The following is a 57,252-nucleotide window of genomic DNA, read 5'->3' as shown; positions in this document are numbered from 1 at the left end:
AAGGGTGACGGACGGCATACGGTTGACGCCTCCCCGTCCGGCACGAGGTCGCCGACGCCGACCGCGGTCCAGCCACGAGAACCGCCGCCGATGGCGATCCGCTCTCGAAAGGTCACGGGCGCCCATCGCCGTCCGGCTTCAGAGACCTCCGGCCGCGAGCCAGTCGTCGAGGAGGCCGCGGTCCCCGGTGAGGGTGAAGCGCGCGTCGTCGGCACCGTACCGGCGGTGCAGCAACAGGAGCAGGTCGCCCGCGTCCGCCGTCACGTCGGCGGTCGGGGTGCCCCTGGCGCTCCCTCGACTCCATGTGAAACCGCCCCCGCCGAGGACGAGCGTCCAGACGGTGCGGCTGTCGCGCGCGGTGAGCCGGAGCACGGCGCCGTCGCGGTCGAGGTGGGCGAGCGGCTCGGCGAGCCAGGGAACGTGGGGCGCGGTGGCGAGGAAGTGGTCGAGCGCGTCGGCGGCCGCGCCCGGATCGAGCGGGCAGGCCGTGCCGGTGAGTGCGATCTCGGCGTCGGCGAGGTGGACGAGCGTCTCGGCGAGGACGTGGCGCGGGTAGTGGCGTACGGACGGGTCGGCGCCCGGCGACCACACCGGCGCGTCGGGGTCGGCCGCGCGGGCGGCCCGGGTGAAGCCGTCGGCACGCGCCGAGAACCAGTCGGGGCGCGCGAGGGGGTCGGCCGGCGGGTCGAGGGCGAGGTCGCCGGGGCGGACGCGGGTGGCGGGGCGCGCGGTCACGAGGTGCTCGGCCCAGCCGTGGACGGTGCCGAGGTGGCGGGTCAGGTCGCCGAGGTCCCAGCCGGGGCAGGTCGGCACGGGCGTCGCCGGATCGGCGCGGCGAACGGTGTCCGCGTACCGCCGGGCCGCCTCGGCCACGGTGTCGAGGGTGGCGTGGTGGTCGTCCTGGTCGAGGCCGAACTCCTCGGAGACCTGTGCCAACTCGTCGCGCCAGGCCCCGGGGGGCTGCCGCAGCGCGACCTCGCGGAAGAGGACGTCGAGCGCGCGCCGGTCCGCGGCGCCGAGCCCGGCGAAGGCGTGACCGGTCTGTTCCAGCCACTTCACGGCCGTGTCCGGGTCGAGCACCTCCTCGTCGCTGGTCTCGACCGCCGTCACCAGCCCGGCCAGCGCCTCGGCCAGGGCGTTCAGGAGCGCGTCGCTCATCGGGTTTCCCCTCCCGGGTTCTCCACAGCACCCACGCATACCGCGCGGTATGATCGGCTTCGCCATGGAGATCAATGCCACGTACAACAGTCTCGTCGCCGTCGGTGACAGCTTCACAGAGGGTATGTCGGACCTGAGGCCCGACGGTTCCTACCGGGGCTGGGCGGACGTCCTCGCTGGCCGGCTCGCGGCCCGCGCGCCCGGCTTCCACTACGCCAACCTCGCCGTGCGCGGGAAGCTCATCGGACAGATCGTCGAGGAGCAAGTCCCCCTGGCCGCCGGGATGGAGGCCGATGTGGTGACCCTGGTCGGCGGCCTCAACGACACCCTCCGCCCCAAGGTCGACATGGGCCGCGTGAAGGGGCTGCTGACCGAGGCCGTGGAACGCCTCACACCCGCCTGCGGGCAGCTCGTCCTGATGCGCAGCCCCGGCAGGAACGGGCCGGTGATGGAACGTTTCCGTCCCCGCATGGAGGAGCTCTTCGCCCACATCGACGAGCTGGCCGCCCGGCACGGCGCCCTCGTCGTCGATCTGTACGGGGCCCCGGCCCTGGGCGACCCGCGCCTGTGGGACGTGGACCGGCTGCACCTCACCGCCGACGGCCACCGCCGGGTCGCCGAGGCCGTGTGGCAGACGCTCGGCCTCGCCCCCGAGAGCGACTGGCGTACGCCGCTGCCGCCGACCGCCCGGCCGGGCTGGGTGACGCGCCGCGTCGAGGACGCCCGCTTCGCCAAGGAACACCTGGGACCGTGGATCGGCCGTCGGCTCACCGGCCGCTCGTCCGGCGACGGCCTCCCCCCGAAGCGCCCCGACCTGCTGCCGTACGAGACCCGTTCCGAGGTCTGACCGGACGACGGACGCCTGACGGGTGACCTGCGTCTCGTAGCAAACTCCAGCTCGGGCCACGGCGCTGGCCTGCAGAAATCGCCAGTAGAATCTGGACACGTGACTGCTGCGACTGTGAAGCCCCGTATCCCCAACGTCCTGGCCGGCCGCTACGCCTCCGCGGAGCTCGCCGTCCTCTGGTCCCCCGAGCAGAAGGTGAAGCTGGAGCGCCAGCTGTGGCTCGCCGTACTGCGCGCTCAGAAGGACCTCGGGATCGAGGTTCCCGACGCGGCCGTCGCCGACTACGAGCGCGTCCTCGACCAGGTCGACCTCGGTTCCATCGCCGAGCGCGAGAAGGTCACCCGGCACGACGTGAAGGCCCGCATCGAGGAGTTCAACGCCCTCGCCGGGCATGAGCAGGTGCACAAGGGCATGACCTCGCGCGACCTGACGGAGAACGTCGAGCAGCTCCAGATCCGCCTCTCCCTGGAGCTGATGCGGGACCGTACCGTCGCGGTCCTCGCCCGTCTGGGCAAGCTGTCCGCCGAGTACGGCGAGCTGGTCATGGCTGGGCGTTCGCACAATGTCGCCGCGCAGGCCACCACGCTCGGCAAGCGTTTCGCGACCGCCGCCGACGAGCTGCTCGTGGCGTACGGCCGCCTGGAGGAGCTGCTCGGCCGCTACCCGCTCCGCGGCATCAAGGGCCCGGTCGGCACCGCCCAGGACATGCTCGACCTGCTCGGCGGCGACGCGGGCAAGCTCGCCGAGCTGGAGCAGCGGATCGCCGGCCACCTCGGCTTCGCGCACGCCTTCACCTCCGTCGGCCAGGTCTACCCCCGTTCGCTCGACTACGACGTCGTGACCTCGCTGGTCCAGCTGGCCGCCGCGCCGTCGTCGATCGCCAAGACGATCCGCCTGATGGCCGGCCACGAGCTGGTCACCGAGGGCTTCAAGCCGGGCCAGGTCGGCTCCTCGGCGATGCCGCACAAGATGAACACCCGCTCCTGCGAGCGCGTCAACGGCCTCATGGTCATCCTGCGCGGATACGCCTCGATGACCGGCGAGCTGGCCGGCGACCAGTGGAACGAGGGCGACGTCTCCTGCTCCGTGGTCCGCCGCGTGGCCCTGCCGGACGCCTTCTTCGCCCTGGACGGCCTGCTGGAGACCTTCCTCACCGTCCTCGACGAGTTCGGAGCCTTCCCCGCGGTCGTCGCCCGTGAGCTCGACCGCTACCTCCCCTTCCTCGCCACCACCAAGGTCCTCATGGCGTCGGTGCGCGCCGGTGTCGGCCGCGAGGAGGCCCACGAGGCGATCAAGGAGAACGCGGTGGCCTCGGCCCTCGCCATGCGCGAGCAGGGCGCCGAGCGCAACGAGCTGCTCGACAAGCTCGCCGCCGACGCCCGCATCCCGCTGGACCGCGCGCAGCTCGACGAGCTGATGGCGGACAAGCTCTCCTTCACCGGCGCCGCCGCCGACCAGGTCGCCACCGTGGTGTCCCGGATCGAGGAGCTCGTCAAGCAGCACCCGGAGGCCGCCGCGTACGCCCCCGGGGCGATCCTCTGACCCGGACCCGCCGGTTCACCCGTGAGGAGCTGGAGGCCGCCCGCGACCGCGTCGTACCCGACGTGGCCGAGGGCGGCCTCGCCGTTCTCTTCTGCGGCATCAACCCCGGGCTGATGACCGCCGTGACCGGCCACCACTTCGCGCGCCCCGGCAACCGCTTCTGGCCGGTGCTCCACCTCTCCGGCTTCACCCCGCGACAGCTGCGCCCCGACGAGCAGGACGAGTTGCTCGCGTACGGGCTCGGCATCACCAACGTGGTCGCCCGGCCCACCGCGCGCGCCGACGAACTGAGCCGCGAGGAGTACGTCGAGGGCGGCCGCCTCCTGACCGAGAAGGTCCTGCGGCTGAAACCCCGCCTGCTCGCGGTCGTCGGCGTCACCGCGTACCGCACCGCTTTCGGCGAACCGAAGGCCGTGATCGGCCCGCAGGAGCGGACGATCGGCACCACACGGGTCTGGGCGCTGCCCAACCCGAGCGGGCTCAACGCGCACTGGACGACAGAGACCATGGCCGAGGAGTACGCGCGCCTGCGTGAGGCCGCCGACCTGCCGCGAGCAACTTCGGAATCGGATCCCGAGTCCCCCACACAGCCGTGACCGCACGGCCCTGGCGACAGCCTGCGGCAGCGGTCCGGTGAACCGACGGGCTGTCCTCCGTGGGGAGTTGGCGCCGCGTCAACACGCGTAGCTCCGTACCCCGACCCGGGCGGTGGGACCATCGCTCGGGTCTCGGGGCGGACACGGCCCGGACACGGCCCGGGGGCGGGCCTCGCCGCTTCCGGAACCATTGAGTACCCTTCGCCTCAGACGGGGTACGAGCTGGGAGGACACACGGTGGGGCGGCTGACCGGCGGGGATCCGTCTCTGTTGCGGCGGATCAATTCCGCCGTGGTACTCCATGCTCTGCGCGGCTCCGACGCCCGCACGCTCACGGATCTCACCCGCATCACGGGTCTCTCCCGTCCCACCGTCGAGGGAGTCGTCGAGGGGCTCATCGAGGGCGGGCTCGTCGTCGAGACCGCGCCCGAGGAGGGCGGGGCCCGGCGCCAGGGCAGACCGGCCCGAAGATTCAGGTTCCGCGCCGAGGCGGGGCACCTGCTGGGCATCGAGATCGGCCCGCACCGCGTCGCGGCCCTCCTCTCCGGCCTCGACGGCCGGATCATCGGCGCCGGCGCCCGCGAGGTGTCGGAGACCGCACCCGAGGACGAGCGCCTGGACAAGGTGCGGACGGTCGTCGCGGACGTCCTGCGCCGGGCCGGCGTGCCCCGTTCGAATCTGCGCGCCGTCGGCGTCGGCACCCCCGGGATCGTGGAGGCCGACGGTACGGTGCGTCTCGGCACCGCACTGCCCGGCTGGACCGGGCTCGCCCTCGGCGAGCGGCTGCGCCGCTCCTTCCGGTGCCCCGTGATCGTGGAGAACGACGCCAACGCGGCGGCCGTCGCCGAGCACTGGAAGGGTGCGGCGACCGACTCCGACGACATCGTCTTCGTCCTGGCCGGGCTGAGCCCCGGGGCGGGTTCGCTGATCGGCGGTCGGCTGCACCGGGGGTACGGCGGCGCGGCCGGCGAGATCGGCGCGCTGCACCTGCTGGGCCGCGGCGAGACCCCGGAGCACCTCCTGTCGACAACCGACGAGCCGCTGCACCCGCTGGACGAGCAGGCGGTGGCCGAGGTCTTCGCACTGGCCAAGAAGGGTGACGTACGGGCCGAGGCCGCCGTGGAGCGGTTCACCCAGCGCCTGGTGCACGACGTCGGCGCGCTCGTGCTCGCCCTCGATCCGGAACTGGTGGTGGTCGGCGGCTGGGCGGCCGGCCTGGACGGGGTGCTCCAGCCGCTGCGCGAGGAGCTGGACCGTTTCTGTCTGCGTCCACCGCGCGTGGTGCTCTCGATCCTCGGTGAGGCCGCCGTCGGCACCGGCGCACTGCGCCTCGCCCTCGACCACGTCGAGGAGCAGCTGTTCGCCGTCGAGGGCAGCGTGACGGCCCGCCGCTGACGGTCCTCGAAGCGCGGAACCCGCATTCCCGCCGTAGCACTCTCCCTCAGGGACGTTCCCCTTCAGGGGTGTTCATCAGATCATCCTGATGTCGACATGAAGACGGCTCGACCCCCTGAAGAGAGGTCGAGCCGTCTTCGTACCGCCATCACAGAACGCGCCGGATCCCGATGCCGTCGTGCAGTGGTCAGGAGGCCATGGCCAGGTCGACGGAGTCGCCGAAGGTGAGCCGGCAGGTGTCGGCCCGGTAGGTGGCGACGGAGACCGCGGCGGTACGGCCGCCGGAGAGGTAGCGGGTCGTCACGACCAGCACCGGCGAACCGGGCAGCCGGTCCAGCTCCTTGGCGTCGTCGGCGCGGGCGGAACCCAGCTCCACCGAGCGGTCCTGGCCGTCGAGCACCAGGTTCTGGAGCTCGCACAGGACGGCGCGGGCGCGGGCGGCACCGACGGGGGCGTCGATCGCGTCGAGGCCCGGCACCGAGCCGGCGGGCACGTAGAGCAGCTCGGCGGCGACGGCCTGACCCTGACTGAGGCGCAGGCGGCGCACCAGGTGCACCTCCTCGCCGGCGGCCGTCTCCAGGAGGCGCGCGACCGCGACGGGCGCGTCGCCCGGGATGGCGTCCTGGGCCAGCCAGGCGTCGTCACCGACACCGGGCCAGACCTGCTGCGTGGTGGAGACGTCGACGCCGACGCGCGGCGGCGCGACCGTGGTGCCGACCCCGCGGCGGCGCTGGAGGCGGCCTTCCAGCTCCAGCTGCTCCAGGGCCTGGCGGAGCGTGGCACGGGCGACGCCGAAGCGGGCCGCGAGCTCGCGCTCGTTGGGCAGAATCTCGCCGACCGTGAAGTCGGAGTCGAGAGCCTCGCCGATCACCGTCTTGAGGTGCTGGTACTTCGGTTCCTGTACCGATTCCAGCTGCGTGGTCCCCACCCTGTCCTCCGCAATTCGCCGTGTCCCGCGGCGTTTCCGCGCCCTTGTTTATTAAAGGTTCCTGCACTAACTCTGCGAGAGTAAGGCGCGCCACGACCTTGGTCAAGACCAATCCTCCGTCGAAAGTCCGGAAATGTAGCCCTCTGACCTTGATCGTTCACAGGACGTTCGCACCATCGTGAGGATCGACACCCCCTGGACCCCGTCCGGTGGCCCGACGGTGGGTTCCGGGGCACCGATGAAGCATGCGAAGCGGCTACCCCAGAGGACGGAAAGAGGCGGCAGGGCGTTCCGTCGCCCTGCCGCCTCTCTTCACCGCTTCCGCGCGCGGACTTCCGTTCGCCATCACCGCTCACGGCTCCACCCGCCGTCCGCGACTCCCCGCCCGCACTCTCCGCCCGCGACCGCGCCCCCCGATTCAATCGATCGGCACGCGCCCGCGTGCCGATCGATTTTCGGCAGGAGCCTTGCCTCTTGGGCTACCCGTCGGTAATTCTTGCTGACGCAACGTCTAAGAAGACCTGCGAGGGGGCCTCCATGCCGGCACGGATCGCGTTCGAGTTCGAGACCCCGCGGGGTGAGCGCCGCACGACATCCCTGGCGTACGAACGCCGCGGCCGGGGCGAGCCGCTCCTCCTGCTCCACGGAATCGGGCACCACTGGCAGGCGTGGGAGCCGGTCCTCGACATCCTGGCGACCGAACGGGACGTCGTCGCCGTGGACCTGCCCGGCTTCGGGGCCTCCGACGGGCTGCCGCAGGACTGCGCCTACGACCTGGCGACCGTCGTCCCCGTCCTCACCGCCTTCTGCGCGGCCGTCGGCATCGACAGGCCCCACGTGGCGGGCAACTCCCTCGGCGGGCTGCTCGCGCTTCAACTCGGCAGCGAGAAGGCCGTCCGGTCGGTCACCGCGCTCTCCCCCGCCGGTTTCTGGTCCGAGAGCGAGCGCCGGTACGCCTTCGGGACCCTCCGCGCCATGCGCGGCGCGGCCCTCTCCCTGCCGGTTCCGCTCATCGACCGGCTCTCCCGCACCCCGGCCGGGCGCACCGTGCTCACCAGCACCATCTACGCCCGGCCCGGACGCCGTTCACCCGAGGCGGTCGCCGCCGAGACGCTCGCCCTGCGCGAGGCCACCGGCTTCCACCAGACCCTCGCCGCAGGACGTGCCGTCCTCTTCCGGAACGACATCCCCTCGCTTCCGGTCACGGTCGCCTGGGGCACCCGGGACCGCCTGCTCCTGCGCCGCCAGGGCGCCCGCGCCAAGCGGGTCCTCCCGGACGCCCGGCTCGTACGGCTGCCGGGCTGCGGCCACGTGCCGATGAACGACGATCCCGCGCTGGTCGCCCGCGTCCTCCTCGACGGCAGCGCCACCGGCTGAACCGGCCCCGGCATCGACCGCGTCCGCCGTGTCGGCCGCGTCCGTCCCGCTCGTCCGCTTCCTCCGACGGGTCAGCAGGCCGGTGCCGAGCGCGGCCCCCGCTCCCACGAGAAGGCCGCCGACCGCCTGGGGCAGACCGAGCACGGCCTCACCGACGGCCGCGGCGCTCAGGGCGGCGGCCACCGGGATGGCACCGGTATAGAGCGTGGCACGCTCCATACCGATCTTCTGGACCGCCATGTAGAAGAGGACGAAACCGACGACGGTCGCGAGGACCGCCTGCCACAGCAACGCCCCCGCCTCCACCCCGGTCGGCATCCGCACGAAACCGGCACCGTCCACGACGATTCCGATCAGCGTCGCCTCCACCGCGCCGACACCGCACACGGCGACCGTCAGCAGCCGCGGGCCGAGCGGCCGCAGGACGGGCACGGCGAGCACGGTGAAACCGACCTCGCCCGCCAGCGCCACCGCCGACCATCCGAGCCCCGCCAGGTCGGTACGTCCCCACCCCTGCACGGTGAACGCGCCGGCGGCGACGAGTAGCGCCCCGTACAACACGACGGGGGCAGGACGCCGACCTTCGAGCAGCGGCACGAGAACGGCGACCACCACTGGGGCGCAGCCGACGACGACACCGGGAACGGCCGGTTCCGCCGTCCGTTCGGCGGCGAGGACGGCGAGGTTGAACCCGACCATGCCGACGCCGGCGAGAACGGCGATCCGCACCCACTGGCCGGCGGTGAGCAACCGCAGTGGCGCGAGCCCGCCACGGCCGAGCATCGGGAGCAGCAGAAGGCAGGCGGCCCCGTACCGGAGGGCCTGCCCACCCGCGTACGGGTAGTCGCCGAGCAGGCCGTTGGCGGTGAAGGAGGCGCCGACGAGGGCGTAGGCGAGGGTCACGAGCAGGACCCCGCGCAAGGCGTTCGCGTTCATGGTCCTGACGGTAGGAAGCCGGGCGGTCCGGGTTAAGGTCCACTTCCATGACGCCATCGGGGACCACTTCGGGCAGGACACCGGAACCGGCCTCCCCCCTCCGGGACGCCGCGGCGCAACCGGCCTGGGAAGTACTGCTCCCCGCCGCCGGTGCTCCCGCGCGCCGACGGGGGCGGGCCCTCCAGGAGGCGCTGCGCGAGGCGGTCCGCTCGGGAAGACTCGCGGGCGGCACACGCCTGCCGTCGAGCCGGGCGCTCGCCGCCGATCTGGGGGTCTCCCGGGGTCTGGTCACCGAGGCCTACGAACAGCTCACCGCAGAGGGCTACCTGCGCAGCGGCCGGGGGGCGGGCACCTGGGTGAGCGGCACGGTCCGGACGACGCCATCCCCGACGGGCACCAGCACGCGGACCGTCACCCGGTACGGCTCCGGCGTGACGATCGACTTCCGTCCCGGCACCCCCGATCTCTCCCTTTTCCCGCGCGCGGCATGGGCGGCGGCGCAGCGCGCGGCCCTCGCCGAACTGCCTCACAGCGCGTTCGGCTATCCGGATCCGCGCGGCCTGCCCGCGCTCCGGGTGGCACTCGCGGCGATGCTGACGCGGCGGCGCGGCGTGGTCGCGGACCCCGATCGGCTGGTGGTGTGCTCGGGGGTGGCACAGGCGACGACGCTGCTCGGCTTCGTCCTGCGCGCACAGGGCCACGACGGGGTGGGGGTGGAGGATCCCGGCAGTCCGGAACACGGCCGGCTCTTCGCCGCGACCGGCCTGGAGACCGTATGGCTCCCGCTCGACGGGGAAGGGCTGCGTCCGGAACCGCTCGATGGGTCGGAGGTGCGGGCGGTGGTGGTGACGCCGTCGCACCAGTTCCCCTCCGGCATCGCGTGGTCGGCGGAGCGGCGCGGCATGCTCCTCGACTGGGCGCGGAAGGTCGACGGCTACGTCCTGGAGGACGACTACGACGGCGACTTCCGCTACGACCGCGCCCCGGTGGGGGCCCTGCAGGGGCTGGATCCCGAACGGGTCGTGTACACGGGCTCGGTCAGCAAGTCACTCGCGCCGGCGCTGCGGCTCGGTTGGATGGTGGTTCCGAAGGCACTCGTCGACGAGGTCGTCGAGCGGAAGCGGACGATGGACCTGGGCCATCCCGCACTCGACCAGGCCGCGCTGGCACACCTGGTGACGACCGGGGGCTACGACCGGCAACTGCGCCGCTGCCAGCGCGCCTACCGGGAACGCCGTGACGTCTTGCTGGCGGCACTGGCCGAGCACTTTCCCGGCACTTCGGTGACCGGGATCGCGGCCGGCCTCCACGTGATCGCCCGCCTCCCCCGCCGGTACGGGCCTCCGGAGCGGTTCCTGACGAAGGCGGCGCGCGCGGGCGTGGGCCTGCACCCCCTGGAGGAGTACGGGACGGCTCGCCCGGCGGATGGGGACGTACGGCTCGTCATCGGGTACGCGCACCTGTCTCCGGCGACGATCGCGGCAGGAGTCTCACGGGTGGCGGAGAGCCTCGACGGGTGACGAACGACGGTGGGGCGATCTGTTCACGTGGGGTTCGCGCGGGCGCCGTTCCCGGCCGTTAGGCAGGGGTCCGGCGCCGCCCGTCCTTCCGGGAGGCGCCTTCGGTACTCGTCGTTGTCCCGGTTCGGCCGGGATCCGCTCTCGGAGGCCCTGTATGTCCACGAACCCGCCTGGTTCGTCTCCTGTCGCTTCGTCCTCTGCGGTTCCGTCCGCTCCCGCTCGCCGCAGTCTGCTGCGCGGTTCCCTCGCGGTTTCCGCGGGGCTCGCTCTCGGCGGCGCGGGGTTGACTGCGCCGGCGTTCGCGTTGTCCGGTCGCCCGAAGGCGGCCTGGGGCGTGCAGACCGGCGACGTCACCGCGCGTTCCGGGCTGGTGTGGGTGCGCTCGGACCGGCCCGCCCGGATGATCGTCGAGACCTCGTCGACGGAGTCGTTCCGGAAGGTCCGTCGTCATCATGGTCCGCTGCTGGGAGCGGGCACCGATTTCACGGGGACGACGGCCCTGCGCGGTCTGCCTCCGGGCGAGCAGGTCCACTATCGGGTCCTCCTGGCCGACCCCACCGACCCGCGGCGTACGGGCGAGCCGGTTCTCGGTACCTTTCGCACGGCTCCGGAGCGGCGGCGCGACGGCGTGCGTTTCCTCTGGTCCGGGGACATCGCCGGCCAGGGGTGGGGCATCAACCCGGACATCGGCGGGTTCCGCGCGTACGAGTCCATGCGCCGTCTCGATCCCGACTTCTTCCTGTGCAGCGGCGACACCATCTATGCCGACGGGCCGCTGCAGGCGGCAGTGACGCTGTCCGACGGACGGGTCTGGCGCAATGTGATGACGGAGGAGAAGGCGAAGGTCGCCGAGACTCTCGCCGAGTACCGGGGGAACTTCCGCTACAACCTGCTCGACCACAACGTCCGGGCTTTCAACGCGCAGGTGCCGACGGTGGTCCAGTGGGACGACCACGAGGTGCGCAACAACTGGTACCCCGGGCAGATCCTGGACGACGCGCGCTACGCGGAGAAGAGCGTGGACGTGCTCGCGGCGCGCGCGTCGCGGGCCTTCACCGAGTATTTCCCGGGCTCCACGTTCCCGGCGGGCGCTTCGGCCGCCAAGGGCCGGATGCACCGGGTGGTCCGGTACGGGCCGCTGCTCGACGTCTTCGTGCTGGACATGCGTTCGTACCGAAACGCCAACTCTCCGGGCCAGCAGGCGGACGACACCACGGGCATCCTCGGCGCCGAGCAGCTCCGCTGGCTGAAGCGGGAGTTGGCGCAGTCGCGCGCGGTGTGGAAGGTGCTGGCGGCCGACATGCCTCTCGGGCTTGTCGTGCCGGACGGGGCGACCGATTTCGAGGCCGTCGCCCAGGGCGATCCGGGAGCACCGCTCGGGCGTGAACTGCAGATCGCCGAGTTGCTGCGTTTCATCAAGCACCGGCGGATCACCGGCACGCTGTGGCTGACCGCGGACGTCCACTACACCTCGGCGCAGCACTACGCGCCGGAGCGCGCGGCCTTCAAGGACTTCGCGCCGTTCTGGGAGTTCGTGTCCGGGCCGCTGGCGGCGGGTGGCTTCCCCGCGAACAAGCTGGACGGGACGTTCGGCCCGGACCGCGTCTTCGTGCGGGCGCCCGAGCGGTCGAACCTGTCCCCGATGGAGACTCCGCAGTACTTCGGCGAAGTGGACATCGACGGCGACAGTGGCGAGCTGACGGTCCGTCTGCGGGCTGACGACGACACGGTGCTGTTCACGAAGGTGCTGCGGCCTGGTCTGGTGGGACAGTAGCCTGTCGGTCGGCCTGAGCAAAGTTATCCACAGGCTGGCCTGTGGACACGAGCGGATGTCAGTGGCAGGCCCTACGGTCGTTTCCATGACGCGATCCGTACAGGCACTCGCCTACGCACGCCCTTCCTTCCTCGCCTCCACGGCCTCCGGTCGCCTCCTCGGTCTGGAGACGGCCGGAGGGCTCACCCCTCGTGGGGCGGAGGCGCACCCGCGTTTCTTCTCCGGCTTCCTGTCCTCCCCGCAGATCGCCGCGCGCGGTCTGCTCGCGGTGGCCGACGTGGCCGCGGCCCGCTATCACCAGCGGCCGAGACCGGGCTCGCTGGACCCCGTCGTGACGGGGAACGGGGACCGGCTTCGGTTCGAGTCCTTCTCCGGCTGCGGCGGGGTGTACGCCCGACTGGATGTCCTCGCCGAGGGTCTGGGCGGGGCGGAAACCGGTCACGGTACGACGAACGTGGACGTGAACGACCCCCTGCGCGAGGCGTTGTCCCGGATGACCGGGGACGATCCGATGCATCTGCGGGTGGGCCCCGACGAGATGGCGGTGTCGACGCTCGGTGGTTCGGTGGTGGAGAAGAAGGTTCCGCTGCCCGACCGCTGGCTGCGCGGGTTCGCGGAGGCTCAGGTCGCCACGGCCGGGTTCGATCTGCGTGCCGAGCTGACCGGCGCGGAGGCCGTACGGTTCCTGCGCGGTCTGCCGCGTTCGCCGGGGCGGGGACGGGCCCCGTTGTGGGTCGCGCAGACGGGCAGGGCCCTGCGTCCGACGACGCGTCCGGGAGCGGGCTCAGTGTGTCTGCCGGGTCCCGAGCGGCTGGCGGCGCTCGACCGGGTGCTGCGCTTCGCCACGGGACTGCGGGTGTACGGCCCGGTGCCGGACGGGGCCGCCGCTCCCAGCGCCTGGGAGGTGACCCTGCCGGGGATGCGGCTGACGCTCACGCTGTCTCCCGACACCTCCCGGGGGTTCTCCGGGGAGGGCGGAGTGCTGGAGGCCCTCGCGACGGATGAGGCTGCCGCGGACGCGGAGCTGGTCGGTGTGCTCCTCGCCTGGGAGCCGCGGATCGATCCGGCGGATCTCGCCGAGCAGGCGGGGCTCACCGCCGACCGGGTCCGTGCGGCCCTCACCCGGCTCGGTACAGCCGGCCGGGTGGGTTACGACGTGGCGGACGCGGCCTACTTCCACCGGGAGCTGCCGTACGAGGCGGACCGGGTCGAGCGGCACAATCCGCGTCTGATGTCCGCACGCCGACTGGTCGCGGAGGACGCGGTGACGCTCGACGGGGATCTGGCCACGGTGGCGTCGGGCGAGCGGCGGTACCGGGTGCGGGGATCGAACGGGCCGCTGAGCTGCACCTGCGCGTGGTGGGCGGATCACCGGGGGCGGCGTGGGCCGTGCAAGCACGCGCTGGCGGTGCGGATGGTCCGTCGGGGCATGACGACGGGAGCTGTGGCATGACGACGACGGTCGGGGCGCCCGTGGGCGCGGTCGTGAACGAGGGGTGGAAGTGATGGGGGCGGGAGTGATGGTGCGGACGGCCGGGATGGACGACGGCTCGGGCGTCGACGCGCTGCTGAAGGCGGTGCGCGAGGGGCGTGCCGACAAGGTGCCGGGGCTTCTGGCGCCGATGGGGGCGAAGGCCCGTAAGGACGCGCTGATCCAGCTCAAGACGCTGCGTTCCGAAGTCCGCTCCTGGGACTGGAAGCGGTGGACGGAAGCGACCCGTGTCCGACGGGCGCTGTACGTGGCGGGGGCGGGTTGTCATACGAGCTCCGCCTCCGCCGCGGTCTGGTTGGGCGGGCGCGACCTGCTCAGCTGGCGTACGGAGGACGGGTTCCTGGCTCTGCGGGTGCTGGCGGACCGTGACGCGGCGTGGCGAGCCGACGTGGCACACCGGCTCGCCGCCAAGCCGACGACGGCCGAGGAAAGCTACGGTCTGATCCGCGGCCTGGTGGAGGGCTCGGGAGCCACGGTGCCCGCGACGGACGGCTATGTGCTCGGCTGGACCCGGGCGGTCACGGACGACAAGCTTCTGGAACGGCTGCGGGAGGACCCGCAGACTCCGGTCCTGGTGAGCCATGCCCTCTCCATGCAGCAGACGCCCGAGCGACTGGCCTGGACGAGCGAGGCCGATTCCTCGACGCACTGGACGGCCGCGCTCGCGACCCTGGCGGGCGAAGGAGTACTGGACCGGGGAGAACTCGTCGACCTGTGTGTGTCGAGGCTGCTGAGGGGCGGCCGGCAGCGGGATCTGCGGTTCCCCCTCGGTCTGTTGCAACTGGTGCCACCGAACGCGGAGGAGCGGAAGGACCGTGTGGCCGACTGGGTCGGGATGACCGCCGACGGCACGTCCCCCGTAGCGGGATACGCCCAGAAGATACTGACCGGGCTGGCCCTGGAGCGGTCCCTGCCGAGCGGGGCCTTCGCCGAGATGACCGCCGGGGTGCTGTTCCGTACCGAGAAGAAGCTGCTGCGTGCCCAGTTGTCCCTGGTGGACAAGGTGCTCGCCAAGGAGCCGAAGCAGGCCGCCGAGATGCTGCCGGTCGTGGCCGATGCCTTCGGGCACGACGACTCCGAGGTCCAGGAACGGGCGCTGCGGGTGGTGGCCCGGCACCTCAAGGCCGTCGACGAGCGGGTGCGCCGTGATCTGGCCGACGCGGCGTCGCTCCTCGGCCCCGCGCACCGGTCGGCGGCCGAGGCGGTGTTCGGCGGGGCTCTCGGTGCGCCCGACCTCCCGCCCTATGAGGAGGTTCTGCCTCCCGTGCCGGAACCTCAGTTCATGCCTGGGCCGGTGGGCACTCTGGAGGAGCTGATGGAGGACCTGCTGGTGCAGCAGCGGCGTCCGGGCAGCCCGATGGAGTTCGAGCGGGCCATGGATGGTCTGGTCCGTCATGCGCACGGCGCCAAGGAAGAAGTGTCGTCGCAGGTGCGGGAGGCTTTCTCCGACGCGTACTGGCAGGACACGAACGCCTTCTCCCGCCGCCACGACTTCGACTACTTCCAGCACGGACCGCGCGGTCTGGACGCGGTGCTCGCCGCGCTCGTGGGGAAGGTGAAACAGAAACGGATCGAAACGGGGCTCGGTCAGCCCGTCCCGATGACCGCGTGCGTCCACGGGGCGATGGAGACGACGCGGGACGTCCGGATCTGGGAGATCGCCCATCTGATCGGCGGCGGCACTCTGCCGCTGCTGTTGTCCACCCCGACCCGGCACACCGGCGGGATCGACCCGCTGGAGCTGGTGGAACGGCTGCGGGTGTACGCGGACGCCGGCGTGGAACCCGCGCCGGTGGACCTGGGGTACGCCCTGCTGCGCGTACGCCGCCATGACCCGTCGGCGGAGGGGGCCGCGGCAGAGGCCGAGGCGCTGGGCAGCGAGGCCGGGACGCGGTTGGCCTCGTGGCTCCGGTCCGGCGCCCCCTTCGAGGCGACCGTCCGGTTCCATCCTCGCTCGGAGGAAGGGGGGAAGCGCTGGTACCTGGTGGACCGGATCCTGGTCGAGATGGCGAAGCGTCCGGACCTCCGGAAGGACTTCCCCAAGGTCTTCCACTGGCTCGGCGGTGGTCTGATGCCGAACGCGCGGCGCTGCTACCACTGGGACCAGGTGCCGGACCACTGGGCTACTCTGCTCCCTTCCGATCGCGAACTGCTGGCCTCGTGTCTGCTGTCGTCCATGGCGAGTGCGGTGGACGGGGACACGGCGCGGGACGTGACAGGTCCTCTGACCCTGCTGGCCGAGGGAGAGGGACCGGTGGGCCGGGCGGTCGCTTTGGTCCTGGCGTTCGGGCTCGGCTGCCGCGATGCGGACGACAGGCTCCGAGCGGTGGACGCCCTGCTCGTGCTGGCCTCCCGGGGAGACCTTGATGTCCACCAGGTGGGCAGGGATCTGGCCTGGCTGCTCGCGGAGCGTTCGATGAAGCCGAACCGTCTGGCGGACGCGGCCCGGACCGCCGCCGCGACGGGGGCGTACGGAACCGTGTGGACGATGCTGTCGACCGCGCTGCCTGTGCTGCTGGAGGCCGAGAAGCCGATGCGGGGGCTGGGGGAGCTGCTTGCCGTGGCGGCGGACTGCGCGGAGAAGTGCGGGGCGACCGGGGAACTCCCCGGGCTCGATCGGCACGCCTCGGCGCGGGGTACGTCGCAGTTGGTGGCCCAGGCCAAGAGGCTCCGGAACGCACTCCGCCAAGGGATCGATCAGGGCAAGACAGAGATGCCCTAAAACAGTCAGAAATCCTCCAGATCGCCACTTAACCCGCCAGTCACAAAACGTTCGTGATCACGCAACACCTCTAAGTCAGAGTGAAGTCATGACCGATGTGACGTCCTCGAAGAGCAGCCGCCGCCCGCACCACTGGCGGCACGACCTGATCGAACTCGCGGCCCTGTTCACCGCCGTGGTGGTGGCCGACACGATCGCCAAGACCATCGTCAAGGGACCCGACGGACCCTACCTGCTGGCGTTCTCGGCGATCGCGCTGGCCGCCACCGCCGGCTTCCACACATGGTGGGCACGAAGGCACAGCCACGCCCCACCCGTCACGGACAGGGGCACAGCCGTCGAGCTGCTCACGCCCGGTGCCTCCGAGCGGGCCGCCGGTGCGGAGTCCCTCGCCGATCCTGCTCCCGCCTCCGAGACCGTGCTGTGGCGGATGCGGACCACGGTCGACGACGCGCCGGGAAGCCTGGCATCGCTCTGCGCCGTATTGGCACGGCACCACGTCGACATCCTCACCCTCCAGACCCACCCCCTGACCGAGGGCACGGTCGACGAATTCCTGCTCCGCGCCCCCGACACGCTCCCCGCGGAAGTGCTCGCCCGTGGGATCGGGCTCGCCGGCGGGCGTGACACCTGGACCGAGCGGGCCGACGCCCACGATCTGGTCGACACCCCCACGCGCGTCCTCGGACTCGCCGCCCGTACCGCGCTCGACGCCGCCGAACTACCGCTCGCACTGCGCCAGCTGCTCGGCCGGTGCACCCTGCACTCGGTACCCGCCGTCTCACTGACCGGTCGGCCCACCGGGGAGCAGACCCCGGTCGAGGGGGTCCTCGAAGACACCCTGATGAAGCTGCGCGACCCCAGCGGGGGCACTCTGCTGATCGAGCGCCCCTACCTGCCCTTCACCCCCACCGAGTTCGCGCGGGCCCGGGCTCTCGTCGAACTCGACGCCCGGCTCGGGCCGCGTGTCCCCCGGAGCCAGGACGTCCTCACCCTGCCCGAAGGGAACGAGATCACCGTCCGCCGCGCCGATCAGCGCGACCTGGCGGCAGCCCGCGCGATGCACGACCGCTGCTCCGCCCGCACCCTGAACCTGCGCTACCACGGCCCCGTCGGCGACGCCGACCGCTACCTCGACCACCTGCTCAGCCCCCGCTTCGGACGCACCCTCGCCGTGCAGACCGCGTCCGGCCGCCTCGTCGCCCTCGGGCACCTGCTGTGGGACGGTGACGAGACCGAGGTCGCCCTCCTGGTGGAGGACGACTGGCAGCGGCGCGGAATCGGCTCCGAGCTCCTCGGCCGGCTCGTGGCGATGGCCGAGAAGACCGGATGCGAGAGCGTCTACGCCGTGACCCAGTCGTCCAACACCGGCATGGTCGCCGCGATGCGGGCGCTGAACCTGCCCCTCGATTACCAGATCGAGGAAGGCACCCTGGTGATCACCGCCCGGCTGTCCTCGGACCCGCGACGGAGTGAGCCCTCCCCTCAGCAGGCGCGGCGGAGCGAGCGCTGAGTGCCTGAGTGAGGTCCCGCCACAGGTCCTCGACGTCCTCCAGGCCCACCGACATCCGCAGCAGACGGTCGCTGACACCCGCGGCCCGGCGGTCGCCCTCCTGCACGATGCGGTGACTGATGGAGGCCGGGTGCTGGATGAGGGTGTCGACGCTGCCGAGGCTCACCGCCGGCGTGATCAGCCGGACGCCGGCGATCACGTCGTGCGGATCCCCGTACACCTCGAAGGAGACCATCGCCCCGCCGATCGCCGGATAGTGCACCCGGGCGATGCGCGGGTCGGTGGCCAGGCGTCGTACCAGTTCCGCCGCCGTCGCGGAGGCCGCGCGCACGCGGACGGGGAGGGTGGACAGTCCCCGGAGGAGGAGATAGCCGGCCAGCGGGTGGAGCACGCCACCCGTGGCGAAGCGGACGCGGCGGAGTTCGCGGGCGAACTCCTCGTCGCAGGCGACCACACCGCCCATGACGTCGCCGTGCCCGCCCAGGTACTTGGTGGCGCTGTGCAGGACGATACGGGCACCGAGACCGGCCGGGCGCTGGAGGACCGGGGTGGCGAAGGTGTTGTCGACGAGGAGCGGCACCGAGCCGCAGGAGTGGGCGACGGCCCGGATGTCCACCTCGGCCAGGGTCGGGTTGGCCGGCGACTCCACCATGACGAGGCCCGTGTCCGGGCGGATCGCGTCGGCGACGCCCGCCGGATCGGTCCAGGTGACCTCGGTGCCCAGCAGCCCGGCGTCCAGGAGGTGGTCGCTGCACCCGTACAGGGGGCGTACCGCGACGACGTGCCGCAGTCCCTGGCTCGCGCGGGCCAGGAGCACCGCGGTCAGGGCGGCCATGCCGCTCGCGAAGGCCACAGCGGCCTCGGTGCCTTCGAGGCGGGCCAGGGCCTCCTCGAAGCGGGCCACGGTCGGGTTGTCGAGCCGGGCGTAGACCGGCGGGCCGTCGAGCCGGGCGCCGGTGGCGGCGAACTCGTCGATGCGGGCGGCCTCCGCCCGGGCGTCGTACGAGGGGTAGGTGGTGGACAGGTCCAGCGGCGGGGCGTGCAGTCCGAGCTCGGCGAGGTCTTCCCGGCCGGCGTGCACGGCTTCGGTGGCGAGCGCCCTCGGGGTGGCCGAGGGGGCGTGATCCATGGCGTCCATGGGCGGCACTGTGAACGGATACCGGGAAGTAGTGGTGAGCATCCGTGTTACGTTCGCCCGATGGCCGATTCTGTCGTACTGGACACGGTCGATCTGCATATTCTTCGCCTCCTGCAGAACGACGCCCGGACCACCTATCGCGAGCTCGCCGCAGAGGTCGGCGTGGCCCCCTCCACCTGCTTGGACCGGGTGGCCCGGCTGCGTCGCACCGGTGTCGTCCTCGGGCACCAGCTACGGCTGGATCCGGCCAAACTCGGCCGCGGGCTGGAGGCGTTGCTGCTGGTCCAGGTCCGCCCCCACCGACGGGAACTGATCGGTCCGTTCGTGGATCGGATCCGGGCCCTGCCCGAGTCACGGGCGTTGTTCCATCTCACCGGGCCGGATGACTACCTCGTGCACGTGGCCGTCGCCGATCCGGCTGACCTGCAACGACTCGTTCTCGACGAGTTCACCTCGCAGCGCGAGGTGGCACGGGTCGAGACCCGGCTGATCTTCCAGCAGTGGGAGTGCGGTCCCCTCATGCCGCCGGGTGCGGGAGCGTCCTTGTCAGCCGTGTGAGCGGAACCGCAGGTGACGGAAGGCCGACGAAGGCATCAGGATGAGACACATGCCAGAGAGTTCCCGCAGCAACCTGCCCCGTCAGGTCGCCGACGCCTATGTCGACGACCTCATCGCCCTCGATCCGATCACCGGCACGCACCTGGGTGTCCGCGAGAGCGCCGGCCGTCTTCCCGACTTCTCCCCCGAGGGTCAGGAGGCCGTGGCCGGTCTCGCCCGCCGGACCCTCGCCCTCCTCGACGAGGCCGAACGGGTGCCGGGCGCGGACAGCGACGCCGAGCGGCGCTGTGCCCGTCTGCTCCGGGAGCGGCTCACGGCCGAGCTGGCCGTGCACGACGCCGACGAGGGCCTGTGCGCGGTCAGCAACATGCGCTCCCCGGTGCACAGCATCCGCATCGTCTTCACCGTCATGCCCACCGAGACCGAGGACGACTGGGCGGCGATCGCCCAGCGCCTGCGGGCCGTCCCCGCCGCGCTGGAGGGGTACCGCGCCTCGCTCGCGCTCGGTCTCGAACGCAAGCTCCTCGGCGGGCCGCGCGCCACCGCCACCTTCGTCGGCCAGCTCGCCGACTGGGCGGGCGGCGAGGACGGTCCCGGCTGGTTCGGGCAGTACGCCGCCGGCCGCCCCGACGCGCTGTCGGAGGGGTTGCGGACGGAACTCGCCGAGGCCGGCGAGGAGGCGAACGCCTCGGTGGCCGCGCTGCGGGACTGGATGCGCGACGTCTACTCCCCCGCCGTCGCGGACGCCCCCGACACCGTGGGCCGCGAGCGCTACCAGCGCTGGACGCGGTTCTTCAACGGCACCGACCTGGACCTCGACCAGGCGTACGCGTACGGCTGGTCGGAATACCACCGGCTGATCGCCGAGATGCGGACCGAGGCCGACCGGATCCTGCCGGGATCCGACCCGTGGCAGGCGCTCGCCCACCTGGACGTGCACGGTACGCACATCGAGGGCGTCGACGAGGTCCGGGCCTGGCTCCAGGAACTGATGGACGAGGCGATCGAGAAACTCGACGGCACCCACTTCGAGCTCGCCGAGCGGGTCCGCCGGGTGGAGTCGCACATCGCTCCGGCGGGCGGCGCCGCGGCCCCGTACTACACGGGTCCCTCCGAGGACTTCTCGCGCCCCGGCCGCACCTGGCTGCCGGTGGACGGGCAGACCCGGTTCCCGGTCTACGACCTGGTGTCGACCTGGTACCACGAGGGCGTGCCCGGCCATCACCTCCAGATCGCGCAGTGGGTGCACGTCGCCGACAGCCTGTCGCGCTACCAGGCCACGATCGGCATGGTCAGCGCCAATGCCGAGGGCTGGGCGCTGTACGCGGAGCGGCTCATGGACGAGCTGGGCTTCCTGCCGGACGCGGAGCGCCGGCTGGGGTACCTCGACGCGCAGATGATGCGCGCCTGCCGGGTGATCGTCGACATCGGCATGCACGTGGGGCTGGAGATCCCGGCGGATTCGCCGTTCCACCCGGGCGAGCGGTGGACGCCGGAGCTGGCGCAGGAGTTCTTCCAGCGGCACAGCAGCCGGCCGCCGGCCTTCGTGGAGAGCGAGCTGACCCGCTACCTGTCGATGCCGGGGCAGGCCATCGGCTACAAGCTGGGCGAGCGGGCGTGGCTGCTCGGGCGCGAGCGGGCCCGCGAGGCGCACGGGGACGCGTTCGACGCGAAGAAGTGGCACATGGCGGCCCTCAGCCAGGGTCCGCTGGGCCTGGACGACCTCGTGGACGAGATCTCCCGCCTCTGACCGTGTGCCGTACCCGGTTTCCCCGGTGGATTCCTTGATCCGCCGGGGAAACCCCTGTTGGCTCTCCCCATGAACGACTACGTCCCCGATGCCACCGACTGGCGGATCCTCGACGCGCTCCAGGCCCAGGGCCGCGCGAGTTACGCCGAGCTGGCCCGCGCCGTCTCCATGTCTCCGTCGGCCGTGACCGAACGGGTGCGGCGCCTGGAGGAGGCCGGGGTGATCACCGGCTACACGGCGGTGGTGGACCACGAGCGGCTGGGCCTGCCGATCCTGGCCTTCGTGCGGTTGCGGTACCCGACGGGCAACTACAAGCCGTTCCACGATCTGATCGCGGCCACGCCCGAGGTGCTGGAGGCGCACCACGTGACGGGGGACGACTGCTTCGTCCTGAAGGTCGCCGCCCGTTCGATGCGGCACCTGGAGGAGATCTCCGGGAAGGTCGGGACGCTGGGCTCGGTGACGACGAGCGTCGTCTACTCCTCACCGCTCCCCCGCCGCGCCGTCGGCCGCTGACCGGAGCGGGCCGCGTCATGTCACATCATGTGAACGCGGCCTCTTCCGTCAACACGTCGACGGCCGTCACCCTCCGAGGGCGTCGGCGCCTGTGCGGAGGCATACGGCCGAACCGTGCCGGGACTTGGTGACCTCCAGCTGGGCGGGGATCCGGCGGCGCAGGTCGGCGACGTGGCTGACGATGCCGACGCTGCGGTCGCGTTCGCGCAGCGAGTCGAGGACGTCGAGGACCTCGTCGAGGGTCTGGTCGTCGAGGCTGCCGAAGCCCTCGTCGATGAAGAGGGTGTCGAGCCGGACGCCGCCCGCCTCGTCGGTGACGACGTCGGCGAGCCCGAGGGCGAGGGCCAGCGAGGCGAAGAAGGTCTCGCCGCCCGAGAGGGTGGCGGTGTCGCGTTCGTTGCCGGTCCAGGCGTCGACGACGTGGAGTCCGAGACCGCTGCGGCGGGTGCCGGCGCGCGCGTCGGAGTGGACGAGGGTGTAGCGGCCGGAGGACATGCGCTGGAGGCGGGCGGAGGCGGCGGCCGCGACCTGTTCGAGGCGGGCGGCGAGGACGTACGACTCCAGGCGCATCCGGCGTTCGTTCTCGGTGGAGGTACCGGCGGTGAGGCCCGCGAGCCGGGCGACCCGGTCGTGTTCGGTGCGCAGCGGGCCCAGGCGCCGTACCTCGGTCTCGGCCTGGCGGGCGAGTCCGGCGAGCCCGGTGGTGCGTTCGCGGGCGGCGGCGAGCGCGGCGCCCGCGGTGCGCAGGGCGCGTTCGGCTGCGGCGTGGGCGGCCTCGGCGGCGGGGAGGTCGGCGGGCGGGAGCGCTGCGGCCTCCGCGACACCGGGTTCGGCGAGCCGGTCGGCGACGGCCGCCGCCTCGGCCTGCCAGGCGTCGAGGCGGTGCTGCCGTTCGCGGCGCGCGTACGGGTCGAGGAGGGCGGCGGAGGCTTCGGCGGGGGTGGTGAATCCGGCCTGGTAGGCGACGTCGGCGAGTTGGGCATCTGCCCTCTTGAGCCGGTCGGCGGCGATTTCTTCGTCGCGTACGGCCCCGGCGGCGCCGGTCAGGAGGGCGATGCGCCGTTCGAGGCGGTCGGCGTGCTCCGCCACGGTGGCGAACGTGCCGCGTCCCCGGGCGGCCTCCTCCGCGAGTTCGGCCTGCCGGGTGTCGAGGGCCTCGCGCTGTGAGATGCGGGCGGCGACGCGTCGTTCGGCCTCCCGGCGGGCGGTCGCCCGTTCCTCGGCCTCGCGTTCGGCGCGGGCGAGTGTTTCGCGGGCCTCGTGGGTGCGGGCCGCCAGGGCGTGTGCCTCGGCGTGCCGGCGGGTGAGTTCCCCGGCCTCGGCGGCGAGTTCGGCGACGGCGGGCTGATTGTGCGTCTGCCCAGGAGCGGCCAGGGAGTGGACTTCTTCGCGAGCCGCGGCGAGGGCTTCGCGGATGCCCGCGAGCGCGCGTTCGGCGGCGCGGCTGGTCTCGTCGGCGCGCGTGTAGGAGGCGTAAGCGGCCTCCTCGGTGGCCCGGTCGACGTGGTCGGCGCCGGTCGGGGTCGGGGCGGGGTGGGTGGTGGAGCCGCAGACCTGGCAGGGGCCGCCGTCGGTGAGAGTGGCGGCCAGCTCGGCCGCGATGCCGCGCAGGCGGCGGGACTTGAGGTCGAGCCAGGTCTCGTGCGCGGTGTTGCGCTCCTCGCGGGCGGCGGTGTGGTGCTGCTCGGCGCGGGCGAGGTCCTGGGTGAGGGCGTCGCGGCGGCGGGCGGCGGCGAGGCGGAGGCGGAGGGGTTCGAGCCGGCCCGCGAGCTGTTCGGCGCGGGCGGCGGCGTCGCGCGCGGTCTCGACACGCTGCTGGAGCGCGGCGCGCCGGGGTTCCCAGTCGGCGAGCCAGGCGGCGGCCTCCTGGAGGGCCTCCTCGTCGGCGCGGGCCTCGCGGTCGAGAGCGGTCCGCTCCTCGGCGAGGGCGGCGGCGCGGTGTTCGGCCCGGCGGGCGGCGCCGAGCGCGCCGAGTTCCTCGCGCAGCCGGTGCTCGAAGGCGGAGAGCTGTTCGGCGGGGGCCTCGGCGAGGTCGGGGGGCAGGAGGGAGCGGGCGGCGCGGCGGGCGGCGAGGGCTGCGGCGTGTTCGCGTTCGGTCTCCCGGCGCAGGGTGAGGGCGGGGGCGACGCGGTCGGCCCGGAGGGCCAGGTCGAGGGCGTGCCGGGCGGCGTCCCGTTCGGGTGCGCGGGCGTCGAGCAGGGCGCGCCGGTGCAGGGCCTCGGCGTGGCGGGCCTGGCGGGCGGCGAGGTCCCGGGCGTGTCCTGCGGCGGTGCGGGCGGCGGCCTCGGCGTGTTCGGCGGTGGCGAGGCGTACGGCGGCGATGTCGGCGGCCTCGCGGGCCTCGGTGCGGGCGATCGCGCCCCAGCCGAGGACGGTGTCGGCGAGGCCGGGTTCGCCGGGCTTCCCGTCAACGGGCGTGCGGGCGACGGGAAGCCCTCCGGCGGCCTGGGCCATGCGGTGGGCGAGACCGAGGAGCCGGGTGTCGCCCTCCTCGACGCGGTGGGCGGCGACGCGGCGCAGGTCGGCGAGCCGTTCCTCGACGGCGGCGAACCTCCGCGTGTCGAAGAGGCGCCCGAGCAGCTTGCCGCGGGCCTCGGCGTCGGCCCTGAGGAAGCGGGCGAAGTCTCCCTGCGGCAGCAGGACGACCTGGCAGAACTGCTCGCGGCTCATCCCGAGGAGCTGGGTGATCTCCTCGCCGATCTCCTGGTGGGACGTGCTGAGGCCGGTCCACGCGCGCGTGGCGGGGTCGTACGCGCGCAGCGTGCTCCGGGCCTTCTCCATGGTGAAGCCGCCGCCGCGCTTCTTGGGGCGGGGCTGCGCGGGTATGCGGACGATCTCCAGGCGGCGCCCGGCGACGGTGAGGTCGAGCAGGACCGAGGTGAGGGTGCCGGTGGGGGCGTGGTCGCTGCGGAGGGTGGTGCCGGGGGCCTGGCGGGCGCCGGGCACGCTCCCGTACAGGGCGAAGCAGACGGCGTCGAGGACGGAGGTCTTGCCCGCGCCGGTGGGGCCGTGGAGGAGGAAGAGTCCGGCGGTGGACAGGGTGTCGAAGTCGATGGTCTGGGTGGTCCCGAAGGGGCCGAAGGCGGTGATCTCCAGCCGGTGCAGCCTCATCGGCCCCCCTCTCGCTCGGTGGTGGCGGCCTCGACGCGGATGTCGTCGAAGGCGCCGTACAGCACGGACCGCTCGGCGGGGTCGAGGGTGCCGCCGGGCCGGACGTGGCTCACGAAGTCCTCCGCGATCTGCCGGTCGCTGCGGCCCCGGAGCCGCTGGGCGTAGGAGGCGAGGGAGCCGGTGTCGGCGCGCTCGGGCTCGAAGACGAGGCTGAGGGTGTGCGGGAAGCGCTCGGCGAGCCGGGCCATGGGTTCGCGGGGGCGTACGGCGTCGGTGAGGGTGGCCTCGATCCAGGAGTCCTCGTGCCGTTCGTGCGCCGGGTCGTCGAGCAGGTCGTCGAGGCGGCCGCGGAGGCGCGCGAGGGGGCGGGGCACGGGGCAGTCGACCCGTTCGGCGGCGGTGATCCCGCCGTCGGCGCCGAGGTCGATCAGCCACGTGGTCTTGCGGTGGTCGACCTCGGAGAAGGAGTAGGCGAGCGGCGAACCGGAGTAGCGCACGCGCGGGGTGAGCGTCTGGGCGCCGTGGAGGTGGCCGAGGGCCACGTAGTCGACGCCGTCGAAGACTCCGGCGGGTACGGCGGCGACGCCGCCGACGGTGATGTCCCGTTCGCTGTCGCTGGAGGCACCACCGGCGACGAAGGCGTGCGCGAGGACGACGGAGCGGGTACCGGCGGGCCGGGTGGCGAGGTCGGCGCGGACGCGGTCCATGGCGGCGGTGAGCACGGCCTCGTGACCGGACTTCGCGGCGCCGAGCCGCTCCCGTACGAGCGCGGGTTCCAGGTACGGCAGGCCGTAGAGGGCGACCTCGCCGTGGTCGTCGGCGAGGAGGACGGGGGTGCCGACGCCGTCCGGGTCGGTACGGAGATGGATGCCGGCGCGGCCGAGGAGTCCGGCGCCGACGCCGAGGCGGCGGGCGGAGTCGTGGTTGCCGGAGATCATGACGGTGGGGACGCCGGCCTCGGCGAGGCGGTGCAGCGCGCGGTCGAACAGTTCGACGGCGGGGAGGGACGGGACGGCCCGGTCATAGACGTCGCCGGCGACAAGGACGGCGTCGACGTCGCGGTAGCGGACGGTGGCGACGAGGTGGTCGAGGAAGGCGGCCTGGGCGTCGAGCAGGCCGACGCGGTGGAAGGACCGGCCCAGGTGCCAGTCCGAGGTGTGCAGGAACCTCACGTCGTCGTCCCACCCCGCATGCGCGTGCCGCTCCTCGCCCCTGGTCCGGTGGCCCGACGACCGGTGGTCGTCGGTCGTTCCGGGTGGCGGGCCCGGGTGTACGCCGGTCCCGTCCGCTGTGCCCACCACGCTAACCCGGGCGGAGTGGTGGGCGGGGCCGCATGAAGGGGAGCGGGCCGCAGGGAGGGCGTGGCGGCAGGGGCGGTGGCGGTGGCGGTGGCGGCGATCATGGCGGGAAAAGCGTGAAGGGTGACGGCGGGGTCAGGCGTCGCCGTACGCCTCGCCGCCGAGTTCCAGTACGGCCGTGCCTGCCGTGGTGTCGGCGAGCCAGGCCCGGAAGGCGGGGACGTCGGCGTCGGGGAGGCCGATCTCGATGGTGACGGCCTCGGTGTACTGGACTTCGCGCACCGCGCGGCCGGTGGCCCGGAGGTCGTTCTCCAGCTTTCCGGCGCGCTGGTGGTCGACGGTGACGGTGGCGAGGCGGTAGCGCCGGCGGGTGACGGTGCCGAGCGCGTCGAGGGCCTCGCCGACGACGCCGCCGTACGCGCGGATGAGGCCGCCCGCGCCGAGTTTCACGCCCCCGTAGTAGCGGGTGACGACGGCGGCGACGTACCGCATCTCGCGGCGCAGCAGCATCTGGAGCATGGGGACTCCGGCGGTGCCGCCGGGTTCGCCGTCGTCGCTGGCCTTCTGGACGGAGGCATCGGCGCCGAGCACGTACGCGTAGCAGTTGTGGGTGGCCGTCGGGTGCTCCCGGCGGATCCGCGCCACGAACTCCTGCGCCTCGCGTTCATCGGCGACCGGTGCGAGTGCACAGAGGAAGCGCGAACGGTTGATCTCGGTCTCGTGGACGCCCTCGTGGGCCAGCGTGCGGTACTGCTCCTGCATTCGGCCAGCCTACGTGGCGTACGCGTCGGGTTCCGCGTCGCCCGGGCCGGGCGGCTCCACCAGGGTGGGCCGGGAACCGGGGGCGTCGGGAAGACCGGCGTACGGAAGGGCTCGCAGGGCAAGTGCCCAACCGAGGCGTGCTTCGCCCGATTCGCTGGAGCGTCCGGTGAGCTCGGCGACGCGGCCGATGCGGTTGAGCACGGTGTTGCGGTGGCAGTAGAGCGACTCGGCGGCGCGGGAGGCGGAGCAGCCGTGGTCGAGCCAGGCACGGAGGGTGGTGAGGAGCGCGTTGCGCTCTCCGCCGGTGACGAGAACGGGGCCGAGGTGGACGGTGACGATCCGCTCGGCGATATCGGGGTGCCCGCTGAGGAGGATCTCGGTGAGCCGGTCGTCGAAGACGGCTGCCTCGCCGCTGTGCGCGGGGAGGGCGCGGAGGGTCTGCTCGGCGAGCCGGAGGGCGCGGCCGGCGTGGGAGAGGCGTTCGAATTCGGGTGAGACACCGGCGGTGGCTCCGGTGCGGTCGCGCAGTGCGGCGAGGAGCCGTCGGAGGGCCGGGTCGGGGCGGGCGCCGGGCGGCGGGGAGGCCCGTCCCGCAGGAATGTCGCGGCGGGGGAGGCGGACGATGCCCGCGTACCGGCCGGACCGCGGATGCCAGAACGACCACAGCCCCTGCGCCTCCAGGACAGGGGCGGGGTGGGGCGGGGCCGCGGGGTCCTGGGTGGCGACCACGACGACGTACCGGTCCTGGGCTGGCACGCCGAGGGCGGCGGCCGCGGCGGCGGCCACGGCGGGGTCGTCGGCGCGGCCGTCGAGGAGGGCTTCGAAAAGGGCGGCGCGGCGGGTGTCCTGGCGGTTCTGGAGTTCCAACTGGGCGACACGGTAGGCGTCGGCCATGACGACGGAGTAGCGGTCGATGGTCTCCCAGACGGCACCGGCGACGTCGAGTTCCAGGTCGCGGCTGTCGTCCTCGCGGCCGGCGCGGGTGCGCAGGTGCTCGGCCATGACCTGCCACAGGACCCGTCCGCCGCGCCGGTACGCCCGCAGGACGGTGTCGAGCGGGACGCCCTGCTCGGCGCGGCGGCGGCCGGTCTCGCGGGCCGCGAGTTCGAAGCCGCCGTCGCTCGGCGCGAGCCCGCCGAAGTCCTCCAGGGCGCGCAGCAGGTTGTCGCGGCAGATCGTCCAGAGGTCCTCGCGGGTGACCGGGTCGCCGGAGGCGTACGTGCCGGAGTGGGCGCGGATGTCGGCGACGGCGCGGTCGGTGAGGTGGTCGATGTCGGCGAGCAGCGCTTCGGCGAGGGAGCGGCGCAGCGCACCGTAACCGGCGTCGGGTTCCGGGTGCCGGGGCATGCCGGTCGGGAGGGGTGGGACGGACGGTTCGGGGGCGCCGGACGGGCTGGGCGTCATGGGTGGCACCGTAGCGTCGTGGTTTGGCGAATGCCACGCTCCGTTGACGGCGGAGGGGCTGATGCCCAGCCCGGGGCGGGGCATGGTGGGCGCTTGCACATGGTGTTCCAGGGGGTCCGCGACGGATTCTGTGCAGTGTCACAGTTTTCCGTGGCTCGTCACGGAATGTTGACACTGCCGTCAACTCCACGTCTCTGGAGCGTGCCATGTCACTGAGCGTCGCCGGTGTGCTGGGCGAGTCCGCCCGCCACTTCCCCGATCGGATCGCGGTCGTCGAGGGCGCGAGCCGGTTCACCTATCGCGAGCTGTGGGACGCGGCGCTGCGCTGCGCCGCCGGGCTGCGCGAGGCGGGGGTGAAGCCGGGCGATCGGGTGGCTGTGCTGCTGCCCAACACCGTCGAGTTCCTCCAGGTCTACTACGGGGCGCTGGCGGCCGGTGCCACGGTGGTTCCGGTGCACGCGCTGCTGGTCGTCGATGAGGTGCGTTTTGTGCTGGAGCACAGTGGCGCGGTCGCGATCGTGAGCGGCGGGCCGCTGTGGGCGGTCGCCGACGAGGCGGCGCGGGCGGCGGGTGTGCGGGCTTTCCAGGGTGCTCCGTCGGCGGCGCGCCCGCTGGACGCGCCGGAGCCGGCCGAGCCGTCCGACACGGCGGTCGTCCTCTACACGAGCGGTACCACCGGCCGTCCCAAGGGAGCGCGGCTGACCCATCTGAACATCGTCATGAACGCGACCGTGACCTCGCAGGACCTGCTCGGGCTCGGGGCCGGTGACGTCGTTCTCGGTTGTCTGCCGCTGTTCCACAGCTATGGGCAGACGTGCGCGATGAACGGAACGCTGCGCCAGGGCGCCACGCTCGTCCTGATGCCCCGGTTCAGCGGGCCGGCGGCGCTGGACGTGCTCGCCGACGAGGGCGTGACCGTGTTCATGGGCGTGCCGACGATGTACCACGCGCTGGTCGAGGCCGCGGCGGCGTCGAGTCGGCGACCGGCGGCGCTGCGGGCGTCGGTCTCGGGCGGCGCGGCGCTGCCGGTGGCCGTCCTGGAGCGCTTCGAGGAGACGTTCCGGACGCAGGTCCTGGAGGGGTACGGCCTGACGGAGACGTCACCGGTCGCTACCTTCAACCAGCCGCACCTGGGACGCCGCCCCGGCACGGTCGGGCATCCGGTGTGGGGTGTCGAGGTCGGGGTGGCCGACGCGGCGGTCGACGGCGAGGTGCGTCTGCTGCCGGACGGTGAGGTCGGCGAGGTGGTGGTGCGCGGGCACAACGTGTTCGCCGGGTACCTCGACGACCCGGAGGCGACGGCCGCGGCGGTCGTGGACGGCTGGTTCCGCACCGGCGACCTGGGAGTGCGGGACGAGGACGGTTTCCTGCGGATCGTGGACCGGAAGAAGGACCTGGTGATCCGCGGCGGCTTCAACATCTATCCGCGCGAGGTCGAGGAGGTCCTCGTCCGTCACCCGTCGGTCTCGGAGGTCGCGGTGATCGGCGTCCCGGACGACGCGAAGGGTGAAGAGGTGTGCGCGGTGGTGGTGCGGCGTGACGGCGCCGACTCCGTCACGGAACTCGAACTGATCGGCTGGGCGCGGGAGCGGCTCGGCCGCCACAAGTACCCGCGGATCGTCCGCTTCGTCGACGCGCTGCCGCTCGGGCCGACCGGCAAGGTCCTCAAGCGCGCCCTGGTCGAGCCCGGTTCCTGAGCTGTCCTTCTCCCGCTTGTCCCTGCTCTGGATACCGACATGGAAGGACGTGGTGACGCAGTCATGACGGCGTGGGACCTGGAGCCGGAGCGTGGACGGGACGGAGGGGCCGAGAGCGGGGTGCCCGAGGCCGTCCTCGTTTCCGGGAGGGTGAGTGGGGCGTTCGCGGTTGACGGTGTGGCCCGGTTCCTGGGCGTTCCGTACGCGCGGGCGCCGTTCGGGTCGCGGCGGTTCCGCGCGCCGGAGCCGGTGGAGCCGTGGGAGGGGGTGCGGCGGGCGGCGGAGTTCGGGGCGACGGCGCCGAAGCGTCCGTACGCGCCACCGCTCGACGCGCTCCTGCCGGACCCGGTGGTGGAGGGTGACGACTGCCTCAACGTCAACGTCTGGGCTCCGTGGGGACCCGCCGGTCCCGACATCGGAGCGGGCGGGGACGGAAGCAGGGGCGGTCGGCCGGTGATGGTGTGGATCCACGGAGGTTCGCTGGTCCATGGTTCGAACGCGGTGCCCGTGTACGACGGGACCGCGTTCGCGCGCGACGGAGTGGTACTGGTCTCCGTCAATTACCGGCTCGGGGTGGAGGGGTTCGGGGTGTTCCCCGACGCGCCCGCGAATCTGGGGCTGCGCGACCAGATCGCCGCGCTCGTATGGGTGCGCGAGAACATCGCGGTCTTCGGCGGCGATCCGGAGCGGGTGACGGTGTTCGGCGAGTCGGCCGGCGCCATCTCGATCGCGGCGCTGCTCGCCTCGCCGCTCGCGCGGGGGCTGTTCCGGCGGGCGGTGGTGCAGAGCGGCGCGCCGATGGCGCTGTCGCGGGAGCGGGCGCGGCGGACCACGGAGGCGGTGGCGAAGCGGCTGGGGGTCGCGGCGACGGCGGAGGCGTTCGCGGCGGTGGACCGGGAGCGGTTGCTGACGGCGCAGACGGAGGTGACGGCGAAGGGCTCCCCGTTGACGGGCGGTCACTCCTTCCAGCTGATGGTGGACGGTGACGTGCTGCCGCGCAATCCGGCGGAGGCACTCGGGGCCCATGGGGGCGTGCCGGCGGAGGGGCGGGGCGTCGACGGGGCCGGGGTGGACCTGCTGATGGGGACGACGTCGGAGGAGTACCGGCTCTGGTTCGTGCCGAGCGGGCTCGTCGAGCGGTTGTCGCCGTTCCTGCTGCGGCTCGCGCTGTGGAAGACGCGGGTGCCGTCCCGTACCGCGCGGGTGTACCGGGCGAACCGGCTGGGGGCGCGCCCCGGCGAACTCCTCGGGGCGCTCGCCACCGACAAGCTGTTGCGGGTGCCGCTGAACCGGATGGCCGACGCGCGGCTGCGGTCGGGGGCGGCGGGCCGTACGTACCTGTACGAGTTCGGTTGGCCGTCGCCGGTGCTCGGGCTGGGCGCCTGCCACGCGCTGGAGCTCGGTTTCGTCTTCGACACCCTGCACACGCCGGAGGCGCGGGCGATGACGGGTCCGGACGCGCCGCGCGAGCTGGCGGCGGCGATGCACGCGGCGTGGGTCGCGTTCGCGGCGGAGGGTGATCCGGGGTGGCGGGCGTGGGACGGGGAACGGCCGGTGATGGCCTTCGGTCCCGGTGCCCCGGTGCTGGTGCCGGCTCCTCGGGACGACGAGCGGCGTGCCTGGGACGGCTGATCCGGCCGCCGCGGTCTCGCGCGTTCCGGACACGTGGAGCGCGGCAGGGCATCTGCACAAGATGCCCTTGCGGGAAGGATCTCGCGGCGCCGGAGGTTCGTAACGGAGGAAGCCCCGCAAGGGGAGTCCGCGTGGAAGGTCCGTGCGCGGAGTCTGTGCACGGGCCCAGTGCCGCGGGCTCGTACGTATGGCAGAGAAGGAAGGGCAGCAGGGATGAGCGTCGACACCACGGCCACCGAGGCGACCGAGCGTTCCGAGGAGGAGACCGTCCGCCGGATCCTGACGGGGCCGGGTGACACCTGGGCGATCGTGGGCCTCTCCTCGAACCAGGGGCGGGCCGCGTACGGAGTGGCCGCCGTGCTCCAGCGCTTCGGCAAACGGATCGTTCCCGTGCACCCGAAGGCGGAGACCGTCCACGGCGAGCAGGGGTACGCCTCGCTCGCCGACATTCCCTTCCCTGTCGACGTGGTGGACGTCTTCGTCAACAGCGAGCTGGCCGGCGCGGTCGCCGACGGGGCGCGGGAGATCGGCGCGAAGGCCGTGTGGTTCCAGCTCGGTGTCGTCGACGAGGCCGCCTGTGCCCGGACGACGGACGCGGGTCTGGACATGGTGATGAATCGCTGCCCCGCCATCGAGATCCCGCGCCTGGGCTGATGCTGTAACCGGGCCGTGTCCGGTCGGTGACCGTTCGGACGGTCACCGACCGGACACGGCCGCGTGTTCAGGCGGTCGGAATGCCCAGGCCCTCCAGGACGACCGCGCCGGGAAGTTGGGCGAATGCCTTGCCCGGCATGATGATCTTGCCTCGGCGACGGCCGCTGCCGATGAGGACCCACAGGGTGTCGACGACGGTGGCATCGATCAGGAGGGGCCAGTCGGCGGGGAGGCCGAGGGGCGTGATGCCGCCGTACTCCATGCCGCTGTCGCCGGTCGCGGTGTCCATCGGCGCGAAGCTCGCCTTGCGCGCGCCGAGGTGCTTGCGGACCACGCCGTTGACGTCGACTCGGGTCGCGGACCTCACCACGCACGCGGCGAGGGTGACCGTCTCGCCGCGCTTGCCCGCGACGACGACGCAGTTGGCAGAGGCGTCGAGGAGGTCGGCACCGTGGTGCTCGACGAAGACGGCGGTGTCGGCGATGGCCGGGTCGGTGTCGACGTAGAGGATCTGGTCGGCCGGTACGGGGCCGGTCCAGGTCCGGACCGCCTCGGCGACGGGCGGGGTGAGCAGGTCGAGGCAGTCGGGGGCGGGCCGGGCCTCGTCGAAGTCTCCGATGGGTGCGCGCATGCGCGTCACGCTAGTCGCTCCCCGCCGCCGCGCGGTCGCCCGTCTCGGTGTGCGGGCGAACGGCCGGTGTGCGGTTGCCCAAGGTCCGCTTCCCTCCCCCTCCGGTGCGGGCGGGAAGCGGAGAGCCGGGTCAGCGGGCGGGCGGGACGGAGACGGCCATGGTCAGTTCGACCGGCTCCGTGCCGTCGTTGCGGTACGTGTGCGGGGCGGCGGCCTCGAAGACGGCGGAGGTGCCGGCGGGAACGGCGTGCTCGGCGCCGTCGACGACGAGGGTGAGCACACCGGCGACGACGTGCAGCAGTTCGGTGGTGCCCTGCGGGTGGGGGTCGGAGGCGCTGCCCTCGCCCGGCATCAGGGTCCAGGACCAGAGTTCGAGCGGGCCCCGGGCCTCGGTGCCCGCGAGGAGGGTGGTGTGGCTGCCGGCCGGGGTGGACCACATCCGGACGGCCTGCTCCGGCGGGATGAGCCGGACGTGGGGGCCCTGCTCGTGGTCGAGGAGCGTGGTGATGGAGACGCCGAGCGCGTCGGCCAGCTTCACCGTGGTGCCGACGCTGGGGTTGGTCCGGGCCTGCTCGATCTGGATGATCATGCCGCGACTGACCCCGGACCGGGCGGCGAGCGCGTCCAGGGTGAAGCCCCGTTCGTTGCGCCAGCGTTTGAGGTTGCGGGCGAGAGACTGGGTCAGCTGGTCGAGGTCCGACACATTCCGTCCAATATTCTGGATGACTCGGTTCAATAGACTGAACTGCGGTGGGGTGTACCCGATCGTGCACTGCACTGTACTGCCCCGTTCCGCCCACACCCGCCCGCGAGGACCCCATGACCGCCGCGTTCGCCCTGGCCACCGCCCTCCTGTGGGGCTTCGTCGACTTCGGGGGCGGCTGACCGCGCGGCGGCGCCGGCGACACAGCGGGGCAGCGGGACCGGGGGCGTACCCCTTCTTCTTTCTCTTCTTTCTGTTCGCCGTGGGCGGTGTGAAGGGTGAGGCGGTCTCAGGAGGTTGACGCGCCGGCGGGTTCTTCCGGTGTCGCTGCGGCTCGGGCGGGCGTCTCTTCCTGTGCGAGTTCCCAGACCGCGAGGGCCGCGAGCTGTTCGGGGGTGGCGTCGTCCGGGATGGGCTTCGGGGCGGGGGTGCGGAGCGGCGGCTGCCAGCCGCGCTCGGGCTCCCAGCGGCGTACGACCCTGGCCGGGGCGCCCGCCACCACCGAGTGGTCCGGGACCTCGCCGCGGACCACGGCGCCCGCCGCGACCACGACGTTGCGGCCGATCCTGGCGCCCGGAAGGATGACCGCCCCCGTGCCCAGCCAGCAGCCGGGGCCGATCGAGACCGGTTCGGAACGCGGCCACTGGCGGCCGATGGGCTCGTGCGGGTCGTCGTAGCTGTGGTTGGTCGACGTGATGTAGACGTACGGGCCGCAGTACGTGTCCGAGCCGATGGTGATGGTCGTGTCGGCGATGACGTGGCTGCCCCGGCCGAGCACGACGCCGTCGCCGAGGGTGAGGACCGTCTCCGTGCCGAGGTCGTACCCCGGCAGCATGCCGGCGGTCAGCGTCACCTGTTCGGCGATGATGCAGCACTCGCCGATCTCGATCCACGGCTCGCCGAAGACCGTGCCCTGCGGGAAGGCCAGCCTTGTGCCGTTGCCCAAGCGGCGGAAGCGCAGCTTCCCCGGGTGTTCGGCGGTCACCGCTCCCGCCTGCTGCGCCCAGCGCCAGCCGCCCTGGATGGCGTGGGCGACGGCCCTGCGCCGCCAGGCGGTCAGAGAAGAGAACACGTTTCCGTTTTTGGGCACCTCGACACCGTAGTCCGCGGCGTCGGGCCTGGTCAGTGCGGTCCCCTGTGATGTCCGTCATGGGCTCGGCATAGGGTGCGGGCAGACAGACGGAAGGCGCGACACCCCACGGCCGCACGGGCCGTACGGACCTCAGGAGTGACCCCATGGCAGAGGCGTTGATCAAGGCCGTCGGCGGCAAGGAGCCCCACGTCGACCCGACCGCGTTCACGGCCCCGACCTCGGTGGTGCTCGGCGAAGTGACGCTCGGGGCCCGCGCCAACATCTGGTACCACGTGGTGCTGCGCGCCGACTGCGGCCCGATCGTCATCGGCGAGGACTCGAACATCCAGGACAACAGCACCATCCACGTCGACCCCGGTTTTCCCGTCTCGATCGGCGACCGGGTGACGGTCGGGCACAACGCGACCGTGCACGGCTGCACGATCGAGGACGACGTGCTCGTCGGCATGGGCGCGACCGTGCTCAACGGCGCCCGGATCGGCGCGGGCTCGCTCGTCGCGGCGCAGGCGCTGGTGCCGCAGGGCATGGAGGTGCCGCCCGGTTCGCTGGTCGCGGGCGTCCCCGCCAAGGTGCGCCGACCGCTGACCGAGGAGGAGCGCGCGGGCATCCGCCTCAACGCCGAGATGTACCTGCACCTGGCGAAGAAGCACGCCGAGGCGTACGAGGACTGATCGCCTCCCCCGCCGCTCCTTGTGCGACCGCACAGAGGGCGGCGCGCATGACGGAGGGCGGCGCCCGGAATCACTTCCGAGTGCCGCCCTCCGTGTGTGCGCTCGCACAAGATCGCTCGGGTCGGCGGGGCCGGTGCGGTCAGCTCGGCGCGTTCGCCCCGCTCGGCGCAGCGGCCTCCCGCTCCGGGTGCTCCCGCTGCCGCTCCGCCTCCGCCTCAGCGGCGGCCTTCTTCGCGCGGTTCTTGATGATGAGCATGGAGCCGGCGCCGATCAGCACCGCGAGCACCAGGCCCAGCCAGGAGAAGCGCTTGAGCCACGCCTCGGCGACGACGCCGACGGAGTAGATGACGGCGGTGGTGCCGCCCGCCCACAGGATGCCGCCGAGGACGTTGGCGATGAGGAACTTCCAGTACGGCATCTTCAGGACGCCCGCGAGCGGGCCGGCGAAGATCCGCAGGAGGGCGATGAAGCGGCCGAAGAAGACCGCCCACATGCCCCACTTCTGGAAGGAGCGTTCGGCGAGCATGATGTTCGCCTCGCTGAAGTGCTTCGGGAACTTGCCACCCAGCCACGCGAGCAGGGGGCGTCCGCCCCTGCGGCCGATCGCGTACCCGATCGAGTCGCCGATGATCGCGCCGGCGGTGGCACAGGCACCGAGCACGTACGGGTTGATGTCGCCGTGCTGTGAGGCGAGCAGGGCCGAGCTGACGAGGACGATCTCACCGGGGAGCGGGATGCCGAGGCTCTCCAGTCCGATCACCACCCCCACCAGCGCGTAGATGGCGACGGCCGGGATGGTCTCCAGCCACTCCTGTACGTGCAACGCGGGTCCTCCCGTTGTGCGGCACGGCCCCGGTCGCGGGCCGCTGCGGTGGCGTGCCCCGCGTCGGGCACGCCGGGGCAGCCTACCGGGTCATTTCGAACGGATCTCGACGCTCGTGCGCAGCCCCGGGTCCGCGGCCGACCTGCCGACCCGCACATGCCGCCGTCCCGTGCCGAGGGCACGGTCGCCGAGGGCGGTGTCCCAGGAGGAGAGGGTGCGGGCGGCGAGGTGGACGGTGACGCGGCGGCGTTCGCCGGCGGCGAGTTCGAGCCGCCGGTAGCCGGCGAGCAGCGAGCGGGGCTGGTCGATGCCGCGCGCGGCCAGGTCGGGCGAGGGGCCGAGGTAGACCTGGGCGACGTCGGTGCCTGGCCGGTGTCCGGTGTTGCGGACGGTGAAGGTGATGTCGGCGCCGCCCTCGGGACCGGTCGCGGGGACGGCGGTGAGGTCCTCGTAGGCGAAGCTCGTGTACGACAGGCCGTGGCCGAAGGGGAAGAGCGGGGCGACGCCCTCCGCCTCGTACCAGCGGTGGCCGACGTGGACGCCCTCGGTGTACTCCTCGACGCCGTCGCGGCCGGGATAGCGGCGCGGGTCGCCCGCGGTCGGATGGCGGTCCTCGGCGGCGGGGAAGGTCTGGGTGAGCCGCCCGCCGGGGTCGGCGTCGCCGAAGAGGACGGCGGTGGTCGCGGCGGCGCCCTCCTGCCCCGGGTAGTACATCTGGAGGACGGCGGCGGTGCGCTCCAGCCACGGCATGGTGACGGCCGACGAGGTGTTGAGGATGACGGTCGTACGCGGGTTGACGGCGGCGACGGCCTCGATGAGGGCCTCCTGCCGGCCGGGGAGCGCGAGGCTCGTGCGGTCCTGGCCCTCGGTGGCGTCCTCGTAGGCGAAGAGGACGACGGCGTGGGCCGCGCGCGCCTGCCGGACGGCCTCGGCGAGGTCGGCGGCGCGGTCGGCGCCGGTGACCGCGCGGAGCCGGAAGAGTTGTCCGTCGTCGCCGCCGCGCGCGGTGACGGCGAGGGCGTGGGGGCCCTCGGCGAGGCGGAGGGTGACGCGGCGGACGGCGAGGCCGTCGGGGGCGGCGGCGAGGAGGCCGCCCGCGAAGTACTCGGCGACGCCCTCGCGGACCGGGAAGAGTTCGGCGCCGTCGAGGGTGACGGTGGGACGGGTGCCGCTGTAGTGGACGAGGAAGGTCCACTCGTCGGCCGCGTCGGCGGTGAGGGTGGCGGTACGGCTCCAGGTGGCGCCGGCCGGCACGCGGACCGCGTCGAGGTCGAGCGTGGGGGCGAGCGGCGGCAGGGGGCGGCCGAAGAGGTCCTCGCCCTGCGCGTACGTGACGGTGGCATGTGCCCCGGCGCGAGTGCGGAGGGTGTCGAGGGGGCGGGCGGCTGCGTCGGGCACGACGTGCGCGCTGCCGCCGCCGCTGACGAAGGGGACGGCGGCGGTGGGGCCGACGACGGCCAGCGAGCGGGCGGCGGGCCCGGTGAGCGGGAGGGCCCCGGCCTCGTTGCGGAGCAGGGTCGCCCCGGCGGTCGCGACGCGCAGCGCGAGCCGCGCGCCGGAGGCGGCGTCGCGCTCGGGCCGGGCGGGCGGCTCCGCGTCGAGGTGGCCGAGGCGTTCGCGTACGGAGAGGACGCGGCGCACGGCGCGGTCGACGGCGGCCTCGGGGACGCGGCCCGCGCGGACCGCCTCGCGGAGCGGGTCGCCGTAACGGGCGCCGCCCGGCATCTCCATGTCGAGGCCCGCGGCGAGCGCGCCGGCGGTGGTGTGGACGGCGTCCCAGTCGCTCATCACCCAGCCGTCGAAGCCCCAGCGCGTGCGCAGCAGGGTGGTGAGCAGGTCGGCGTTCTCGGCGGCGTGGACGCCGTTCACCTTGTTGTACGCGGCCATGACGGCGCCCGCACCGGCTTCGACGGCCGCCTCGAAGCCGCGCAGTTCGGTCTCGTGCAGGGTCTGCGCGGTGGCGCGGGCGTCGACGGAGTCGCGGTCGCGTTCCTGGTTGTTGAGGGCAAAGTGCTTGACGGTGGCGACGAGGCCCTCGGCCTGGACGCCCCGGACGAGTTCGGCGACCAGGTCGGCGCTGAGGAGGGGGTCCTCGGAGAAGGTCTCGAAGTTCCGGCCGGCGTACGGGGTGCGGATCAGGTTGACCATGGGGGCGAGCAGCACGTCCTGGCCGAGGGCCCGGCCCTCCCGGCCGAGGACGCGGCCGTAGGCGCGGGCGAGGCCGGGGTCGAAGGCGGCGGCGAGCATCACCGGGGCGGGCAGCGCGGTGGCGGTGCGGTGCACCCGGATTCCGGCGGGGCCGTCGGCGAGGCGCAGCGGCGGGATGCCGAGGCGGGGGACGCCGGGGACGTGTCCGGCCTGGCCGAGGCCGGCCGGGTCGGGGGCGCCGTGGAGGAGGGAGACCTTCTCGTCGAGGGTGAGCCGCGCGAGGAGCGCGTCGGTGCGGGTGCCGTGCGGGATTCCCTCGGAGGGTGACGGTGTCGCGGCGGTTGACGCGGGCGGGGCGGTGGGCGGGGCCGCCTGGGCGGTGCCCCGAGCGAACGCGGTCGCGGTCGCGAGGACGCCCCCGCCGGTGAGGGCGAGCAGCAGGGCCCGGCGGGACGGCTTGGCCGTGCGGGCGGACCTGGTGGCCCGGAGGGCCCGGAGGGCGCGGGGGGCACGGGCGACGCGGGTGACGCGGGCGGTCCAGGGGGTCCGAGTGACCTGGGTGGACTGAGGGGCATGAGAGGCCAGAGTCGGCCGCGCGAACCGCACGCGCGCCGGGTCCTGGCCGGACGAACCGGGTGCGGGACCAGAGCCACCAGCATCGAGGCCGGGAGCAGCATCGGGGCCAGGGCCTGGACCTGAGCCGGGGCCGGGGTCGAAGTCGGGGAACGTCGTCTCGTCGGGCACGCGGCGGCTCCTTCGCACGGTCGCAGGCGCAGGTGCGTACGGAGGCGTACGCATACGGCCCCGGGGGCGGCGCCGCCCCGGCTCCTGTCCGCAGTGTGGGCGACGGCCCGCCCGTTTCCGGGGCACCGCCCCGGAACGCGGCCGCCCCCGCACCCGAAGGGGGGTGCGGGGGCGGCGGGAACGGGTCCCGGAAACGAACCGGAGGAGGGGTTACGCCGGGTTGACCGGAGGAGGGGGTTACGCCGGGTTGTTGGGGCGCAGGGTCCACAGGACGGTCATCTCGCCGGTGACGGCGCCGTCCTCGCGGGTGATGTCGATGCGGACCGGGAACTCGGGGCGCTGTCCGGCGTCGAGTTCGGCGACGACGTCGGCGACGGGGCGGCCGAGGGTGGCCGTGGCGGTGACGACGCCCATGGCGAGCTTCTTGTACGCGATCTCGGCGTTGACGGCCAGCGGGACCGCGCGGCCGAGCTGGTCGCCGAAGGCCGCGAGCACGATGGCGCCGCTGGCGGACTCGGCGAGGGTAAACATGGCTCCGGCGTGCGGGCCGCCCACGTGGTTGTGGTAGGCGGGCTGGTCGGGCAGGCGCACGACGGCGCGCTCGGCGGTGGTCTCCAGGAACTCCAGGTTGAGGGTTCCGGCCATGGGCACCGTGGCGGCGAGCATCTCGCCGACGGACATCTGGTCTGCGCTCATGGACCGAAATGTTACCCACGAGTAGATTCCTTGGCCAGACCCGTTCCGACGGGGTGGCCGTGGCCCGTCCGGCTCCGCCCCTCTATCGTTACGGCCCATGTGGCCAGGACAGCAGCCGCCCGGGGGCGAGCAGAACCCGCAGGACCAGAACCAGAACCCGTACCAGCAGCCGGGGTACCAGCAGCCGAACCCGTACCAGCAGCCGACGCAGCCGGCGTTCCCGCAGCAGAGCGGCTACCCGCCGCCGCCGGGACAGCCCGGTCAGCCGGGCCAGCCGCCGCAGGGCGGGTACCCGACGCAGCCCGGCTACCCCCAGCAGGGGCAGGGCCAGGGCTACCCGCAGCAGGGATACGCGCAGCCGAACCCGTACCAGCAGCCGACCGTGCCGCAGTACCAGGTGCCCGGCTCGCTCCCGCCGCAGGGACCGGGCGGCGGCGGTGACAACAACAAGAAGACGAAGCTCATCGCGATCGTGGCCGCGGCGGCCGTGGTCGTCGCGGCGGGCGTGACCGGCTTCCTGCTCCTGAACAAGAACGACGACAAGGAGCCCGTCGCCGGCAAGCCGTCGACCGGCACCTCCTCCACGCCCCCGGCCGGGGGCACCGGCTCGGCCTCCGCCGCGCCGGAACCGTCCGGCGCACCCTCGACCGGCCTCGACAACCCGCGCGACGGCGAGGACTTCAAGCCGACGATCCCGGGCTGGAAGGTCGTCCACAATCCCAAGTACGGCACCCTCTTCGACGTACCGCCGGAGTGGGACGTCCTGAAGCCCGGCATGAGCGTGGGCGTCGAGGACGAGAAGCGGAACGACGGCATGCCGCTCGTCACGATGTCGGGCCCCACCCAGTACAAGAGCGAGTGGTGCACCTTCGACTCGGACAAGAACGGCCGTCCGGAGACGTGGGGCCTGGCCAGCGCCGGTACCAAGGGCGGCCAGGGCGCGAAGGACACCGCGTCCGCGGCGCGCGGCGAGGCCGGCACCTGGGTGTGGGGCGCGTACGCCCAGCACATGCCGGAGAAGTCCATCAAGATCAGCCAGGCCCAGCCGTACACCACGAAGTCCGGCCTCAAGGGCAGCATGGCCACCGCCACCGCGCCGAACGTGACGAAGCGCAACAAGTGCGAGACCGACGGCAAGTCGCTCGCCTTCACCTTCATCACGGCGAAGGGCGACTACTCCACCTTCGTGCTCTACACGGCCGCCGGTGTGAAGGACGAGATCCCGGACGCGACGATCCAGAAGATCCTCTCCACCGTCCGCCTCAGCAACAGCTCCTGACCCACCGGCCCGGACCACCGGTCCGAGCCACCGGCCCGGCCACGCTCATCGGGCCACCCGTCCGGGCCTCCGGTCCAGGTCACCCGCCGGGCCGCCGGCCGGCCCGCCCACCGGTCGGCGGCCCGGACCTCCGGCTAATCGGTTTGGCAGGAAGGGGCGGCGGCGGGGATAGTCCCGGGGTGACCCGACCCGCCGCCGCACCCCGCCGCACCCGCCCCGAGTGGGCCGGGCGCAACTACGTCCTGCTGACCGCCGCGACCATCGTGACCAGCCTCGGGGCCAACGGCGCCCTGATCGCCACCACCTGGGCCGTCTTCGAGTCCGGGGGCGACGCGGGCGACGTGGGGATGGTGGCGATGGCGCGCTTCCTGCCCCTGGTCCTCTTCCTCCTCATCGGCGGCGCGGTCGCGGACCGGATACCCCGCCACCGGGTGATGGTCGCCGCCAACGCGCTCAACTTCGTCTCGCAGGCGGTCTTCGCCGCGCTGGTCCTCTCGGGGACGGCGGAGCTCTGGCAGATGATGGTCCTCACCGGTCTCTGCGGCACCGGCCAGGCGTTCTTCAACCCGGCCGCCGAGGGCATGCTCATGTCCAGCGTCACGGGCGAGCAGGCGAGCCGCGCCTTCGCCTTCTACCGGATGGCGATGCACGGCGCGGGCATCGGCGGCGCCGCGCTCGGCGGCGCCCTCGTCGCGTTCGTCGGCCCCGGCTGGGTGCTCGCCGTCGACGCCGCCGCGTTCGCGGTGGCGGGCTCGCTGCGCGCCTTCCTCGACGTCAGCGGCATCCCCGACCGCAAGCCCGGCGGCGGCCTCCTCTCCGACCTGCGCGAGGGGGGGCAGGAGTTCATCGGCCGGCCGTGGCTCTGGTCGATCGTCGCCCAGTTCTCGGTGGTGGTCGCCCTCATCGGCGCGGTGGAGGCGGTGTACGGGCCGCTGGTCGCCCGGGACGAGCTGGGCGGGGCCCGGCCGTGGGGCATCGCGCTCGCCGGGTACGGCGTGGGCACGGTCGCCGGCGCGGTCCTGATGACCCGGTGGAAGCCGCGCCGGATGCTCCTCGTCGGCACGCTCGGCGTCTTCCCGATCGCGCTGCCCTCGGCGGCGCTCGCCGTCCCGCTGCACGCCGTCGGCCTCACGCTGGTGATGTTCGTCAGCGGCGTGGCGATGGAGATCTTCGGCGTCTCCTGGATGACGACGATGCACCAGGAGATCCCGGAGGAGAAGCTGTCCCGGGTCTCCGCCTACGACTGGTTCGGCTCGACCGCGCTGCTGCCGCTGTCCACCGCGCTCGCGGGACCGGCCGAGAACGCGTTCGGCCGGACGGCCTCGCTGTGGGGCGCGGCGGCGCTGATGACCCTCGTCACCGCCCTCGTCCTGCTCGTGCCGGACGTACGGAACATGACCCGCCGGTCCCACGGGGAGCCGACGGCCGAGGGCGGTCCGGCGCTCGACGGCGTGCCCGCGCCGGGCCGGGCGGCCGGTACGGAGCCCGCCTCAGCCGATGCCGAAGGCTCCCTCCGGGGGAACGGGTGAGGCCACGGCCTCCGCGTCGGCGACCGGGACCGCGTCCCCGATGAGCCGCGCCAGCGCCTCCCCGTGCTCCACCCGCGCGGGGAAGGCGTCCCCGGCGGCGCGGCGGGCGAGGCCGGGCAGGTCGAAGGGGGTGCCGGAGGCGACCAGCACCGTGTTCCCGAACCGCCGGCCGCGCAGCACCGCCGGTTCGGCGATCAGGGCCAGCTCGGGAAAGACGGCGGCGAAGGTGGCGAGCTGGGAGCGGAGGAAGGCGAAGGGCGCGCCGTCGGCGAGGTTCGCCGCGTAGATCCCCTCCGGCCGCAGGACGCGCCGGACCTCGCGGGCGTACGTGAGCGAGGTGAGGTGCGCCGGGACGCGCGAGCCGCCGAAGACGTCGCCGACGATCAGGTCGGCCGAGGCGGCGGGGGCCGCCTCCAGCCAGCGGCGCGCGTCCGCCGTGTGCACGGTGACACCGGAGCCGTCCGGCAGCGGCAGGTGTTCGGCGACGAGCGCGACGAGTCCGCCGTCGGCCTCGACCACGTCCTGCCGGGAGCCGGGCCGGGTGGCGGCGACGTACCGGGGCAGCGACAGCGCGCCGCCGCCCAGGTGCAGCACGTCGAGGGGCGCGCCCCCGGCGGCGGCGGTGTCGGCGACGTGGCCGAGGCGGCGCGCGTACTCGAACTCCAGGTGGTCGGGGGCGTCGAGGTCGACGTACGACTGCGGCGCGCCGTCGACCGTGAGGAGCCAGGCTCGCTCCCGGTCCACGTCGGGCATGAGGCGCGCGGTGCCGTGGTCGACCTCGCGCAGGACGGGGATCTGCTCGTTCACCCCCTCATTGTGCCGCCCCTGTCTTGTGCGACCGCACAGGAACGGTGTCAGTCGCGGTCCTCTGCGGGCCTCCCCCACACGGCGGCGACCGCCTCCGCGTGCGCGGCGGCCTGGGCGCGTCCCGCGCGGGCCGCCGCGCCCCGCTGGGCGGGGTCGAGCGCGCGGGCGCCGATGACCGCCTTGGCCTCCGCATCGGGGGTGATCACCTCCACGCGGGCCCCGGCGGCGGCGAGGGCGGCGCCCTGCCGGGCGGGCGCGTGGACGACCTTGTTGCCCATCGCGGTGGGCGCGATGACGACGACGCGCGCGCAGCCCGCGGCGAGGTGGGCGTTGGCGGTGGAGTGGATGCCGCCGTCGATCCAGCGCCGCCCGGCGAGGCTCGCGGGCGGCCAGGCGCCGGGGATGGCGCAGCTCGCGGTGACCGCGTCCACCAGGCCGACGCCGTCCTGGCCGCCGTCGAAGGCGGTGAGCGTTCCGTCGACCGCGTCGACGGCCGTCACCCGCAGGCGGCCCGCGGCCGGCCAGGCGGTGGCGTCGCCGAGGCGGGCGGCGACGGTCGCCCGCCGGACGGCCTCGTCGACGGTGCGGGCGTGCAGGGCGAGCCCGCCCAGCCTGCGGCCGTACGCCTCCGGGGTGCGGGAGGTGAGGACGGCGAGGGTGTAGCGGAGCAGGGTGCCGGCGCCGAAGCGGACGGCGGGTTCGGTGTCCGCGCCGTCGGTCTGCCGCGCGTACAGCTCGGCGGGGGTGACGGTGCCGGAGGCGAGGAGCGCGCCGACGACGGCGCCCGCGGAGCTCCCGATGACGAGGTCGGCATCGGAGAGGTCCACACCTGCCTCGGCGAGGCCGTGGAGGATGCCCGCCTCCCAGGCGGCGCCGACGAGTCCGCCCGCTCCGAGCACCAGTGCCGTCCGTCCGGTCGGTACGTCCTCCGTTGTGCGATCGCCCATGTGCGTCCCCTCTCTCGTCGTCACGGCCGTGGTCGGCCCCAGTGGTTCGGATCGCCCCGCACGGCCGGAGCGGGCGGGGCGATCCGAGTGGGTCGGAGTCTCGCGCGGCGCCCCGGAGGCGCGTACGGCGGGGTGGGTCACAGGTGCTTGAGCGCCTCGCGGACGGAGAGCGGCGAGAAGAGCGACCGGTTGTCGGCGACGAAGGCCCGTACCTCTCCGGGGGCGGTCTTGGCGTACTCGCGCAGGCTCCAGCCGATCGCCTTGCGGAGGAAGAAGTCGGTGTCGGCGGCGCGCCGGAGGCAGTACGCGAAGAGCCGGCCGGCGTCCGTCGCGTCCTTGAAGCGCAGCTGGTGGAGGAGGGCGGTGCGGGCGATCCACGGGTCCGCGTCGTCGATCCACGCGTCCATCGCGCGGGCGAGCGCGGGATCGGCGGCGACGAGTCCGCCGACGACGTGGGCGGCGAGGTGGTCGACGGTGTCCCACCAGGAGACGGTGGTCACGAGGGTGCGCGCGACGGGCAGGAAGCCGGAGGAGCAGCGCTTCACGTGCCGCCGGAGGTAGTCGACGGCGAAGTAGTGGTACTCCCGCTCGGGGAGCGCGAAGCAGCGCAGCGCGACGGCGGCGCAGTCGCGCTCGGCGGGGCGCGGGAGGCCGTCGAGGACGGTGCGGGAGAGGGCGCGGCGCTCGGGCGTGCGGATGCCGAGGAAGGGGGCGACGCCCTTCATGTACGCGACCATCTCCTGCGCCCGGAAGGGGTTCCCGGCGGCGGGGTAGACGGCGGTGAGCCGCTCCAGGACCGTGTCGGCCAGGTCGCTCGCGGGAGGCACGGCACCGACGGCGGCGGCACCGACGGCGGGATCGGCGGCGGGATCGGGAAGGTCGGGGGTGCTCACGGCCGCTCCGGCGGGGTCGGTTCCGGCCGGGCGACCGGAGGCGCGCCCCGCCGGTTCCCCGGAAAGGACATGGCGTACATTACGGCGATCATACGAAGGTGTCCGTTACTCTCCCCGGATGCTCGCTCCCGTGCCCCGGCCGACGGACCCGTTCGCCGTCCGCTGCTCCCGGGCCCTGCTCTCGCCCCGGTCGCGGCTCTCACTGCTCGCCCTCGTCCTGCTGACCGCCGCCACCCTCGTGGTCCTCTACGAGCCACAGCGGCTGCTCTCCTCGGGCTGGCCGCAGACAGGCGGCGCGGGCGCGGTGCTGCTGTTCGGGCTCGCGTACGGGGTGTGCACGGCGGCGTTCGTGCCGCGCCCGGTGCTGAACCTCGCGGCGGGCGCCCTCTTCGGCTCCGGCGCCGGGCTGACGGCCGCGGTCGCGGGGACGGTCCTGGGCGCGGGCATCTCCTTCACGCTGGGCCGGGTCCTGGGCCAGGACGCGCTGCGGCCGCTGCTCAAGGGACGGTGGCTGCAGGCGGCGGACGGGCAGCTGAGCCGGCACGGCTTCCGCTCGATGCTGGCGATCCGCCTCTTCCCCGGCGTGCCGTTCGCCGCCGCCAACTACTGCGCCGCGGTCTCCCGGATGGGATACGTCCCCTTCCTCCTCGCTACGGCGATCGGCACCGTCCCGAACACGGCGGCCTATGTGGTCGCCGGGGCGCGGGCGGGCGAGCCCGGCTCCCCGGCGTTCCTGATCTCGGCGGGCTTCATCGCGCTGTCCGTGCTGGGCGGGGCGGTGGTGGCCTGGCGGAAGCGGCACGCCCTGCGCCGCCCGGCCGCCCCCGCCCCGGCCGACCGGGAGCCCGTGGCCGCCGCCTAGGGCATTTCTTTCGGATCAGGCCAGGCTCGCGGGGTCTGGCCTGATCCGAAAGAAACGCCCTGGGCCCTGTCCGGCGGATCTTCGTGGGCCCGCGAAGATCCGCCGGGCAGGGCCCAGGCCGCGCCCGGAAAGTCCCGCCCGGCCCGCGCCGCCCCTCCCGATCGGGCGCAGACGTCCCAAACCCTCCCGTTCCGGGGACGGTTACCCTGGGTCCATGAAGGCCGCAGCCCGCCCCTGCTCCATAGCCGACGCGCTCGCGCTGGTCGGCGAGAAGTACGCGCTGCTGGTGCTGCGCGAGGTGTCGCTCGGGGTGCACCGCTTCGACCGGCTCGTCCGCAACACCGGGGCGCCCCGCGACGTCCTCGCCGCCCGGCTCTGCCGCCTCGTCGAGGCCGGGATCCTGGAGAAGGTGCCGTACAGCGAGCGTCCGCCGAGGTACGAGTACCGGGCCACGCCCGCCGGCCGGGAGCTCCAGCCGGTCCTGCTGACCCTGATGGACTGGGGCGACCGGCACCTCAACCCCGGCGCCCGGCCCCTCGTCCTGGAGCACTGCTGCGGCGAGGCCCTCGCCCCGGTCGTGGTCTGCGGGCACTGCGGCGGCGCGGCGGACCCCGCCGAACTGCGCGCGGACGTGCGCGCGCCGGGGTGGACGGCGACAGGGCCGGAAGACGCCTTCTGATCACTTCCCGGTCACCTTCGGGCGGTAGCCTGCGCTCGACCCACTGACCGCACACGTACATACGGGACGGCCCAAGCCCCATGAGTTGGTTCGAATCGTTCATCCTGGGACTCGTCCAGGGGCTGACGGAGTTCCTTCCCATCTCCTCCAGCGCGCACCTCCGCCTGACGGCGGCCTTCGCGGGCTGGCAGGACCCCGGCGCCGCGTTCACCGCGATCACGCAGATCGGCACCGAGGCCGCCGTCCTCATCTACTTCCGCGAGGACATCGGCAGAATCGTCACGGCATGGTTCCGCTCGCTGACGGACAAGGCGATGCGCTCCGACCACGACGCCCGGATGGGCTGGCTGGTGATCGTGGGCTCCATCCCGATCGGCGTCCTCGGCGTCACCTTCAAGGACCAGATCGAGGGCCCCTTCCGCGACCTGCGCCTCATCGCCACCACCCTCATCGTGATGGGCGTCGTGCTCGGCGTCGCCGACCGGCTGGCCGCCCGCGACGAGGCCGGCGGCCGGCACCGGGTGGCCCGCGAGCGCAAGACGCTCAAGGACCTCGGCGTGCGCGACGGCCTGATCTACGGCTTCTGCCAGGCGATGGCCCTCGTCCCGGGCGTCTCCCGCTCCGGCGCGACGATCTCCGGCGGTCTGCTGATGGGCTACACCCGCGAGTCGGCGGCCCGCTACTCCTTCCTCCTCGCCGTCCCCGCCGTCCTCGCCTCGGGCGTGTTCGAGCTGAAGGACGCGGGCGAGGGGCACGTCTCCTGGGGCCCGACGATCTTCGCGACGCTCGTCGCGTTCGGTGTCGGATACGCCGTGATCTCGTGGTTCATGCGTTTCATTACCACCAAGAGCTTCATGCCGTTCGTGGTCTACCGCATCCTGCTCGGCATCGTGATCCTCGCCCTGGTCGGCTTCGGCGTCCTCAGCCCCCACGCGGGCGAGTCCGCCGGCTGACCCGGCGCCCGCGACCGGAACCGAGGAGGGCCCGCACGGCCGAGACCGTGCGGGCCCTCCCCCGTCGTGTCCCGTGCGCGATCCCCCGCGTCCCGCCCCTTGGTTCCGCGCGCCCGCTGTCCGACACTGAGGCGATGACGCAGCGCGTGGACCTCGCGAACGTGATGGACCGGCTCGCCATCGACGACCTGATCACCGGGTACGCGGCGGCCGTGGACGACGGCGACTGGACCGCCTACCGGGCCCTGTTCACCCGCGACGGGCGCGCGGACTACTCCGGTTCCGGCGGGGCGGAGGGGCCCGCGGCCGAGATGGCCGACTGGCTGGCCGCGACGATGACCCTCTTCCCCGTACGCCAGCACCTCATCGTCAACCGGCGGGTGACCTTCAGCGGGGCGGCCGGATGGGCCGCCCCGGGCGACGCGGCCGAGGTCCGCGCCGACTACGTCAACCCGATGCGGACGGCCTCCGGCGAGGACTTCGTCTGCGGCGGACGGTACGCCTTCACCGCGCTCCGGACGGCGGACGGCTGGCGTCTGCGCTCGGTCACCGTCGAGGAGCGCTGGCGCCGGCACGACTAGGGCCTGTCCGGTGAGTCGGCAGGAGCCCCTCGCCTTCTAGGCTGGCGCCATGGACAACGGGCTCGCTCACGAGGAAAGCGCCTTCATCAACTTTCGACGCTACGTCCGGGATCCGAAGGAGCACGGGTTTCGGTGGGTTGACATCAAGCAGCTGCGCTTCTCTGCGGGGTCGGTGGACGATAGAGAGCTGCTTGCCGCACTGATTGGGCACGAGCAGTTCCGGGACGACTATGCAGGTAGTGGAGCACTTCCGGACGGCCCTCGGCACGGTCCGTATTGGCTGCAGTTGATCACTCCTGGCCTCTATGAGTCCATCAGCCAGGAGAAGGCTGCGCAGATCTTGCGGGAGTGGGTGGATCCGCTCTGGGACGTGCCCACCGAGTTGGAGGCAGATCTGCAGCGGAAGGTGTTCGCCCGCGTGGCCGCAGCCGATGGCATCTACTATCTCAGCGAGCTCGGTGATGAGGCGATTCACGACTGGGGGCGCGTGCACGACTACTTTCACGAGTTCGTGCTCGTCGACCGCTCGGCTGGGCGAATCACGCTCATCGTCGCCGCCGACGACTGAAGAAACCACCGGGGCATTCACTGCGGTGGCTGACATCAGTGGCGGAGCCACAACCGAATCGCCGCCAGAGTAACCGTGCCGTGGAAGATGTAGGCCCTCTTGTCATAGCGAGTCGCCACGGCCCTGGAGCCCTTGAGCGCGTTGAAGCAGCGCTCGACTTCGTTCCTCCTTTTGTAGGTAGTGCTGTCAAAGCCGGTTGGCCGCCCACCCTGGCTGCAGCGTCGTTGGCGGTTGACCTTCTAATTCTTCGGCTCAGGGATGGTGTGCTTGATCTGGCGTCGCCGCAGGTAGCGGCGGTTCCGGCGAGAGCTGTACGCCTTATCGCCACACACGTGGTCCGGTTGCGTTCGCGGGTGACCGCCAGCTGGGCGAGGGACTCGAACACGATCCATAACGTTGATCAACTGTGGCGCGTCACCCCACTGCCCGGGAGTGATCAGAGCAGCCAATGGGCGCGGCACACCGTCGAATCTACGCTCACCACACTCCAGTCGATTCGCCCCTCGACATCGGCGTCCGCCTGGACCGTCCGGAGCACACGCTCCCACGTGCCATCCGCGGACCACCTGCGATGGCGGTCATAGACCATCTCCCACTTCCCGAAGCGGGTCGGAAGATCTCGCCACGGCAGACCGGTTCGCTGCCGGAACAAGATTCCGTTGATCACGCGCCGATGACACTGCCAACATCCTCCTCGCCCAGCGCTTTTGGGCAGACTGGGTTCGAGTCGAGCCCACTCGTCATCAGAAAGATCACCCCGCCCTATACCGAACAGAACGACCGGCCACCAGGCGGGTTACCTGATCTATCGGACAGGCCCTAGCCGAGTGGGCCTCCTACGAACTCGGCCAGACGAATACTTCTGGCTGGTCCTTCGGCTGGAGCTTGAATTGGTCGTGGTCGAGCTCCACCACCACGCCGTTCGCCCATGTCGGCACGGGGACCTCGGTCCTCACTAATACCGCGGACCTGGCAGGCTCTATTGCTGCGCAAGCTCGGGCACAAGGGCGTAAAAATGGAGGCGGAGACTATAAGGGGGACCACGGTATTCGTTACCCGATCACCACAGGCCACGTGATTCCTGTCGCAGCCGCTTTCGCCGCGAAGCCGGTGGTCGACCAGAACATGAATAATGGCAAGCACCCGAAGCCCGCCCCCACCTGGGTCCCCAAGCCCGACTGGGACCTCAAAAACGGCGACTGGAAGCCCGAGGGCGGCATTCAAATGGCTTTTGGGACCCTCTCACTGCTAAACATTCTAACCGACGGTCAGCAAAGTTTTATCCCCGCCCAGCAAACAAATCACCACAGCGCTCCGGGGGTAGATCCGGGCGGATCCAACGACGATGACAATGACCACCGTGAATGTCGTGCCGACGGCAACGGGTGGATCGAATACGGTGACTTGGACCATCAAAATAGTGGTCGGTCCACGAGGATAGGGCCTGCCTCAATGAACCTTTTTCACCCTGTCTCTATGGGGTGAAATGGCAGGTCAGCAGGGGTGCGTAACGAGACGAGGCTCCTGGTCGTTGCGGCGGTGTTCTCTACGCACTACGCATCGTCCGAGGAGCCTCGCTTGGTCCCGTACCGTGCCACGGTCGACGTCCCACATGAGCTGGCTGAGCATGTCTCCTGGCTCATCCATGCACGAAGGTGTGAACGCCGTTCACGGTGGCGGAAGCTGGGATGCTTCCAGCAGGCCCTGCTCGTACCGGTGCACCTGCGCAAGAACGAGACGCTGCCCGCCCTGGCGGCCGGCTTCGGGATCTCGACCGCCACTGAGCCTTTTCCAACCTCACTCTGAGCTGGGCAGATGGAGGGTGAGGACGGCCTGGACGAGGCTGGTGATCCGGGTGGTCGAGCACCGCAGTTTGCGGAGGAGCCGCCAGGACTTGAGGGTGGCGACGGCCTGCTCGACGAGCGCCCGGATCCTTGCGTGGGACCGGTTGACCGCCTGCCGGCCTGCGGAGAGGGTGTCCCATCGTCCCCGGCACGGGGTGCGGACCGTGCCGCTGGCGCCTCGGTATGCCTTGTCGGCCCGGCAGGGGGTGTCTGCCTCGGCAAGGGCGTCGACGATGCCGTGTTCGCGAGCCGCGCGGATGTCGTGAACGGCGCCGGGCAGGGCCGGCGAGGCCCATAGCAGTCGGCCGAAGGGGTCGGCGAGGACCTGCACGTTCATCCCGTGCTTCTTGTGTTTGCCGGAGCGGAACGGTCGGTCTGCGGCGATGCGGTCGATAGGCAGGAAGGTGCCGTCCAGGATCAGGTACGCCTTCGCCGACGCGGTTCGCACCGCGTCGGTCAGACCGGGGGCGAGGGTGAGCAGGGCCTGGCGGCCGGCGCTCAGGCGCCGCCACCGGGAGCCGATCGCGCGGCGGTGGCGCCGCAGCTACTGCGTGAGGAAGCGGAGGGCGGAGCTGGACACGTCGACGCCCGACGGGTGGACAAGCACGTGAAGCCTCTGGTGGAGACGGTTCTCTTGGTCGAAAACCCATCTACCAGGGGCTTCACCACGTTGTCTGCCCAACAACCGCACTCCAGAACCAGGTTGGAAAAGGCTCACTGCCTGGAGGTATGTCGACGGGACCCTGGACATCTTCGCGGCATGGGTGCCGGGTCTGCACGAGGCCCTGACCGGCCTGGGTGAGGGCGGCTTCGTCATCGTGGACGGCACCCTGATTCCCACCGACCGCATCGCCGCGGACGAGCCGTACTACTCCCAGAAGCACCGCAAGCACGGCATGAACGTACAGGTCATCGCCCGGTCTGACGGCACACCGCTGTGGTTCTCCCGCGCGACACCCGGCCGCGCCCACGAGCTGACCACCGCGCGTGCCCACGGCATCGTCCAGGCCTGCCTCACCCGGCAGGTCCTCGTCCTCGCCGACCGGGCCTACCAGGGCGCCGGCGCCACCGTCCGCACCCCCTACTACCGTCACCGCGAACAGCCCGAGCACTACCAGCAGTTCAACCGCGACCACGCCCGACTGAGGGCGCCTGGCGAACGCGCCTTCACGCAGCTGAAGTCCTGGCGAATCCTCCGGCGAGCCAGATGCTCCACCCGCCACATCGACACCATCGTCCAAGCCGTCCACACGCTGCCGACCTGCGGCTATTCAGGATGAAAACGCCCCAATAAGAACTTCTTCGTGAAGAGCAAGGGGACGAAGGCGGATCCAAACAAGACAAAGGGGTATCCTTGAGCTCAGCATTTCGTCAAGGTGTACGGGCTTAATCCGCAGAGCGATGTCAATACCTGCCACCTCTTCACCAGTACTCCGGGAGGCTCGGGAACTGAACCGAATAATCTTTCCACGTGCGCCGGGCCGGCGAACTTCTACTACACCAAAGGGAGTCCGCATCGAATTTGGCAGAATATGTGCTATTATAAAAAAACTCGCAAAGGTGACGGGCTCCCGGACAGGGGTAGCTATTGACTATACCGCAACGCCAATACATGAAGAACCTAGGGCAGTCCCCTATGGGCATAGAATTAATTCGGCCATATCGGTAAACAATGTTCCGCTGATGCCCATCGATAACATCTCTGTTCCCAATGAGTTCAAGCCAGGCGCCTTGTGTAATCTCAGGCACCAGTCTGTCAATAGATATCCAGCTCCTTCGAGGCACACGAAATAGGTCAGGGGATTTAAATTTCTATCAGAGACCTCATTGCGATGATGCCTCCGCACGTCGGGGCTGGCGTCGAGATCAACTGGGGGGAATTGGAGAGGGCTTGGGGCACTCCTTTTCCTGACGACTACAAGGAGTTCATGCGGAATTATGGCCCTGGCGCCATCGAGAACTTTCTTGCAGTGTTCCAGCCAGGCATTAGTGAAGCGGGCCTTCCGGAGGGTTACATGGCGGACGAGACGTCCGTGGCCCAGGAGGTGTGGGAGGACTTGGGAGGAATCCCTGGGATTGACGCCGAACCTGGTCAGTTGCTCGCCTGGGCCTCTGATGGAACTGCAGATCTTCTTTTCTGGCTCAGAGGAGAAGGAAGTCCTGATGATTGGCCTGTGGTTGTCTATGAGCGCGACGAGGACGCCTGGAATCTTTATGATTGCGGTATGGCGGAATTCCTTGTCGGGATCTTCCGAGCGCAATTTCCTCAACATCCTCTTTCTGGGACGCCTATGTGGGGAACCTCGGCGCCTCGATTCCTGACTGCAGCGGAGGAGTCTCGTATCTCCGCCGCAGGGCGCGATCCGTGGTCTTGAGATCTGCGATCTGCGTATTTTCCGGGTGTGACGGTTCACTGGTTTTCAGAGGGCTGGACCACTTGATTTGGTATTTCGTTTTTGGTGGGATTCGGGACGGGGCGCAGTGGTTGCGTTCGGGTGCGGTGGGCGTGGTCTGGGGCGTGTTCAGTTTGGCTGGTTCCCGGGCCGGTCCTGTTCCTGAGCGCTGGCCCGCACGTGTCTACGGAGGTTGAACTCGTGGAGTCGTAGGGGCTGGCGGCTCGTCGACCGTGCGGTATCAGCGAGGTACGCGGTATCCGCAAGGAGGCGGGCTGACCGCCGAACGTCAGCATTTCCGCGAGGAGTTACGGCTGAAGGCGGCCGATAGGTTCGCCCAGGGTGAGGCGAGTTCGGTGATCGCCAAGGACCTGCGGGTCAGCGTCCGCTCGATGCAGCGGTGGCGGCGGACGTGGGACGAGGGCGGTCCGCGGGCTCTGCGGTCGCAGGGACCGGCGTCGCTGCCAAGGCTGAGCGAGAAGCAGTTCACCCGGCTGGAGGCAGAGCCCGGCCAGGGGGCCGGTCTCGCACGGCTGGGAGGACCGGCGCTGGACCCTGAGCCGTGTGAAGACGGTGATCGGCCGGCGCTTCCACCTGACCTGCACCATCCAGGGCGTACGCAAGCTGCTGGTACGCAACGGCTGGTCCTACCAGGTGTCGGCCCGGCGTGCGATGGAGCGGGGCGACGAGGCGGTGGCCGGCTGGGCCCGGGAGGTGTGGCCCTGCGCGGAAGACTCGCGGCGGTGAGTGGAGCCTGGCTCGTCTTCGAGGACGAGGCCTGATTCTCCATGACGCCGCCGCAGGTCAGGACCTGGTCGCAGCGCGGCCGGACCCCGGTGGTGCGGGTCCGCGGCCGTTCCCGCAGACGGATATCGATCGCCGCGCTGACCTGCTACAAACCCGGCCACCGGCCCCGGCTGATCTACAGGCCGCGCCGGGACAACGGCCGGCGCGACGGGCGCAAGAGCTTCTCCCGGCGCGGCTACCGGGACCTGCTGATCGCCGCCCACCAGCAGCTCGATGGTCCGATCGTGCCCGTCCGGGACAACCTCAACGCCCACAAGGCCGCTGGCCTGCGGGAGTTCGCCGAAGCCAAAAACTGGCTGACCATCTACCACCTCCCGCCCTACGCGCCCGGCCTCAACCCCGTCAAAGAGATCTGGTCGCCGCTGCGGCGCGGCCGGCTCTCCCACCTCGCCTTCAGCACCCCCGAACACCTCGTCCAGCGCATCCGACGCGGCCTGCGGCACATCCAGTACCGCAGCGACCTCATAGACGGCCGCCTCGCCGAGACCGGCCTGACCATCAGACCCACCCAAGCAACCGAGCGACATCACGAGTTCAACCTCAGTAGTGATCACTGATGCGATGTGGGACCGGATCGAGCCGCTGATGCCGGCCGAGCCGGTCCGTGGTCGGCGGTGGGCCGGTCATCGCCGAACCTTGGAGGCCATCGCGTGGAAGTACCGCACCTGCTCTTCCTGGCGAGACCTGCCGGACGAGCTCGGCTCGTTCCAGACAGCTCACAAACACCTGATCAGGTGGGCCGTGGACGGCACCTGGGAACGCATCCTCGCCGCAGTTCCGGCAGCGACCGACGCCGCTGACGACATCGGCTGGACCGTGTCGGTGAACTCCGCCGTCTGCCGGGCCCACCAGCACGCCGCCGGAGCCAGGGAAAAGGGGCTCCAGGCCGGGCCGAACCCGACGACCACGCCCTCGGCCGCTCCCGCGGCGGCCTGAGTACGAAAGTCCACCCTGCCAGCGACAGCCGTGCACGACCCCTGGCCCTCCGCGTCACCGCAGGCCAGGCGGGCGACGCCCCTGCGTTCGAAACCATCATGGCCGGCATCCATGTTCCGCGAAGCGGACCCGGAAGGCCGAGAACCCGACCCGATGCCGTCCTGGCGGACCGCGCGTACCCATCCCGAGCGATCCGCAATCACCTCCGCCGACGTGGAATCCGCGCTGCCCCCCCCAGCCGTCCGACCAGATCGGCCACCGTCTGCGACGAGGCCGCACCGGAGGCCGCCCACCAGCTTGCGACGCCGAAGCGTACAAGCAGCGCAACTCAGTCGAACACTGCATCAACCGACTCAAGCAGTGGCGCGGCCCGGCCATGCGAACGGACAAGTTCGCCATCGCCTACCAGGCCGCACTCCACCTCGCCGCCATCCTCATCTGGACAGTCGCTTGACCGCTGAAGCGCCTCGCCCGCGAAGATGGCGACATGGACGATCTTGTGAAGTTCCTCGTCGCACGCATCATGGACGACAACCACGCCTATGCCTACGTGGCCGACACCCTGGGCGGCGAATCGCTTCTCGACAGCCATCTCCCCATGCTCGACCTGATCGAGCAACTGGCGCACGACTGCACAACCATGCACCCCTCGGACTCCCGCTCGGCCGGGCTGGAATACGCGCTGCGAGTCCTTGGCCAGTCATACGCCGCGCACCCCGCCTACCAGCAGGAATGGCGCCCATAACCCCTCAAAGAAACAGGGCCCCGGGGCCTGCCCGGCGGATCTTCGCGGGACAGGCCCCGGGGCTATGTCCGGAGCGGGGGCCGGGTCAGGCGGTGGCCTGTTCCAGGGCCTCGCGGACGACCCGCTCGCACAGCTCGTGGGTGCGCAGGGCGTCGCGGGCGCTGAGCGTGCGGCCCTCGCGGACGGCGTCGAGGAAGGCGAGGACGGCCTGCTCGATGCCGCGCTGGCGGGCGACCGGCACCCAGTCGCCGCGCCGCCGGAGGGTGGGCTGCCCCTTGTGGTCGATCACGTCGGAGAGGTTGACGACCTGCCGCTTGGTGTCCTGCCCGGAGACCTCCAGGACCTCCTCGGTGGAGCCGTTCATCCGGTTCATCATGCCGATGGCGGTGAAGCCGTCGCCGGAGAGCTGGAGCACCACGTGGTGCATCAGGCCGTCGCGGATCCGGGCGCGGACGTCGATGTGGTCGGCCTCGCCGGGCAGCAGGAAGCGGAGGGTGTCGACGACGTGGATGAAGTCGTCGAGGACGAAGGTGCGCGGCTCCTCGGGGAGGCCGATCCGGTTCTTCTGGAGGAGGATCAGCTCGCGCGGGTGGTCGGCGCACTGGGCGTAGGAGGGGGCGAGCCGCCGGTTGAAGCCGACGGCGAGGGAGACCCCGCGCTTCTCGGCCAGTTCCACGATCCGCTCGGAGTCGGCGTACTCGTAGGCGAGCGGCTTGTCGACATAGGTGGGGACGCCCGCGTCGAGGAGGCGGGTCGCGATCTCGGCGTGGGCGGCGGTGGAGGCGTGCACGAACGCGGCGTCGAGCCCGGCGGAGAGCAGCGAGCCGAGGTCGGTGTGGCGGCGCGCGGCCGGCAGGTGGAGGATGTCCGCGACCCGCTCCAGGGTGGCGGGGGTGCGGGTCTGGAGGTGGAGTTCGACCCCGGGGAGGGTGGCGAGGACGGGCAGGTACGCCTTCTGGGCGATGTCGCCGAGTCCGATGCAGCCGATCTTCACGGGGTCTCCCTCTGCGCTGGTCCGACGGCCCCGTTCGGCGGGCCGTTCGCGCTGGTCAGCTTACGCGGGGCGGGGCGCGGCGGTCCCCGCGCCGGCCGCGCGCCCGCGTCCTCGCGCGAAGGGCCCCGTGCGCCGGGCCGCGTCAAAGCGGTGGCGTCCGGCCCCGGCCGTCCGCGACGATGCCCCCCATGACGACCGATCACACCGCGGTACCCGAGCGCGTCTACCCGGCCACCACCACCGGGGAGCGCCAGGCCCTGGAGCAGTGGCTCGAATTCCACCGCGCGACCCTCGCGGCGAAGTGCGCGGACCTGACCGACGAGCAGCTCCGCACCGCCTCCGTGCCGCCCTCCGACCTCAGCCTGCTCGGTCTGGTCCGGCACATGGCCGAGGTCGAGCGCGGCTGGTTCCGGAAGGTCCTCGCCGGCGAGGAGGCCGAGTGGCTCTACGCCGACGACAAGGACGACGACCGGGACATGCACCCCACCGGCGAGGACACCTACGCGGAGGCGTACGCCACCTGGCAGGCGGAGATCGCCCACGCCCGGACGCTGGCCGCCGGGCACGCCCTCGACGACCTCGGCGCGGGCTCCCACCACCGCACCG

Annotated in this window: 45 protein-coding genes and 6 pseudogenes (1 of these 51 only partly in view); 32 read left to right on the top strand and 19 right to left on the bottom strand. The window is 72.2% G+C overall.

Features of this window, described 5'->3' with window-relative positions; all coding sequences use genetic code 11:
* Positions 1 to 138: 138 nt before the first annotated feature.
* Positions 139 to 1,158, bottom strand: a complete 1,020-nt coding sequence (locus tag IE219_RS15360; protein WP_189977516.1) for a maleylpyruvate isomerase N-terminal domain-containing protein — start codon at positions 1,156 to 1,158, stop codon at positions 139 to 141.
* Positions 1,159 to 1,222: 64 nt separating this feature from the next.
* On the opposite strand from IE219_RS15360, the gene IE219_RS15355 reads away from it, so the two are divergent.
* The 4 genes from IE219_RS15355 (at position 1,223) to IE219_RS15340 (ending at position 5,538) form a co-directional block, all read left to right on the top strand.
* The gene (locus tag IE219_RS15355; RefSeq protein WP_189977514.1) at positions 1,223 to 2,005 is read left to right on the top strand and encodes an SGNH/GDSL hydrolase family protein; all 783 of its coding nucleotides are present in this window, start codon (positions 1,223 to 1,225) and stop codon (positions 2,003 to 2,005) included.
* A gap of 99 nt (positions 2,006 to 2,104) precedes the next feature.
* Positions 2,105 to 3,547 (top strand): adenylosuccinate lyase, encoded by a 1,443-nt coding sequence (purB, locus tag IE219_RS15350; RefSeq protein ID WP_189977512.1) that lies wholly within the window; start codon positions 2,105 to 2,107, stop codon positions 3,545 to 3,547.
* A gap of 62 nt (positions 3,548 to 3,609) precedes the next feature.
* Positions 3,610 to 4,143: a G/U mismatch-specific DNA glycosylase gene (gene mug, locus IE219_RS15345; protein ID WP_189977511.1), complete on the top strand. Its 534-nt coding sequence runs from the start codon at positions 3,610 to 3,612 to the stop codon at positions 4,141 to 4,143.
* Positions 4,144 to 4,380: 237 nt separating this feature from the next.
* On the top strand, positions 4,381 to 5,538 hold the full coding sequence (locus IE219_RS15340; protein ID WP_189977510.1) for an ROK family transcriptional regulator: 1,158 nt from the start codon (positions 4,381 to 4,383) through the stop codon (positions 5,536 to 5,538).
* Positions 5,539 to 5,725: 187 nt separating this feature from the next.
* On the opposite strand, the gene IE219_RS15335 is transcribed toward IE219_RS15340, so the two are convergent.
* Positions 5,726 to 6,466 (bottom strand): GntR family transcriptional regulator, encoded by a 741-nt coding sequence (locus tag IE219_RS15335; RefSeq protein ID WP_189977509.1) that lies wholly within the window; start codon positions 6,464 to 6,466, stop codon positions 5,726 to 5,728.
* Between the two features lie 537 nt (positions 6,467 to 7,003).
* On the opposite strand from IE219_RS15335, the gene IE219_RS15330 reads away from it, so the two are divergent.
* The 6 genes from IE219_RS15330 to IE219_RS15300 all read left to right on the top strand — a co-directional run bounded on the left by IE219_RS15330 (position 7,004) and on the right by IE219_RS15300 (position 17,800).
* Positions 7,004 to 7,843 (top strand): alpha/beta fold hydrolase, encoded by an 840-nt coding sequence (locus IE219_RS15330; protein ID WP_189977508.1) that lies wholly within the window; start codon positions 7,004 to 7,006, stop codon positions 7,841 to 7,843.
* Positions 7,844 to 8,826: 983 nt separating this feature from the next.
* A complete protein-coding gene (gene pdxR / locus IE219_RS15320) occupies positions 8,827 to 10,299 on the top strand; it encodes a MocR-like pyridoxine biosynthesis transcription factor PdxR (RefSeq protein ID WP_189977507.1) in 1,473 nt (490 codons plus the stop codon).
* 154 nt (positions 10,300 to 10,453) lie between these two features.
* The gene (locus IE219_RS15315) at positions 10,454 to 12,073 is read left to right on the top strand and encodes an alkaline phosphatase D family protein (protein ID WP_189977506.1); all 1,620 of its coding nucleotides are present in this window, start codon (positions 10,454 to 10,456) and stop codon (positions 12,071 to 12,073) included.
* Between the two features lie 85 nt (positions 12,074 to 12,158).
* On the top strand, positions 12,159 to 13,526 hold the full coding sequence (locus tag IE219_RS15310) for an SWIM zinc finger family protein (protein ID WP_189977504.1): 1,368 nt from the start codon (positions 12,159 to 12,161) through the stop codon (positions 13,524 to 13,526).
* Between the two features lie 85 nt (positions 13,527 to 13,611).
* Positions 13,612 to 16,287, top strand: coding sequence for a DUF7824 domain-containing protein (locus IE219_RS15305; RefSeq protein ID WP_189977502.1), 2,676 nt, complete (start codon positions 13,612 to 13,614; stop codon positions 16,285 to 16,287).
* An 88-nt stretch (positions 16,288 to 16,375) separates the two neighbouring features.
* Entirely contained in the window at positions 16,376 to 17,800 is a 1,425-nt protein-coding gene (locus IE219_RS15300) for a GNAT family N-acetyltransferase (RefSeq protein WP_189977500.1), read from the top strand.
* Here the strand turns inward: IE219_RS15300 and IE219_RS15295 are convergent.
* Positions 17,727 to 18,938, bottom strand: coding sequence for a trans-sulfuration enzyme family protein (locus IE219_RS15295; RefSeq protein WP_189977498.1), 1,212 nt, complete (start codon positions 18,936 to 18,938; stop codon positions 17,727 to 17,729). The genes IE219_RS15300 and IE219_RS15295 overlap by 74 nt on opposite strands.
* A gap of 60 nt (positions 18,939 to 18,998) precedes the next feature.
* On the opposite strand from IE219_RS15295, the gene IE219_RS15290 reads away from it, so the two are divergent.
* From IE219_RS15290 to IE219_RS15280, 3 genes are all read left to right on the top strand, one after another.
* On the top strand, positions 18,999 to 19,496 hold the full coding sequence (locus IE219_RS15290) for an Lrp/AsnC family transcriptional regulator (protein WP_189977496.1): 498 nt from the start codon (positions 18,999 to 19,001) through the stop codon (positions 19,494 to 19,496).
* Positions 19,497 to 19,545: 49 nt separating this feature from the next.
* Positions 19,546 to 21,246, top strand: a complete 1,701-nt coding sequence (locus tag IE219_RS15285) for a DUF885 domain-containing protein (RefSeq protein WP_189977494.1) — start codon at positions 19,546 to 19,548, stop codon at positions 21,244 to 21,246.
* A 69-nt stretch (positions 21,247 to 21,315) separates the two neighbouring features.
* A complete protein-coding gene (locus IE219_RS15280) occupies positions 21,316 to 21,762 on the top strand; it encodes an Lrp/AsnC family transcriptional regulator (protein WP_189977492.1) in 447 nt (148 codons plus the stop codon).
* A 66-nt stretch (positions 21,763 to 21,828) separates the two neighbouring features.
* Here the strand turns inward: IE219_RS15280 and IE219_RS15275 are convergent, their stop codons facing one another.
* The 4 genes from IE219_RS15275 to IE219_RS15260 all read right to left on the bottom strand — a co-directional run bounded on the left by IE219_RS15275 (position 21,829) and on the right by IE219_RS15260 (position 28,337).
* Positions 21,829 to 24,873 carry an AAA family ATPase gene (locus tag IE219_RS15275; RefSeq protein ID WP_189977490.1) on the bottom strand — a complete coding sequence of 1,015 codons (3,045 nt, stop codon included), beginning with the start codon at positions 24,871 to 24,873 and terminating at the stop codon, positions 21,829 to 21,831.
* Entirely contained in the window at positions 24,870 to 26,045 is a 1,176-nt protein-coding gene (locus tag IE219_RS15270) for an exonuclease SbcCD subunit D (RefSeq protein WP_189977488.1), read from the bottom strand. The genes IE219_RS15275 and IE219_RS15270 overlap by 4 nt, the downstream gene beginning before the upstream one ends.
* Positions 26,046 to 26,306: 261 nt before the next feature.
* Positions 26,307 to 26,933: a YigZ family protein gene (locus IE219_RS15265; protein WP_189977486.1), complete on the bottom strand. Its 627-nt coding sequence runs from the start codon at positions 26,931 to 26,933 to the stop codon at positions 26,307 to 26,309.
* Between the two features lie 9 nt (positions 26,934 to 26,942).
* On the bottom strand, positions 26,943 to 28,337 hold the full coding sequence (locus IE219_RS15260) for a PucR family transcriptional regulator (protein WP_229849775.1): 1,395 nt from the start codon (positions 28,335 to 28,337) through the stop codon (positions 26,943 to 26,945).
* Between the two features lie 206 nt (positions 28,338 to 28,543).
* Here IE219_RS15260 and IE219_RS15255 point away from each other — a divergent pair, with 206 nt between their 5' ends.
* The 3 genes from IE219_RS15255 (at position 28,544) to IE219_RS15245 (ending at position 32,320) form a co-directional block, all read left to right on the top strand.
* Positions 28,544 to 30,034, top strand: coding sequence for a long-chain-fatty-acid--CoA ligase (locus tag IE219_RS15255; RefSeq protein WP_189977484.1), 1,491 nt, complete (start codon positions 28,544 to 28,546; stop codon positions 30,032 to 30,034).
* A 63-nt stretch (positions 30,035 to 30,097) separates the two neighbouring features.
* Entirely contained in the window at positions 30,098 to 31,666 is a 1,569-nt protein-coding gene (locus tag IE219_RS15250; protein WP_189977482.1) for a carboxylesterase/lipase family protein, read from the top strand.
* 213 nt (positions 31,667 to 31,879) lie between these two features.
* Complete coding sequence (locus IE219_RS15245) at positions 31,880 to 32,320, top strand: CoA-binding protein (RefSeq protein ID WP_189977480.1); 441 nt, start codon at positions 31,880 to 31,882, stop codon at positions 32,318 to 32,320.
* A gap of 67 nt (positions 32,321 to 32,387) precedes the next feature.
* Here IE219_RS15245 and IE219_RS15240 read toward each other — a convergent pair whose 3' ends face one another.
* The 3 genes from IE219_RS15240 to IE219_RS15230 form a co-directional block, all read right to left on the bottom strand.
* Positions 32,388 to 32,951 carry a YbaK/EbsC family protein gene (locus IE219_RS15240; protein ID WP_189977478.1) on the bottom strand — a complete coding sequence of 188 codons (564 nt, stop codon included), beginning with the start codon at positions 32,949 to 32,951 and terminating at the stop codon, positions 32,388 to 32,390.
* 130 nt (positions 32,952 to 33,081) lie between these two features.
* On the bottom strand, positions 33,082 to 33,654 hold the full coding sequence (locus IE219_RS15235; RefSeq protein WP_189977476.1) for a helix-turn-helix domain-containing protein: 573 nt from the start codon (positions 33,652 to 33,654) through the stop codon (positions 33,082 to 33,084).
* A 289-nt stretch (positions 33,655 to 33,943) separates the two neighbouring features.
* Entirely contained in the window at positions 33,944 to 34,744 is an 801-nt protein-coding gene (locus tag IE219_RS15230) for an acyltransferase (protein WP_189977474.1), read from the bottom strand.
* A gap of 146 nt (positions 34,745 to 34,890) precedes the next feature.
* Here IE219_RS15230 and IE219_RS15225 point away from each other — a divergent pair, with 146 nt between their 5' ends.
* Positions 34,891 to 35,418 carry a gamma carbonic anhydrase family protein gene (locus IE219_RS15225; protein ID WP_189977472.1) on the top strand — a complete coding sequence of 176 codons (528 nt, stop codon included), beginning with the start codon at positions 34,891 to 34,893 and terminating at the stop codon, positions 35,416 to 35,418.
* 139 nt (positions 35,419 to 35,557) lie between these two features.
* Here the strand turns inward: IE219_RS15225 and IE219_RS15220 are convergent, their stop codons facing one another.
* The 3 genes from IE219_RS15220 to IE219_RS15210 all read right to left on the bottom strand — a co-directional run bounded on the left by IE219_RS15220 (position 35,558) and on the right by IE219_RS15210 (position 39,829).
* Complete coding sequence (locus IE219_RS15220; protein WP_189977470.1) at positions 35,558 to 36,241, bottom strand: DedA family protein; 684 nt, start codon at positions 36,239 to 36,241, stop codon at positions 35,558 to 35,560.
* Between the two features lie 90 nt (positions 36,242 to 36,331).
* A complete protein-coding gene (locus IE219_RS15215) occupies positions 36,332 to 38,995 on the bottom strand; it encodes a beta-glucosidase family protein (RefSeq protein WP_229849774.1) in 2,664 nt (887 codons plus the stop codon).
* Between the two features lie 375 nt (positions 38,996 to 39,370).
* Positions 39,371 to 39,829 (bottom strand): DUF4442 domain-containing protein, encoded by a 459-nt coding sequence (locus tag IE219_RS15210; protein WP_189977466.1) that lies wholly within the window; start codon positions 39,827 to 39,829, stop codon positions 39,371 to 39,373.
* A gap of 97 nt (positions 39,830 to 39,926) precedes the next feature.
* Between IE219_RS15210 and IE219_RS15205 the strand changes: the two genes are divergently transcribed.
* Together IE219_RS15205 and IE219_RS15200 are read left to right on the top strand one after the other, a co-directional pair.
* A complete protein-coding gene (locus IE219_RS15205) occupies positions 39,927 to 41,108 on the top strand; it encodes a DUF8017 domain-containing protein (RefSeq protein WP_189977464.1) in 1,182 nt (393 codons plus the stop codon).
* A 179-nt stretch (positions 41,109 to 41,287) separates the two neighbouring features.
* Positions 41,288 to 42,637 carry an MFS transporter gene (locus IE219_RS15200; protein ID WP_189977462.1) on the top strand — a complete coding sequence of 450 codons (1,350 nt, stop codon included), beginning with the start codon at positions 41,288 to 41,290 and terminating at the stop codon, positions 42,635 to 42,637.
* Here IE219_RS15200 and IE219_RS15195 read toward each other — a convergent pair.
* The 3 genes from IE219_RS15195 to IE219_RS15185 form a co-directional block, all read right to left on the bottom strand.
* Positions 42,599 to 43,444, bottom strand: a complete 846-nt coding sequence (locus IE219_RS15195; protein WP_189977460.1) for a spermidine synthase — start codon at positions 43,442 to 43,444, stop codon at positions 42,599 to 42,601. The genes IE219_RS15200 and IE219_RS15195 overlap by 39 nt on opposite strands.
* A gap of 47 nt (positions 43,445 to 43,491) precedes the next feature.
* Positions 43,492 to 44,391, bottom strand: coding sequence for a patatin-like phospholipase family protein (locus IE219_RS15190; protein WP_189977458.1), 900 nt, complete (start codon positions 44,389 to 44,391; stop codon positions 43,492 to 43,494).
* Between the two features lie 137 nt (positions 44,392 to 44,528).
* On the bottom strand, positions 44,529 to 45,218 hold the full coding sequence (locus tag IE219_RS15185; RefSeq protein ID WP_229849796.1) for a DNA alkylation repair protein: 690 nt from the start codon (positions 45,216 to 45,218) through the stop codon (positions 44,529 to 44,531).
* Positions 45,219 to 45,402: 184 nt separating this feature from the next.
* On the opposite strand from IE219_RS15185, the gene IE219_RS15180 reads away from it, so the two are divergent.
* From IE219_RS15180 to IE219_RS15160, 5 genes are all read left to right on the top strand, one after another.
* Entirely contained in the window at positions 45,403 to 46,146 is a 744-nt protein-coding gene (locus IE219_RS15180) for a TVP38/TMEM64 family protein (RefSeq protein ID WP_189977454.1), read from the top strand.
* A gap of 214 nt (positions 46,147 to 46,360) precedes the next feature.
* Positions 46,361 to 46,825: a winged helix-turn-helix transcriptional regulator gene (locus IE219_RS15175; RefSeq protein WP_189977451.1), complete on the top strand. Its 465-nt coding sequence runs from the start codon at positions 46,361 to 46,363 to the stop codon at positions 46,823 to 46,825.
* A gap of 80 nt (positions 46,826 to 46,905) precedes the next feature.
* Positions 46,906 to 47,778 (top strand): undecaprenyl-diphosphate phosphatase, encoded by an 873-nt coding sequence (locus IE219_RS15170; protein ID WP_189977449.1) that lies wholly within the window; start codon positions 46,906 to 46,908, stop codon positions 47,776 to 47,778.
* A 134-nt stretch (positions 47,779 to 47,912) separates the two neighbouring features.
* Entirely contained in the window at positions 47,913 to 48,359 is a 447-nt protein-coding gene (locus IE219_RS15165) for a nuclear transport factor 2 family protein (protein ID WP_189977448.1), read from the top strand.
* Between the two features lie 49 nt (positions 48,360 to 48,408).
* Complete coding sequence (locus IE219_RS15160; protein ID WP_189977446.1) at positions 48,409 to 48,927, top strand: hypothetical protein; 519 nt, start codon at positions 48,409 to 48,411, stop codon at positions 48,925 to 48,927.
* 35 nt (positions 48,928 to 48,962) lie between these two features.
* Here IE219_RS15160 and IE219_RS15155 read toward each other — a convergent pair.
* Positions 48,963 to 49,693: pseudogene (locus IE219_RS15155) on the bottom strand (IS5 family transposase).
* A gap of 308 nt (positions 49,694 to 50,001) precedes the next feature.
* Here IE219_RS15155 and IE219_RS15150 point away from each other — a divergent pair.
* Entirely contained in the window at positions 50,002 to 50,412 is a 411-nt protein-coding gene (locus IE219_RS15150) for a hypothetical protein (protein WP_189977444.1), read from the top strand.
* A 54-nt stretch (positions 50,413 to 50,466) separates the two neighbouring features.
* A pseudogene (locus IE219_RS15145) lies at positions 50,467 to 50,709 on the top strand (transposase family protein); the annotation flags it as partial.
* A 15-nt stretch (positions 50,710 to 50,724) separates the two neighbouring features.
* Here IE219_RS15145 and IE219_RS15140 read toward each other — a convergent pair.
* A pseudogene (locus IE219_RS15140) lies at positions 50,725 to 51,378 on the bottom strand (transposase family protein).
* Positions 51,379 to 51,472: 94 nt separating this feature from the next.
* Between IE219_RS15140 and IE219_RS15135 the strand changes: the two are divergent.
* The 5 genes and pseudogenes from IE219_RS15135 to IE219_RS15110 all read left to right on the top strand — a co-directional run.
* Positions 51,473 to 52,051 (top strand): annotated as a pseudogene (locus IE219_RS15135) (transposase family protein); the annotation flags it as partial.
* 552 nt (positions 52,052 to 52,603) lie between these two features.
* On the top strand, positions 52,604 to 53,146 hold the full coding sequence (locus IE219_RS32550) for an SMI1/KNR4 family protein (protein ID WP_189977442.1): 543 nt from the start codon (positions 52,604 to 52,606) through the stop codon (positions 53,144 to 53,146).
* A 251-nt stretch (positions 53,147 to 53,397) separates the two neighbouring features.
* A pseudogene (locus tag IE219_RS32640) lies at positions 53,398 to 54,528 on the top strand (IS630 family transposase).
* A gap of 4 nt (positions 54,529 to 54,532) precedes the next feature.
* Positions 54,533 to 55,361 (top strand): annotated as a pseudogene (locus tag IE219_RS15115) (IS5 family transposase).
* Between the two features lie 33 nt (positions 55,362 to 55,394).
* Positions 55,395 to 55,652, top strand: a complete 258-nt coding sequence (locus IE219_RS15110) for a DUF6221 family protein (RefSeq protein ID WP_189978042.1) — start codon at positions 55,395 to 55,397, stop codon at positions 55,650 to 55,652.
* An 85-nt stretch (positions 55,653 to 55,737) separates the two neighbouring features.
* Here IE219_RS15110 and IE219_RS15105 read toward each other — a convergent pair whose 3' ends face one another.
* Positions 55,738 to 56,646: a Gfo/Idh/MocA family protein gene (locus tag IE219_RS15105; protein WP_189977437.1), complete on the bottom strand. Its 909-nt coding sequence runs from the start codon at positions 56,644 to 56,646 to the stop codon at positions 55,738 to 55,740.
* Positions 56,647 to 56,825: 179 nt separating this feature from the next.
* Between IE219_RS15105 and IE219_RS15100 the strand changes: the two genes are divergently transcribed.
* A protein-coding gene (locus IE219_RS15100) for a DinB family protein (protein WP_189977435.1) crosses the window boundary here: on the top strand, positions 56,826 to 57,252 show its 5' portion. The gene runs 113 nt beyond the window's last position; the window shows 427 of its 540 coding nt (coding positions 1–427); its start codon is at positions 56,826 to 56,828; the stop codon falls past the right edge of the window.

The organism is Streptomyces termitum, assembly GCF_014650175.1.
Taxonomy (GTDB): Bacteria; Actinomycetota; Actinomycetes; order Streptomycetales; family Streptomycetaceae; genus Streptomyces; species Streptomyces termitum.
Note: the sequence above shows the minus strand (reverse complement) of the source record. Positions and strands in the feature narration are given on the sequence as shown.

Bases quoted from the DNA above. Each gene is read 5' to 3' on its own strand.
- IE219_RS15360 (WP_189977516.1), bottom strand. From the start codon at position 1,158: ATGAGCGACGCGCTCCTGAACGCCCTGGCCGAGGCGCTGGCCGGGCTG.
- IE219_RS15355 (WP_189977514.1), top strand. From the start codon at position 1,223: ATGGAGATCAATGCCACGTACAACAGTCTCGTCGCCGTCGGTGACAGC.
- IE219_RS15330 (WP_189977508.1), top strand. From the start codon at position 7,004: ATGCCGGCACGGATCGCGTTCGAGTTCGAGACCCCGCGGGGTGAGCGC.
- pdxR (WP_189977507.1), top strand. From the start codon at position 8,827: ATGACGCCATCGGGGACCACTTCGGGCAGGACACCGGAACCGGCCTCC.
- IE219_RS15315 (WP_189977506.1), top strand. From the start codon at position 10,454: ATGTCCACGAACCCGCCTGGTTCGTCTCCTGTCGCTTCGTCCTCTGCG.
- IE219_RS15310 (WP_189977504.1), top strand. From the start codon at position 12,159: ATGACGCGATCCGTACAGGCACTCGCCTACGCACGCCCTTCCTTCCTC.
- IE219_RS15305 (WP_189977502.1), top strand. From the start codon at position 13,612: ATGGACGACGGCTCGGGCGTCGACGCGCTGCTGAAGGCGGTGCGCGAG.
- IE219_RS15300 (WP_189977500.1), top strand. From the start codon at position 16,376: ATGACCGATGTGACGTCCTCGAAGAGCAGCCGCCGCCCGCACCACTGG.
- IE219_RS15295 (WP_189977498.1), bottom strand. From the start codon at position 18,938: ATGGACGCCATGGATCACGCCCCCTCGGCCACCCCGAGGGCGCTCGCC.
- IE219_RS15290 (WP_189977496.1), top strand. From the start codon at position 18,999: ATGGCCGATTCTGTCGTACTGGACACGGTCGATCTGCATATTCTTCGC.
- IE219_RS15285 (WP_189977494.1), top strand. From the start codon at position 19,546: ATGCCAGAGAGTTCCCGCAGCAACCTGCCCCGTCAGGTCGCCGACGCC.
- IE219_RS15280 (WP_189977492.1), top strand. From the start codon at position 21,316: ATGAACGACTACGTCCCCGATGCCACCGACTGGCGGATCCTCGACGCG.
- IE219_RS15275 (WP_189977490.1), bottom strand. From the start codon at position 24,873: ATGAGGCTGCACCGGCTGGAGATCACCGCCTTCGGCCCCTTCGGGACC.
- IE219_RS15265 (WP_189977486.1), bottom strand. From the start codon at position 26,933: ATGCAGGAGCAGTACCGCACGCTGGCCCACGAGGGCGTCCACGAGACC.
- IE219_RS15260 (WP_229849775.1), bottom strand. From the start codon at position 28,337: ATGACGCCCAGCCCGTCCGGCGCCCCCGAACCGTCCGTCCCACCCCTC.
- IE219_RS15255 (WP_189977484.1), top strand. From the start codon at position 28,544: ATGTCACTGAGCGTCGCCGGTGTGCTGGGCGAGTCCGCCCGCCACTTC.
- IE219_RS15250 (WP_189977482.1), top strand. From the start codon at position 30,098: ATGACGGCGTGGGACCTGGAGCCGGAGCGTGGACGGGACGGAGGGGCC.
- IE219_RS15245 (WP_189977480.1), top strand. From the start codon at position 31,880: ATGAGCGTCGACACCACGGCCACCGAGGCGACCGAGCGTTCCGAGGAG.
- IE219_RS15240 (WP_189977478.1), bottom strand. From the start codon at position 32,951: ATGCGCGCACCCATCGGAGACTTCGACGAGGCCCGGCCCGCCCCCGAC.
- IE219_RS15225 (WP_189977472.1), top strand. From the start codon at position 34,891: ATGGCAGAGGCGTTGATCAAGGCCGTCGGCGGCAAGGAGCCCCACGTC.
- IE219_RS15210 (WP_189977466.1), bottom strand. From the start codon at position 39,829: ATGAGCGCAGACCAGATGTCCGTCGGCGAGATGCTCGCCGCCACGGTG.
- IE219_RS15205 (WP_189977464.1), top strand. From the start codon at position 39,927: ATGTGGCCAGGACAGCAGCCGCCCGGGGGCGAGCAGAACCCGCAGGAC.
- IE219_RS15190 (WP_189977458.1), bottom strand. From the start codon at position 44,391: ATGGGCGATCGCACAACGGAGGACGTACCGACCGGACGGACGGCACTG.
- IE219_RS15180 (WP_189977454.1), top strand. From the start codon at position 45,403: ATGCTCGCTCCCGTGCCCCGGCCGACGGACCCGTTCGCCGTCCGCTGC.
- IE219_RS15175 (WP_189977451.1), top strand. From the start codon at position 46,361: ATGAAGGCCGCAGCCCGCCCCTGCTCCATAGCCGACGCGCTCGCGCTG.
- IE219_RS15170 (WP_189977449.1), top strand. From the start codon at position 46,906: ATGAGTTGGTTCGAATCGTTCATCCTGGGACTCGTCCAGGGGCTGACG.
- IE219_RS15165 (WP_189977448.1), top strand. From the start codon at position 47,913: ATGACGCAGCGCGTGGACCTCGCGAACGTGATGGACCGGCTCGCCATC.
- IE219_RS15160 (WP_189977446.1), top strand. From the start codon at position 48,409: ATGGACAACGGGCTCGCTCACGAGGAAAGCGCCTTCATCAACTTTCGA.
- IE219_RS32550 (WP_189977442.1), top strand. From the start codon at position 52,604: ATGATGCCTCCGCACGTCGGGGCTGGCGTCGAGATCAACTGGGGGGAA.
- IE219_RS15110 (WP_189978042.1), top strand. From the start codon at position 55,395: ATGGACGATCTTGTGAAGTTCCTCGTCGCACGCATCATGGACGACAAC.